Source organism: Dyella lutea (assembly GCF_024158035.1).
Lineage (GTDB): Bacteria > Pseudomonadota > Gammaproteobacteria > Xanthomonadales > Rhodanobacteraceae > Dyella_A > Dyella_A lutea.
Map to the genome: position 1 here is coordinate 109,898 of NZ_JAMZEK010000004.1, position 55,260 is coordinate 165,157.

Genomic DNA, 55,260 nt, shown 5'->3' on the forward strand with positions numbered 1-55,260 from the left:
TCGGTGTCGTCCTGGTGCGCCAGGATCGGCGCGCCGGACAGCTCGCGGATGCGCGCGGCGCTGCCGGCATGATCGGTATGCGCGTGGGTCACCACGATGAGCTTGATGTCCTTGAAGCTCAGCCCGTGCTTGTGCAGCACGCGTTCGATCTTGCGCTCGGAGCCGGGGATGCCGGTGTCGACGAGGATGCTGCCTTCGTCGGTTTTGATCAGGTGGGCGTTGACCATGTTGAAGGGCAGGATGGGGATCTGGATGATTTCTTGGTTAGTCATGGACGTGTCCTCAGTAAATTGAAGGGTGTTGAGGTGAGCCGCTTCAGCGGCAGGTTGCTGATGCGACGCGCGGCGCGCCTGCGCGCGGAGGCCGCGCGTCGGTTGCCGGAGAACGGTGCGATTACGGATGCCGGAGCGCGGTCGTACGGGCCGTCAGGCGCGCCACGCCGCAGTCGCCGCAGCGGGTCAGTGCCACCTCCTGCTGGGTCTCGGGCAGGGCGAAGAACCCGCCCTTGGTCTGTGCCAGCACAAAGGCCTTGATCACGTGGGTCAGCTCCGCCGGCGCCTCCAGCGGCAACAGATGCCCGACGCCCGGGAGCACCACCAGCTTGGCCTGAGGAATGCGCGGCAGCAGCTCGCGAAGCAGCACTTCGGGCGGATCCACCCGGTCGTGCTCGCCGGAAATCACGATCACCGGCACGTCGATCTTCGGCACGTCGGCCGTGATGTCTTCCTGGCTGGTCGCCAACGGCCAGGCGCTTTTGGCCTGCGGGGCGCCCGCCAGACTGTCGGCGATGATCGTGTCGAGATCGGCCTCGGACAAGCCGCCGGGCGCGAGCACCTGCTGCACGGTCGCAACGATGTTCTCGCGCGAGTCGTAGGCATGCACCATGCCCTGGCGAGCGTCGAGCGGAAGCGCCAACGGCGTCGGCGGCGCGGGCGCCACCAGTACCAGCCCGCGCAGTCCGCGGGGGCGCCGCGATGCCGCCAGCTGGGCGACCTTGCCGCCCATCGAATGGCCCACAAGGAGGTAGCTCTCCAGGTGCAGCGCGTCGATCAGGGCAAGCGCGTCGTCGGCCAGGTCGCTCAGCGCATAACCTGCCGGCGGTGCGGCGGACTTGCCCCAACCGCGCTGGTCGATGGAGACGGTGCGATAGTCGGGCGAAAGCGCGTCGACCACATGCTGCCACGTGCGCGAGGAACCGCCCCAGTAGTGCAGGAACACCAGCGCCGGTCCGCCCGCACCCCGTTGTTCCACATGCAGCTCGATACCGTTTGCTTCGATCATCATGAGACATCACTCCTGCGAAGAATCCCGGCGTGGCGTCGATGGAAGATCGGGCACCACGCGATAGCGCCGACGCGGCCAGCAGGCCGCGCCGGGTGTGGCCTCAGGCGGCCGCCGAAACGATGAAGTCCGCCACCGCCTGCGGCTGCGACAGCATCGGCACGTGGCTGCTGTCGACGTGGGCCACGGTGGCGTTCATGCGCGCGGCCATGCGCTCCTGCTCGACGCGGGGAATCGCCTGATCCTGGTTGCCGATGAAGTAGTAGGTGGGCCGGCTGCGCCATGCGGCCTGGGTGAGCGTGCCGCCCAGCGCGGAGGCGTGCAGTGGGCCCTGCGTGGCGTAGACGATGGCCTGCTCGGCCTCGTCCAGATCCTGCGCGAACAGCTTGAAGATGCCGTCGCGGCTGAGCTTCAGGTAGCCCCGTGCATCCGGGCGGATTTCGTCGTTGAGCGGCGCGGCTTCGAAGGTCGCGAACAGCGTGCCCGCCGACTCACCGGCGTCCGGCGCGAACGCGTCGATGTAGACCATGCGAGTGACCTTCGGGTCGTTGCCCGCTTCGCCGATCACGGCGCCGGCATAGCTGTGGCCCACCAGCACCACCTCGCCTTCCGCCAATGCGATGGCGCGCTGCACGGCGGCCACATCGGCGTCGAAGCCAGTCAACGGCAGTTGCACAGCCGTGGCGGTAAGCCCTTTCCGGGCCAGCAGCGGGATCACCTTCGACCAGGTCGAGCCGTCGGCCCAGGCGCCGTGGACCAGGATCACGTTGGGGATGGAAGCGTTGGGGATGGCAGTGTTCATCGATTTTTCTCCGTCGGTAGTCGGCCGTGGCCGTGGGTTGTTTGACGGAGAAATCTTGAGCCCCGCGCGCATGGCAGAAAGGACATAATTCCCACTTATCCTGCCAATCACGGAATCTGCCATGGCGCGGCCAAAAACATCGAAGACGCTCTGGTTCGTGGTGTTCCCGGGCTTCGAGTTGCTCGATCTCGGCGGCCCGCTCTGCGCCTTCACGTTGGCGAGGGACTTTCATCAGGCCGGGTACGACATCCGTGTCGTCTCCGCCGAGGGCGGCCTGGTGCGCGGAAGCTCCGGCATCGCGATCGACACCACGGCGCCATCGCCTCGCGGACATGTCGACACCTTGATGGTGGTGGGCGCGCCGACGCCGGACGCGTTCGACCAGCAAACCGAGACGGTGCACCTCGTCCGCGCCATCGCCCCCCGCGCCCGACGCAAGGCGAGTGTCTGCACGGGGGCTTTTCTCCTTGCGGCAGCGGGTCTGCTGGACGGTCGCCGGGCCACCACGCATTGGCGCTGTGCACCCGAGCTGCAACGGCGCTATCCGGCCATCAAGGTCGAGTCCGACCGCATCTTCATCCGCGAGGACGACATCTGGACGTCCGCCGGCATCACCGCTGGGATCGACCTCGCGCTGGCGATGATCGAGGAAGACTGCGGGGCCGAAACATCCAAGGCCATCGCGCGCGACCTGGTGGTCTATCACCGCCGCAGCGGTGGACAGTCGCAGTTCTCGACCATGCTCGATCTGGAGCCGACTCCGGGACGGATTCGCGATGCGCTGGCCTACGCCCGCGCGCACCTCAAAGAACAGCTCTCGGTGGAGCGGCTGGCCGAGGTGGCGAACATCAGTCCGCGTCAGTTCGCGCGCCAGTTCACCGCCGAGACCGGCGAAACCCCCGCCCGCGCCATCGAGCGCCTGCGCTGCGAAGCGGCGCTGCCACGTATCGAGGAATCCGGCGAGTCGCTGGAGCAGATCGCCAGGCAGGTGGGCCTCGACCTGGAGCGGATGCGGCGCGCTTGCCTGCGCATCTACGGGCTGTCGCCTCAGGCCCTGCGCCGACGCAGCCGCGGCTTGGACAACCAGGATTCCCGCGCGACTCCATGACGTTGCCGGTTTGAGCCGATCCCGTTTCCCCGGACGGCCCGAAGGAGTACCTGGGGCCGGCTTCTTCAACGCCCCGGCGCAGCAGGCCACGTGGCCACCCGTTCGTGACATCCGCCCGGCTTCGATCGGTCCCGCGTGAGGGGGCCCCGACGGGTCGGGCGGGGACAGTGGCAGGGCGGGATGGATGCGGCAACGGCGCCGCAGCCGATGTCGAGGCCTTGCCGCCGTCAATGCCGCCGCCGCCCGCGTGGGCGGCGGCGCAAACCTAATTCGTTTGCACCCAGGTCAGATCGATGGCGTCTTTCACCACGTCGCCGAATTCCTCTGCCGGGATGTCCAGCAGTTCGTTGATGCGCCCGTGGCGCATGCCGAAGAAGATGCCCCTGAGCCGGTAGGTCGCGGTCCAGTTGATGCGGTCGGCATTGGCCTGCTCGTAGTCGCCCTCGTAGGTGTAGCCGTTGGAGGTCGTGCCTGAAATGCTGGTCATGAGTGAGGCCTTGGAGTGGTCGACATATCCGAGCATGCGCTTTTGCAGACTTGCATGCCGGGAAACGGAAGGGTGACGGCGGGGTGGCTCCGTACGATCAGCGCTTGTGGGTGGAGCTTGTGGCGGGGGCGGCGGTGCCCGACCAAGAGGCTGTGTTGGCCGAAGGATTTCCTTCACCCGGTTCGGTGGGCGGCACAGGGGTGGGTTGGGGTGGCTCGGGTACACGCCGCGATGCCACCAACACATGACGCAGCGACCAGTGTCGGTGCTGCTCGCCGTCCTCGCCCGCGAGGACGGCGCAAAGCTGATCTCGTGCGGAAAGAAGCAGAGCGCGTTGGTGTCGCTGGGGGCGTGCGCGGCGGTGGCCCGTGGGGCGGACTTGCTCCCTGCATGTCATGGGCGGGCGAGGCCCGCGGCTCCGGGTGGGGCGGAGGAAGTTTGTTTGGCGGCGGATGGCGAAGTGTCGTCCGGGCGGCATGGGGCAGATCCGGAAGTGCTCCGGCCTGCGAGCGGCGTGCGCGCGCCGATGTGACGCAGCCGTAATCCTCGACCGCCTGCCCGGGGCGTCGGCGAGGTAATGCTCTTCGGCACCGGCATGCACGTGCCCGGCGATGCCAGCCTGACCCCAGCGATGCACAGGACAGGGCAGGCTGCGATCGCATGGCTGCCCGGCAACTCTGGACCGGGGTTGGGGCTTGTGCCATGAACACCGACGTTGCGGTCCGTCACCCGTCCTCCTGGCATGTCGTTCGCTGGTTCGCGCGGATCCATCGTTTGCTGGGCGGGTGGGGCTTGCGGGGGTGGCGGGGCCAACTCGCTGACTGCCGGGAAACAGGCCCGCGCGTATTGCTGTCGGGCCGTTTCCCTTGCACGTGATGCGCCTTGTCGGTGACTACGGGGTGCGGGCGACCCGCTCGCACTTGATCTGCTTGCAGGTGAAGTCCACTTCGGAGCTGCTGCCCACGAGCACCGGCACGTGGATGTACCTGGCGATCGCCTGTCCGTTCCGCGCAAGCGTGACGCTGTACTTGCCCAGTGGAAGGTCCGATGCGGCGTAGCGGCCGTTGGCGTCCACCGTCACCGTTCGACGGGCACTGGTGTGCTCGTTGTGCACGGTGACCCTGTCGCCCGCAGGCGCCTTGCCCGCGACGGAACCCGTGGTGGACTGCGCACTGGCCGTGGAGATGCTTGCCGCGGCCAGGGCACCCATGACACAGGCCGAAGCCAGACCACGGGCGAGACGACGGGAGAGGGAGCGAATCGAGAGGGCATGGTTCATGAGCGACGACCTTCTTGTCGATGGGGAAGGCGTGCAGGTTGCCCGGGGAGGCATGTATCCGTGCACGGCATGTGCGGACCACGCGTTCGATCGCGGCGTGCCGCCGAACGTCTCGATGCACATCGTCCGCTGCCCTCCGGCGGGTGATTCCGCCGGAGGGCGACACGCAGGCGGGTTGCCTGCGGCACTTGCCCGGATGGGCAAGAAATCGTCCGCTCAGGCCAGCAGCATGCTGACGACGCCTATCGCGCAGATCAGCACGCAGCTTCCGAACAGGCTCCGCAGCAGCAGGGTTTCGACTTTGAGTGACATGACGGCTCTCCGTTGAGTGAGGTTGAAGCTTTCAACGGTGGATCTGGCAAGGGCCGTGCCAGCACTCGTATGCCGTCGGAAGGCGCATGGCTACGGCGTTTTCGCCCTCGCTTGGAAAAAGCGCTGTCCGTCCGCGGACACTCGTTGCGGACAACGGACGCGATGCGGACAGCTTCCGCTCGGGTGTCTCCGGGACGCATGTCGTATCGAGCGGCGAGCAGGGCAACAACGGTGCCGCGGGCGCCATCGGCACGTGCACGGGGGCGGTCAATTGCGTGCAAACATGAGCGGCTCGGTATTCCCGCAATCAGATTTCGCGCACGTCCTGCAGATGGCGATGCCGCTGAGATCGGTGCGTAGCCCGCATGCCGGGTCGGCTCCTTGCCAAAGGTCCCCTTGCTTGCGGCCCGGGGTGACGCCGGTCGTGGCAGACCAGGAGGGCACTTCGGAAAAATGCTTTCCGGCCCTGGTCTCTCACTGGGCGATGTGGCCTTGCACGTTCAATGAGGATGGACCGACCCTCGTCTGGGCCGAGTGCGCAAAGCGCGGGTCGTGCAGGTTCGCCCATGCGGGTTAGTCATGGAGGGGGCGAATGAACCACTGGAAATGTTGTGCGGCCATCATCCTGGTGGTTGCCAATGGCGTTGTCGCTGCGCAGAAGATGTCCCAGATGCAGGCCAGCCGGCAACTCCTGGATCTGGCCACCCAGCGGGCCGCGATCGGCCGCGGGATGACGTTTGGTGACCGTTACAACGAGCATTGGCAGAAGGGAATGGTCACCCTGGCCGAGGCCCGCAAGAGTCTGGCCGGGGATTGGCAGAAGCTGGGCCCGTCTGCCGAGCAGGCAAAAGTCGTGGCGGGTGCCTAGTCGGCGACACCGACGGGATGGTGACTCGCCCTCCGCTGGAGGGGAGAAACAAGGTGCGGATCTAGGCCATCATGCGCGGGGCTTTGGCCTCCAACCGCTATCGCGACGCCTACCAGTTGCTGATCGACTATGAGCGGAAACGGCTGCGCATGGAGCCGGTGCCGGCCAAGGCCCCCGCGCATTGAGCCGGGACAGGAGGCGGGTGGACTTTCGGTGGGTGTGCGTTCCGGAAGGCCCGATCCGGCCCTCTGCTGGGGGCACGAAATCACGGATTCCACATGGAGTTGCGTCATGCCCAAGGTGGGCTGGATAGGCGAGCAAACGCTCCGCGGAGACGCGCACAATTGCTATATACGCCGCCTCGATGATCTGGATCCGTTCTGCGGTAGCGCCCGCAGGGCAGATGAGTATTCCCCTATCCATGTGCGGACTGATGGCCCGTCGCGCCATCACAACATTCTCCACATAGGGACGACTTTCGGGCCCCCGTCAGGGCGGGCAAACACCGATATCCCTGACCGAGGCGTCTACAACTATCAGATCGACGGCATATCCGGTCTGATCACGCAATGGTGCACCCTGATCCCGGTCGACCGGGTGGCCGCCCTGGCGACCTTCCTGCGTGGATATGGGTTGCCCGTCTACCACCAATGAATTCCACGGGAAAAGTGCGGAGTGCGTTTTCCCATCGAGAGCGGTGGTCAGGGCGCTCCTTTCATGGCACCGCTCTGCAAATTCGATTCAGACTCCCGCTCCCGCCCCTTCCCCGAAAAAACGCAAACGCCCAATGCCAGGCTCTTGGCCTGGTACATGGCGGCGTCCGCGGCGCGCAGGTAGTCGTCGGTGGTGGCGAAGCCGGCCCGGCTGCTGACCACGCCGATGCTCGCGCCGCAAGTCACGGTATGCGGGCCGATGTGGTAGGGGGCCGCGAGCGCGGAGGCAATCTGGTGGGCACGGTCGGTGGCGCCGTCGTGATCGACCGACTCGAGCAGCACGTTGAACTCATCCCCGCTCATGCGTGCGACAAGATCGATCGCCCGCACGCAGGATTCGAGCCGGCGTGCCACCTGCTGCAGGAGCTGGTCGCCCACATGGTGCCCGAGGGTGTCGTTGACGGCCTTGAAGCGATCGAGGTCCAGCAGCAGCACGGCGAACATGGTGTTGTCGCCTGCGGTCTGCGCCTCGCCACCTCTGGACGACCGGTCCTGATGCAGTGCGATGGCGTGCTCGAGGCGATCGCGAAACAATGGCCGGCCGGGCAGGTTGGTCAAGGCGTCGTAGGAGCTGCCGCGTTCGGCCAGGTCGCTCAGTGACCCGGCCATCCGCACGGCAACGCCGTCCTCGAACTGGGCGACCCCGCGCCAGTTGAGCCACACCAGCCGTCCCGATCCCTGGCGGGCGCGAAAATCCACGGAGAAGTTCGGGCGGTGGCCCGCCAGGTGCCGGCGGTACGCGGCCTGCACCCGCTCATGGTCATCGGGGTCGATGAGCTGTTGCAGGAAGTGCCATGCGTCGTCGTGCAGGGGGCCGGCATCTTCCAGTCCGACGATCTCGTTGAAGCGCGCGGACACGTGCAGCACGCCGGTCTGCAGGTTCCAGTCCCAGATGCCGTCATTGGACCCGCGGGTGGCCAGTGCGTAGCGGTTGTCCGACTCCAGCAGCTCCAGCTCGGTGTTCTTCTGCTGGGTGACGTCGATCATCAGTCCGATCATGCGGTTCGGGCGGCCTTCCTCGACATCCACCCGGCACAGGTCGCGTACCCAGACGACCCGACCGGATTTGGCGATCAGGCGATAACTCATCTCGTACGCATAGCTGTGCGTGGCGTGGTAGGCCGCGTCGTCGATGACCAGCGCAGCCGGCAGATCGTCGGGATGCACATGCTGCCGCCAGAATCCCGGATCGGCCCGCCACTCTTCCACCGAGTAGCCGAACAGGCGCTCGACCTGCGGGCTGAGGAACGTATTGCCGACGCCGAGTTCGGCTTCCCAGACCACGCCGTCGATGGTTTCCAGCAGCCGCAGGAAGCGCTGGCGGACCTCGATCAATACCTGTTCGGTGATCTCGGTGATCTCGATCAGTACCCCCTGGCGACTGATCACCCGGTCGGCTTCGTCGGTCTTCGGCTGCATCTGCAGGCGCATCCAGCGATAGTCCCCGTCCGCCACGCGCAGCCGGAACACTGGCATGCCCGAGCGCAGGGTGCCGGTGTCTTCTGGATGCACGAAGTCGAGCAGAGAGCGGCCGAGCGCGCCATCCACCGAATGGCCCGTGAGCTTTTGCCAGGCGGGATTCAGGTAGGTGATGGTCCACAGCGCGTCCGTCTGCACCACCGCCTCGGGAAGCAGTTGCAGCAGTTCTCCGGGCGGCGTGGGGGGGGCGGCCATTTGTCTTTTATCCTCACCGAAGCGCCGGCATCCAGTCCAGCGAAAGGAGGACGAGCGGGCGCACCGTGGGGTGTGGCCGGTACTTCGCGGCATCGTCCGATCCTGAACGGTTCGTCCGCTGGGGCGAGCGGGGCGTCATCGCGACACGGCGGCGACCGGATCCGCAGCGCGCTGGCGTGGCGGGCCCTGCGGCCCGCGGTGCTGGTCGGCGTCGGTGAAAATGCGGGGGCGGCGATCGTTGCCTTGCGGGATGACACGCTGGGGCATCCGATGCGCTTCCTGCGAGCCATGGGCGGCGGCTCGAAAAAACCGGCTCGTCCGCCGTCTGCTGTTGCGGGCCGATGAATTCATCCGGACAGGTGCAAGCCGATCCGCGCCGAGTGCCGCGGCAGGTCGCTAGTCGCACTCCACGCCGACGTTGTCCAGTTCGAAGACATGGTTGTCGAAGTCGGAAAAATACAGGGCCGTGTCCGATCTCGCCCATTGGTATTGGTGCCCGATGGCAATGAGCCGATCCGCGACCCGGTACAGGGTGGACGGCGAAACCAGGAACGCGACGTGGTCGCCGGTCAGCGGGCGCTCCACATCGGCCTTGACCCACACGAACCGGACCTCGCCGAGCCGCACGAAAGTCTCGTCGTGCCCGTCCTCGTCCTGACGACGAACGGCTCTCGCATTGAATATCCCGCTGAACAGGGCCGCGGTGCGTGCAGGGTCCCGAACGGTCAGGGCGATGTGGCTGAGCTGGCCGAGCATGTCCATGCGGGCGATTCTTCCTTTCCGGCTGAGGCGCTGGCGGGATGCATGCGCGCACGAAAGGGGCCTTGCAAAGCAGACGCCTTGAGCGTCACGCCGGTAAGCCGGCGCCATGTCCGGTCGCGGCTCCGTCAGGCTCCGTCGCCCGGCTTCGCCCGCACCCGCTGCCGGATCAGTTCGGCGATCTCGGCCGGGTGCGAGGTCGGAAGAAAGTGGCTGCCGTCGCCGATCGTCACCATCGTCGAGCCGGGGACGAGTTCATGCAGGAGCCCGGCGATGCGCAGCATGGCCGGATGGCTGGTCGCGCCGCGCACGATGGTGGTGGGCAGGCGAAGGGATTGCAGCGTCTCGACCGGTGGCTCGAAGGGCGTGCCCGAGGTCCAGTCGCGCACGTTGACCCCGGTGGTGGCGACGACGTAGTTGCGTGCGCGGGCCGGCAGGGCCTCGAACGCGCCGGCGCCGCCGTAGAAGTCGATCACGCGACGCACGGCATCGGGCACGCCCCGGACCACTTCCGCGAAATAGGCCGCAGTCATGGTGGTGACCATGGCGTCGCTCAGGCGTGCGGGGGGATGGCGCTGGGATCCATCCACATCACTTCCCAGATATGACCATCGGGATCCTCGAAGCTGCGTCCGTACATGAAGCCGTAGTCCTGCACGGGCGTGGGATCCGCCTTGCCGCCGGCGCTGCTGGCCCTGGCGACCAGGCGGGATACCTCGTCGCGGCTGTCTGCCGACAGGCATAGCAGCACCTGTGCGTTCGCGTGCGCATCGACGATCGGCTTGCTGGTGAACTGGCGCCACTTCCCGTGGCTGAGAAGCATCGCGTGAATCGTGTCCGAGAACACCATGCACGCGGCGGTATCGTCGCTGAAGGCGGGGTTGTTGCCCGCGCCCACCGCCTCGTAGAACGCCTTCGACCGCTCCAGGTCCTTCACCGGCAGGTTGATGAAGATCAGCTTGCTCATGCCATTTTCCTTTGGATGGATGCCGCGGCAGGATCGCCGCTTCTTTGAACCGACGAACGGGGCGGAAGGAAATCGACAGGCGCCGCGGGTCGGAACGGGCACCAGATTCGGCGCTCCGGCCTCCGGCGGATCTGACCCGCTGGGTCGGACGGGTGGATGGGCTCTCCATGGTGGGGCGAAAGCCTTTTCCGGGAGGCGATCGGAAGCCAGGAAATTCGTGCTCCATGGCCGCATGAGAGGGCGCTCCCCGGCCGGGGCCCCGGATCCACCCGGCACCGGGGCCGACTTGTCGGATGAGAGCGGCGAACCCGAGCCCGTTCGGCCCCGCCAGGACGATGGGCCCAGCGCGTCGGCCGGACTCCATCGCGTCCAGCACGCCGGCATCGCGCCGCGTGTCGGGACCGTCGCGGGAAAGGCGATGGGGTTCTGCATGTTGGAGAGAAAGGCAGCGGGCAGGGCGCGCTGTCCCATGGCGCCTGCTGTGAAGCGTCGAGTCCGGTCCCGGCGTTCCGCTCCCGACGCGGGGACCTACCAGATCAGGTCGTCCGGTACCTGGAACCGGGCGTAGTAGGCATCGTCCTCGCTGGCCGGCGCCTCGGATGTGCTGCGGCCGTGATCGAGGACGATGGCGTCGGCATCGCGCTCGTAGATCTTCTCGGCTGCGGTGCGGGGGATCAGTTCGTAGCCCTGGTCGAGCCGCGCGATCACCAGCGTGCCGTTGGCGAGCTGGCTGCGCAGGGCTTCGTTCACAAGCACGCTGCGGATCGCCTTGCCGTCGGTGAAGCGGTAGTCGATCTCGCCGCTGCGCCTGACCTTGTGCGTGTCGATGATCTGCCGCACCTGGGCACGCAGCTCGGCGGCGCGGGCCTGCGCGTTGCGCTCGGCGGCCAGCGCCCGATCGCGTTCGGCGCGCTCCGCCTTCAGGCGCTCGACGTCCACGCTCTCCGCGCTCGGCGTCGTCGCAGCCTGCTTGCCCTGCTTCTGCTTGGCCTGCTCGCGCGCCACCTGGTTGACCCTGGCCTTGTTGACCAGGCCGGCCTTGAGAAGTTGATCCTGCAGGGGGTTGCGCATGGGCGGGGCATGTCGTGAATCGGTCCGCGATTGTAGCGCCGCCGGCGTGGGCGACGGATGCGTGCGCGCGAGGTACCCGCGGCCAACGATCGATGGCCCCTGGTTTCCGCTCCCCCGTGCACATCCACTTCGTGCAGAATCCGCAGGCGGGGCGGTGACCGGAACAGGGAGCAGGCGATGGGGCGGAGGATCGTGCGGATCGGGTGCTGGATGCTGCTGGGCCTCAGCATGGCGGCCGTGGCGGGGGTGCCGCCACGACCGTGGGCCAGCATGCTTCTGTCCGGCACAGTGGCGATCAATCCCGATGGCGCCGTGCGCGAGGTCGCCATGGATCACCCGGAGAAGATTCCGCCGGTGGTGCTCGACGTGATCCGCCAGGCCGCGAAAGGCTGGCGGTTCAAGGTGGACGTGACCGGCAAGGTGGTGGCCCGTGCCCGGATGAGCCTGCGCATCGTGGCCAGGCCGGTGGAGCGGACGAAGTTTTCGATCGAGGTGGAGGGCATGGACTTCACCGAGTACGGGGCGGCTGATGGCGAGCAGATCCTGCGGAAGTTCATGCCGGCGCCGTCCTATCCGCGCGATGCGATCAGCGTGGGCACGTCCGCGACGGTGTACGTTCTGGCGCGCGTGGGCCGCGACGGGCACGTGCTGGATGCCGGCGCCGAACAGGTGAACTTCACCATGGACTGTCCCCGGGACAGCCGCCGGGGCATTGCCAACCTGTTCGCCCATGCCAGCGAGTCGGCGATCCGGCACTGGACGTTCGTGGTTCCCACCAAGGGAGCGCTGGCGGGCGACCCGTACTGGTATGTCCGCATCCCGGTCGCCTTTCATCTCGACTACAACGGCATGGCGCCACGCGCCGACGACTATGCGACGTGGCAGCCCTACCTCCCCGGCAAGCGCCGGCCCTTGCCGTGGCTGAAGGACCAGAGCCTGGTCGCCTCGGCGCCCGACGCGATACCGGACGGGAGTCCCACGGTCCTGGGCGGCACCTTGCAGCTGGTCGCCCCGTGAGGGCGAAAGCGGAAGCGATGGCGACGCCCCCGGCCGCGAAACACAGGCATCCGTGGCGGGTCGTGCGCTACATGCGGTGGGCCGCGTGCGTGACCATGGTCCTCGGTGGCTTTTTGCCCGGGATGGTGCCGGTGCGTGCCGCGGACACGGCGCCACCCGCGGCGGCCCTGCACTTCGACGACACCCGCCTGTTTCATCCGGCCCGTCGCCTTCCGCCGGGCGTGTGGGCGGATGCCGCGCAGGACTCATCGCGCGAGACCGTGATGCTGAAGGCCGCCGATGGCGTGGCGCTGCGCGGATGGTTCTATCCCTCGCCGGTGGCCGATGCGCCATTCGTAGTCACCTTCCACGGCAACAACGAAATCATCGGCGATGCCTGGACGCAGGCTCGCGATGGGTTTTTCTACGCCACGCTCGGTTTCAATCTCATCACCTTCGATTACCGCGGCACCGGCTTCAGCGATGGCACGATCTCGCTGGCGAAGGCGCGTGCCGATGCGCTGGCGATCTACGACCTGGCGGCGAAGAAGGCGGGCGGACGCGCGGTATACGTGGTGGGCTGGTCTCTGGGCTCGATCTTCGCCAGCCACGTGGCGGCGAGCCGGCCGTCGGTGGCCGGGCTGGTGCTGCTCGATCCGCTGGCCGGGGCCGAAGCGCTACCGGCAGTCATCGCCCGTGCCCTGCACCGGCCGGTGGAGGTGGCCGCCAGCGTGAAGGAGGGCATCCTCAATGCCGAGGAGCTGCGGCGCTACCACGGTCCGCTGCTGGTGGTGCATGGCACCGCGGACGAGGTCATTCCCATTGCCGAGGGGCGCGCCGATTTCGTCGCGGCCGGCTCCATCGACAAGACCTTCGTGCCGGTGGAGGGCAAGGGCCACGTCGCTGCGATCTGGTCGGTGCAGGCCGACCACGCGATCGCGGCTTTTTTCGCCCGCCAGCGGCGGTAATCGATGGTGGGCCAGGCCTTCGGATAACGGGCCGGAGCATGCCGACCCGGCCGATTCGCGGCCTGCATGCCAACGGTGACGCCCTGCCGGCCCCCGTTCGGTTGCCGAAGTGAATCGGACTCCGTTTGCTGGCCGCCAGGAATCGCAGCGAGATCAAGCCTCTGTCAGATCATGATCCCGGTGCCGCTATTTCTTCGTAGCCAGTTCTTACCGTTGGCAGCGTGATCGAACCGCCAATGAGCAATCCGATACGCAAGGCCTCGACCATTTCCGTTGCGCTGGTTCCCGCGCTCCTCGCATGACGCAAATGGAAGCGCAGACAGGGTTAGCAACGTTCCACCGCGGAAATCGGGGAGTCAGTCCATTCCTCGTATCTCTTCGGAATTTCCCCCCTCGCCCCAAGTCGTCACGTAAATGTTGTGAGTGTCTTCGGTAAATCCAGGATCGGCCTTACGCATCAGATCTTCCTTCTGCGGCGGCGTTTCGGCCGCAGAGGCGGCACCGAAGGAAGCGAAGAGCATGAGCAGAGCGACGGTCCTGGTCATGACAACTCCACGAAAAATGAGATAACCGGGCAGCTTCAATTGTTCCTCGCAGGGAAGTGAGGCTGCCTCCGTTCGGCTTAATCCGTGGCGCCGTCCCCAAGCCCCTGCTTGGCTGACTTCAGCAGGGCAAGCACCTGTTTCCAGGGCGTCGGCCCCTGATGCATGGCGAACACCGTGCGCACGTCCAGGTGCGCGCGGTCGACTGCCTGCGCCACCTCGGCCATCAGCTCCGGCTGGTACAGCGCGCCGGACTTTGGATCGAGCACCAGCGTGTCGCTCGCGTACAGCAGTCTGGATGCCGGGAAATAGACCATGTACTGGCGGCCCGTATCCGCGCCGCGCAGCGGGTAAAGCTCGATCCGTTGCGTGCCGCTGCCGATCACGGTGCGGCCGGACACGGTGCGCCACTCGGCAGCGGCGGGTTGTTGCTGAAGGTGGTCCGGGTGGATCCGGTGGGGCGCATCCACCAGGCGCTGCAGCAGGGGCAGGTTGAGGTCGAGCGCGTAGATCGGCAGGTGCCGGGCCACCGCTTCGCGCACGCCGGCGGCGTGCGGCCACGAATCGGAGGTGGTCAGCACCGCCTTGATCGGGAGATCGGGATAGCGCTGCCTGGCCAGGTCGAGCAGGCCCGTGGTATAGACCGGCGAGATCGGCGACTCGAGCACCACTATGCCGTCGTCCTGCCTGATCAGCGCGGTGTTCCAGGCGCCGGGGTACAGGTCCACGCCCGGCGCCAGCGTCACCGGATGCTTGCCATTGAACGGCTGCTCCCAGCGACTGGCGATGGTTCCGTCGTCCGGCCTCGTGTGGGTGGTGTCGAAGGTGCCCGCTGGCGTGGTTCCATCGATGGTTACCGTGAGCACCTGGGTCGAGCGCCAGACCTTGCCGTTGCGCTCCTCGATGCGCGTGCTCGGATAGTGGATGCCGTCGACCAGGATCCAGTTGTCGTAGTCGATCTGCTCGCTGACGTCGCCCCAGGCGTACCAGAAGTCGTCGAAGGTGCGTGTGCGCTGCAGCGCATCCGGTAGATGGGTCATCGGATCGAGCAGGACCTGCCAGGTGCGGCCGTCCACGTCGAAAGCCAGGCTCGTGTGCGGTACGCCGTGCAGCATCTGCGGCTTTTCGTAGCGCAGGTGAGTGGCGTGATCTGCAGTGAGCAGCAGGCGCATCGGCTCCATCTGCAGCCGCTCATCCAGAACGACTCGGGCATTCACCGGCAGTGGCTGGCTGTGTTCGCCGCTGCGGTAGTCGCCCCCCTGGGGTGTCATCACCAGGGTGGAGCTGATGTCGGTGGGACTGGTGCCGCCGGCCTGCGGCCAGGTCAGCCTCTGCTCGCTGCGCACGCGTGCGCCGGCGAAGTCCAGCCACTCGTGGTAGCGCTGGTACGAGGCCAGGAACGGCTCCTGTCGATAGGACTGCTCCATCAGCAGCGTGTGGCCCATGCCCTGCCATTCGATGTGCGACACGGACTCGAGCCGGGCCCGCCCGCCCATCGCGGCGATGGCGGTATCCAGACAGGCACGCGGCGCGAGCGTTTCGCAGCCCGGTGCGCTGCCGGCGGTGGCAGCGGGCACGGCGACCAGGAGAGCCAGGGCGATGACGAGGGCGGACGTGCGTCGGGACAAGGCGGGCATGTTCGTTCCGGCAGTGGGGAAGGGGAGACCCTAGCGACCGGCATGCGGGCCTGCCTGTAGCGTCAGTCATGCCGTGACCGATGGCAGGGCTGCGCCGCGCGGGGCGCAGGTCGGCATCTCATGCGTACTGCGCGATGCCGTTGCCGAAGGACCAGTTCTCTCGCGCGGTTTCCACCAGGTTGATGAACACGTCTTCCGGACGCAGCCCGGGGTCGGCGGCGAGCTTCTCAGCGACGCGGCGGTAGAAAGCCTGCTTCTGCACCACCGTGCGGCTGTTGTTGCAGACGATCTGCACGATGACCAGATCGTCGCTGCGCTCGATGCCGAGATAGTGCGGATCGCAGTCGAACTCCGCGGGATCGTGCTGGTGGACCAGGATGAAGCGGTCGTCCTCCGGCACGCCGAAGGTCTCGCGCATGGCTTCGTAGACGCCGTTGCGCAGGGCGGCGAGATGGGCGGCGGGCTTGCCGCGGCGCAGCGAGATGCGGACGAGGGGCATGGGGGTTCTCCTTCGAGCGGTTGTCAGTGCGCGATCGCGGCTTGCGAGACGTGGCCGACGCGGTAGAGGCGGCATGCGTTGTCGGTGAGCCCGGCGCGGAAGTCGGGCCACAGGCGGAAGCGCACCAGCGTCCAGCGGGTGGGCTCGAATGCGGTCACGGCGGCCAGCGCTCCTCCGGTCACGGCCGCATGGGCCATGTCGCTCTCGCGCTCCCGCCAACGTTCCATCCATGCGTCCTCGGGGATGGGGACGATCTCGCGGCTGGCGCAGACCGCCGTGGACAGGTCGCCCGACGACAGCGCCTGCCAGACCGACCACGCCTGCACGACGGGGCGTCCGAAGTCCCGCGCCAGCGGGGCAAAGCCGGCTCCGCCCAGGAAGTCGTTCATGCCTTCGCCGTCGTGCCACAGGTAGAAGGGGGCGTAGCGGTTGGTGCCGCCCGGCAGCACCGGATCGTCGGACATCGAGTAGAGCCAGGCCTTGAATCCGAGGCCGGGAAAGCCGTCGAGCAGGTGACCCTTCTCGGCGATCCGGCGGCGGATGACCGCCATGTCGTAGTCGGCGGGCAGGGTGATCTCGTACTGCATCGCGAGCATGGCGGCGTCCTCAGTGGCTGTCGTCGAGCTGGCGCAGCACGGCGAGGGCGGACATGGCGACCGGCCAGCCGCCGTAGAAGGCCAGGTGGGTGGTCAGCTCGACGAGCTCTTCATCGGTGAGGCCGTTGTCCCGCGCGCGGCGCAGGTGGAACGGCAGCTGCTCAGCGCGGTTGAGCGCGATCAGCGCGGCGACCGTGGCGATGCTGCGTTCGCGTGGGGCGAGCCCGGGGCGTGCCCAGATATCGCCGAACAGCACCTCGTCGGTGAGCTCGGCCAGTTTGGGGGCGATGTCGCCGATGGCCTTGCGGGCGTAGTGGGGATCTTGCGGCATCGTGCGGCCTCGTCGGATGTGGGTTGACGCCGCGTAACGTACCGCCGCAGGATGATCCCTAAAATCGGAATTTCTGGAACATTGAATCCATAAAAACGGGATGGTCAGATGAACCGCGTCTCCTTCGATCCGGATGTCCTGCGCAGCTTCGTGCAGGGCGTGGAGCTGGGCAGCTTCGCCAAGGCCGCGGAGCGGCTCAGTCGATCCACCTCGGCGGTCAGCGCGCAGCTGAAGCGGCTGGAGGAACAGGCGGGCCGACCGTTGCTGCGCAAGGCGGGGCGTGGCATGGCGCTCACCGAGACGGGCGAGGTGATGCTCGGCTATGCGCGGCGACTGCTGGAGCTCAACGACGAGGCCGCCGCCGCGGTGCGCGGGGTGGAGCTGGAAGGCCGCGTGCGGCTCGGCCTGCAGGAGGATTTCGGCGAGACCCTGCTGCCGGCGGTGCTGGGCCGCTTTGCGCGTGCTCACCCGAAGCTGCGCATCGAGGCGCGCATCGCGCGCAATGCCGAACTGCTTCACGGGGTGAACCACGGAAAGCTCGACCTGGTACTGGCATGGGAGGGCGAGGAGACCAGCCCGCACGTCGAGCGCATGGCGCGGCTGCCGATGCGCTGGGTCGGCTCGGCAGATGCGCGCCCTTCGAAGCTGCGCCGGCGCGGCGAGGCGCTGCCGCTGGTGGTGCTCGATGCACCCTGCCTGGTGCGGCGCGCCGCCATCGATGCCCTGGACCGCGCCGGCATCGCCTGGCGGATCGCGTTCACCAGCGCCAGCCTTGCCGGCACATGGGCGGCGGTCACGGCGGGGCTGGGGGTGAGCGTACGCACGCCGCTGGGCCTGCCGGCGGGCGTGCGCGCGTTGACCGCGAAGGAGGCTGGCCTGCCCGCGTTGCCGATGCTGGGACTGGCACTGCATCGCGCCGAGACAGAGCCGCCTGCGGCCGTGGCCCGGCTGGCGGAGATCCTGGTCGGCACGCTGTCGCCATCGCTGTCGGTGTGAGCTCTCGGGTGCCGAAACAGCAGGTCGAAGGCAGGCTCACACCCCGGAGCGCAGCGACCAGAGCGCCGGGACGGATGGCTGCGGGGCCTCGGCTGTTGCGCGGAGGTCGTCGCGTCCCGGTGCACGCGGCGGCTTGGGGCGGGTGCGGCGGCAGAAAGGTCGTCGGACGACATGTTGCGCAGTCGTTGCCGCAAGGCCTGCGGGTGTTCCTCGCATCGTGGATACCAGCGCGGTGCGGTCGGGGGTGGGGCGCGGGCAACATCCCGCTCTTTCGGGAAGCACGCCGTTTTGGCGTTTGAAGGGTGCTTGCGTCCTGCTTGCAGCCAGCGGCGCGTCGAGGTCCAGCCCGAAGGGCTCGGCGTATTCGAGCGCGCAGGGACTCCCTGCGGAGCGTCCGGTCCCGGGCGGTCCTGCCGGTTGCACATGCCGCTTGCATCCCGCAGGCGGCACGGGCGTTGCACGTCGTCCAGGTCACCCTTTGGCGATCCCGATAGTTGATTAACGCGGGGGGATGTATGGTGGACCAGTCAGCATCACCGGCAGGTGCCGGCCGTAATCCCGTACATGGGTCGAGGCATTGATGCTCCAACACAGTTTTCTGGTCGACTGGTGCAAACTCACTGCGCGGCCCGTGCTCGAAGCGGCCGCGTTTGGCCCGCCGGTGTCTTTTTCCGCGAAGCAGGCCATTGTTCGCCTCGACGCACTGCTGTCCGGCGACATCGGTGCTGCCGCCAGAGGGGAGGGCATCGATGCCACGCAATGGTGCCGCCTTTACCAGGCCATCGATGAGCATCCCGAGGCATACGGAAGCTTTGTCGTCGCCCTGAGCCATGGCTCCGATGCCCTGAAAAAACTCGTGGACGCTCTTGCGTCGCAGATGTCGTAACGCATATCCGGCGTGGCCGGGTGTGATTCTTGCCCTCGAGTGTTCCTCTCGGGATCGCCTTTCCATCTTCCCGACCGGGACGCCATCATGAAGTCACCGTTGAAACCGTTGTCACTCACCGACATCCACGACATCTACGGAAGTTCGCCCACGAAACAGGGCGAAGCCGCCAAGTCCCCGCTGGCCAGCTACAAGCGATCGGAGCATTTCAAGCGGGACGCCGGGCATCCGGGAATGCAGCCGGCAAAGCCGGACCCCTTGGGCAAGTTGTCGAGGTTCGGCAAGCGCTGACGCCGGCAGGTATCCCGTCGGCTCGTGTGCCGGGCGCGCCTCCGTCGGGGGCCTCCCGCTCATGCCCGGCCGGTGGGCCGGTGCCGGTACATGGTGCAGCGCAGGATGTCGGAACAGCCCCTTGGCTCGGACCGCATGCTTGGGCATGCGATCCGAGCAGCATGGGCGTGCGGTGCCCCACGACGGCGAAGGCCATGGCGGTCGTGGTCGCCCTGAGGGTGTACGATGCATGCCTGCAACCTGCATCTTCCCGCGCGTTCCGCCCGGCCGCTCCGCGCCCGCACGCCACGCTTCTTTTTCATGTGTGGCCCGCGGCCTGCGGGATGACGCTCCCGGAGAGTCGATGCCAGGTTATTCCACCCGCAGCGAAAAGGTGTATGTCGGAGGACTCACCTATCGGCTGCGCGTACTCAGCGACAAGCAGCAATTCACGGATCCGGACGGCCACGCCCGGCGGCTGGGTATCTCATCGGCACAGTGGAGTCTGTTCGGCCAGATCTGGCCGTCCGGACGTCTGCTTGCCCAGGCCATGCTACGGGAGGACATCGCCGGCCGGCGCATTCTCGAACTCGGCTGCGGCATCGGATTGGCCAGTCTGGTGCTGCAGAGGCGTGGCGCCAATGTCGTGGCTTCGGACATGCACCCGTTGACCGAGCCGTTTCTCGCCTACAACGCGGCCCTGAATGCGTTGCCGGCCTTGCACTATCGGGCGTTGCGCTGGGACGTGCCGCTGCCGTCGCTTGGCCGCTTTGACCTGATCATCGCCAGCGACGTGCTTTACGAGCGCGACCAGGCATGGCTGCTGGCCGGGTTGGTGGAACGGCACGCCGATCGGCAGGCGGAGGTGTTGTTGACCGACCCCGGACGCGCACACTGCGAGCACTTCAATCGCATGCTTGCAGCACAGGGCTTTGCCCTGAACGAAGTGCGCTGCGCGATGGACGACAACGATGCTCCTCCCTTCCGCGGTCGCCTGCTCCGATACCGACGCTAGCCCACCGTTACGCACGACCGGGCAAGCGCACCGTTACATCGAGATCGCTCTCTTTTTTCCCCTCCCAGGACCCAAAGGACCAGCACATTGGCCAAGATCAACTATGCGTTCGAAAAGCGGCAGCGCGAAATCGCCAAGAAGAAGCAGAAAGACCAGAAACAGTCGAAGAAGCAATCCGGGCGCGAGGGCGACAAGTCCGTCGACCAGCCGGGAAAGCCATAAGGGGTTAGTCGAGCCCGGCCATCGGACGTGGCCCGAAAAGTGGCCACCTGCCGGGTTGGACCGCCCGCCGGGGCGGATCCGCAGAATGGTGAGCGGGTCTGCGGGCATGGGCGGCGCTTCCCCGGGTCGCGCGATCTGGCCTGCTCACTGACGCCATGGCCGATGTTGCAGTCTGGCCACACATCTCGGACAGTGCACGCTGTCCGCTGAGTACGCTTGATCGGATCGACATCGAGAGCGAGCGCGGACGAGTACCGGAAGCGGACCGCACAGCGGGCTGGGCGGGTCAGTCGGGGTGCGATAGCCACTAGCCCGCTAGATGTCCGGCGCAAGGGGGGAGCCATGCGCGAAGACTTGCTCGTCGTCCTGGACGCGATTTCTGGTGAAGCCGCGAAGTGGCCGGGGCTGCTCAGCCTTGCATTGGCGGTGTTCTCATTGCTGGTGATCGCCCGCCTGTCGATACTCGACTTTGGTCACTGCTACCGGCTGGTGCGCGGTTTGCGCCGTGGAGGTGCCGGAGCCGGGATGCATTCAGTGCTGGCGTCGCTGCTGCTGTTGGCTTTCACGGACGGGGCGCTGACCAAACGCGACCGACGCACGCTGGTTCGCCGAACGCGCCTGCGCATGGAGCACGAGTTGTTCGATCCCATGCCGGACTTTCGTTGGCCGCTGCCCGACGATCATCCCGACCGCGGTGTTCCGGAGTTCGCCCCGGAGAGAGGTCGGCGCGGCCGTCGGCTGGCCAGGCGCGCCCATCATGCGCGCCTGCGACAGTGGCGCGCGCAGATGCGCCGGTTTGTCGCCAAGGAGGGTGACTGGACGATCTATCTCGACAACCCGGCGCAGATCAATGCGCGCATGGCGGAAGTCCAGCGCTACTTCGATATCCTGCGCGGCGAAGGTATCGAGGAGGGGTATCGCGACCATTTCCTGTGCGCCGTCGAGGTGTCGTCCGGCTTCATCGCGCCGCTGCATCTGTTGACCGGGCTGCTGGTGGAGTTCAACGACAAGTGGGGGCCGATCCTGCGTGCGTTCGATCGCGATGCGATGGATTACGAGGGGATCGCAATGGGCGAGGCATCGCTGGACCTGCGCCAGATTCAGATGTTCATCTACAACTGCTGGCTGCTCTGGGGGCCGAGTATTCCGATCTGTGGATGCCGCCAGTGGGATGCCCGCTACCGCTTACTGCAGTACGGCTTCGGCGACGAGAACAACAGTATCGAGGTGGTGGGCGAGGCCGCTGCCATCGCCGCACAACTACATAAGCTGGCGCATGCCGAGGTCGATTACGACCGCGCCTGTCGAAGTAACGGCGAGAACGATGCACAATCGCGGCCGCTGGAGGCGATGGCCGTTCCCGCCAACGTGCTGGGGCAGCTGCGTCTGTCCGGCAGCCTGCACAGCGAAGACGGTCGCCGCGTGAACGCCTTGCCCAAGGCTGCCCGCGCGAGTTGGGGTGGTGGGCAGGACGAGCGGCCGGTGCTGTTCATCTCGGGCATCGAGTCCGAGGCCTCCATCAAGGGTAGCCTGAAGCGCGAGGAGCGCCGTTATGGGCGCATTGCCCTGGATGATGCCGCCATGCCGTCACGCTACTACTCCGCGTATCTGTGGGTCGGTTTCGTGTTGCTCGGTCGTGCCGGCGATGCCTGGCGCCCGCTCAGCGAAATCCTCGGCAAGTCCTCGCAGCGCTGGAAGGATTTCGTGCCGTTCTTCGAGCACGGCAACCTGGCCGATCGCGAGAGTTGCGCCTTCGGCAAGCGGCAGCTCGCCGCCAAGACCGTCGCCGCATTCTCGCGGCTGGTGGAAGGTCATCCGCCGGGAGAGTTCCGCCACCGCTTCGCATTTGCCTGCGCCATCGACGAACCGGGCTGCGGCTATCCGCTGGCCCATCCCGAATGGGGCGGCGGACCGAGCATGCGCGAACTGATCAAACAGGCGCTGCGGCAGTCCGCGGAGCGCGGCGACCCGAACGGCCGCCGGCTGCTGGAGGAAAATATTCTGCAGTTCGATCATTTCGACGGCCGGCCCGGCCACCACGATTACGCCGCATGCCAACTGCCCACGCTGGTGGCCGCCCACTACGCGACGTTCGACGACTGATGCGCACGGAGCCAGTCGCGGAGCGAGCCCGGACCGGCCTGCACCAGGGCGCGTTCGGCATCGGCATCCAGGGTCTTCAGGGCGTGGCTCGGATCGAGCAGCGGAATCGGCACACGTTGCCGACAGGCCTGTGCGAGCGCGTCCAACTGGGCCGTGACGCTGGCATCGTCCACGAGGGAGGCACCCTTGAGTACGGAGATGCCAAAGAACCCCCGAAGATGGCTGGCGAGCAGGCAGCTGTCGAGCATCGGACCGGATGCGCCGATCACCGAATACACCAGTCCGTCGTCCGCGGACTGGTCGCGCGACAGGGCTGGCTGCACGTACGGGAAATCGACCACGCGCGCGTTGCGTGCCGCCCATATGCGAAGTCGGTCGAACTGGTCGATGCCGGAATGCGCGCTCTCGCTGGCGTAGTCGTCCGGCTCCATGCGCAAGGGGTCGTTCTGCTCGATGAAGACCAGTGCCGCCGCCGCGTCGATCGATGGAATCCGAAGCAAGTCGGGCACTGCCGCGGTCACCGCCTGCAGCAATTGCGGGAACCATCCCCGGCCTCGCGCCGGCGCGGGCACGAAGATGTAGTTGAGGTTGGCGGTGAGCATGGTCTGTCCCGCGAGATCGTGGCGCAGGGCGATGAGGTTGGCGCCTCCCACCATCGTGCCGCCGGGAGTATCGCGGGCAATGATGCAGACTTCGCGGAACGGTCCGTATTCGGCCCGAAGCCGTGCGTGTGCCTCGCCGTGGTTGAGTGCCAGGCAGGCCTGGAAACCTGTCAGCTCCTCGGTCTCGTTGGGCAGCACGAAGGCAAGGCGATAGGCTGCGTAGAAGGTGCCCAGGGCGGGATCTTCGGGGTGGTCGATGATGTCCAGGTGCATGAGCGTATGGCGCGCGTGAATCGTGGCCGAAAGCAGCCTTCAGACCGGAGTGTACCCGTCGTCCGCCATCACACGGCGGGTGTCGGTTCGGGGTGGTTGGCGGGGCGGGCGTGCCACGGGGCGGCGGTTCTTCCTCGGAGACTGGGAGGCGCCGTCGAGGGTGCTCCCGGGAGTCTGGTGGCCGCGTGGCCGCTTGAGTAGGATCGTGTGGCCGTCAGGGGAAATCGGGACGGTATCGTTCTCGCCCGGCGGGCTTTGCATGGAGGCAGCGTGCTCATGGCGCTCTGGAACCATGAATCCCGGTGGGTGGGATGCATCCACACAGGGGGAAATTCATGTTTCGCAAATTGATCGCTTTTGGCGTGATGTCGATGGCTCTGATGATGGGCGGCTGCGCCAGTGTGCCCATGGCCAGTACGTCTGCCGATGCCCAGGCCAAGACGTTTACGCCGTCGCCCGACAACGCAGTCCTCTACATCTACCGCAACGAGACCATGGGGGCAGCCATCAAGATGCCGCTGCTGGTTGACGGCGTGAGCGTGGGCGATACCGCCGCCCACACTTACGTCCGCAAGGAGCTGCCGCCCGGTCAGCACACCATCACGTCGAAGACCGAGAAAGACGCCACGCTTACCATCGACATGCTTGCGGGCAAGATCTACTACGTTTGGCAGGAAGTGAAGATGGGCATGTTTTCTGCCCGCTCGGCCCTGCATCAGGTGGATGCCCAGCAAGGACAGAAAGGCGTAGACGAGTCCAAGCTGATCAACTGATCGCGCCGGCTGGACGAGGGGAGGGCGGCCTGGCCGCCCTTTCTTTTTGCCAGCACGGCATCTGTAACCGATTGACCGCTTCAACGGATGGCGGGTGCGCTGGACGGGGAGCCCGCATGGCTGCCCTCGGTGCTCGTCGATGCGGTGACGCCGGCATCACCCTCGCCGTGCCGCCTCGATCGCCGCGATGTCGATCTTGCCCATCGTCATCATTGCCTCGAACGCGCGTCTGGCCGCGGCGGGGTCGGGGTCGGCGATCGCTTCGGTGAGGGCGCGCGGTGTGATCTGCCACGACAGGCCCCACCGGTCCTTGCACCAGCCGCAGGCGCTGGGCTGGCCGCCGTGGCCGACGATGGCGTTCCACAGGCGGTCGGTCTCGGCCTGGTCGTCCGTGGCCACCTGGAACGAGAACGCCTCGGAGTGCGGATGCCCGGGCCCACCGTTGAGGCCCAGGCAGGGGATGCCCATCACCGTGAACTCAACCGTCAGCACGTCGCCCTGTTTGCCCGCCGGGTAGTCGCCCGGTGCCCGGTGCACGGCATGCACTGCACTGTCCGGAAACGTCTCGGCATAGAAGTTGGCCGCCTCCAGTGCGGTGCCGTCGTACCAGAGGCAGAGGGTGTTCTTGCTTTGCATGGGTGTTCTCCTGTGCGGACGGAACGAGAGACGTCTTCCTCTTCCCGACGAATCACGCTCCGGCGGATCGACACGGTCTGCGGATTCCCTGTCGGCCGTGGGGCCGCCGACGGACGTCAGCCCGGGGTCCGGCTCCGGTCCCGAGCCTGCCCGCTCGCTGCCATATCCGGTCTCCGGCCCGCCGTATCCCGGACCTGCCCGCCGCCGCGCTGCGAGGCCTACTGGGCGCGAGCCGACGGCACGCATGCGTCCAGCGACTCCGGCGCAGGACGCACGTCGGGCCAGCAGGCGGATCGATTCGACCGACACGACACAGGGAGGGAATGAGATGGCAGACCATTCGAACTGGTTCAGGGGCGCGGCGGCGCGCGTGCTCAATCGCAAGGTGCTGGTGCTGGCCCTGATCGCACTGGGCGGGTACGAGCTGTACCGGCATCCGCCGATCGAGACCATCGGGCCGCAGCAGGTCGGCATCCGTCTCAATGCATGGACCGGTTCGGTGACCGAGGTGGGCGAGGGCGTGTGCCTGATGATCCCGGGCATCCACAGCCTGCGCACGTTCCCGCTGCAGGATCAGATCTACCGCCCCGAGCGTAGTGCCAAGGCCAATGGCGCCGCGCCGTTCCAGTCCTCGGAGGGGTTGTCGATCGGCGTCGAGCTGGCGATCCGCTACGCGGTGGATCCGGCCACACTGCCGAAGGTGGCGAAATCCCTGCCGGACCACATCGGCCACGACCTGGTCGAGCCGCTGGTGCAGGGAGTGATCTACAAGGTGTTCACGCGCTACACCGTGCGCGAGATCTTCTCGACCAGGCGCCAGGAGATCCAGGGCGTGATCGAGAGCGAGCTCAAGCCGATGCTGGCGGCCGACGGCATCGTCCTGCGCAACGTGATGATGGGCAACGTCGACCTGCCGCCGGACTACCGCGACGGCATGAACAAGGTGCTGGCGACCGAACTGGAAACCGAGCAGATGCAGTACACGCTGGAACTGAAGGCCAAGCAGGTGCAGGAGTCCAAGCTGCAGGCCGAGGCCGAGAAGGCCCAACGCGATACCGCTGCCGAGGCGGCGGCCGACGAGCAGGTGATCGCGGCCAAGGGTCAGGAAGAGGCGATGAAGCATGTGCTGCCGTTCAAGCGCAAGCAGATCGAACAGCGCGAACTGGAAGCCGAAGCGGAGAGCGCCGCGCGCATCCGTGCCGCCAAAGGTGACGCCGAGGCACGGCGGATCGAGGCGGCCGGCGAGGCCGATTCACGACGCAAGCTGGCCGATGCCGATGCCTACCGCCTGGAGCAGATCGGCAAGGCCAACAGCGAGCAGCTCGAGCGCGACGGCGGCCTGATCGACAAGCACCCGCTGCTCATCCAGAAGACCTTGGCCGACAAGCTGTCGGACAAGATCTCGGTGATCATCGCGCCACCGCCGGCCACCGGCGGATTCATCGGCCAGGCGCTGATCGACGGTGCGCCGCGCAAGGCTGTCGCGGCCGCGGGCAACGCGCCATGAGGGCGCTGCCGTGGATGGCTCTGCTGCTGTGCGTGGGCCTGGCCCACGCGCAGTCCGCGCCGTCCGGATATCCGCTGGCGGTGGTCACCCGGGACGGCATTGCCCTCAGGGCCCAGGCGAGCGACTCATCCGCTCGGCATGCGCTGCTGTGGCAAGGCGAGAGCCTGGAGGTGCGCGGGCGCACGCTGGACTACCTGCAGGTATACGACCATCGCATCGAGCGCGCCGGCTTCGTGCGCGCGAGCCAGGTGCACCTGCTCCCCACGGGCGCCGACGACGCGCCGGCGCTGCTGTCGGTCGTGCGCTTCCTGCGCGACATGCCGGGCAGCGAGGCATTGGGCATCGCCTACACGGCGGCCTACCTGAAAGCCGCGCCGGGCAAGGCGATCGGTGCCGAGCCGTTCGATGCGCTGGGTGTAATGGCCGCGCGACTGGCGCGGCAGGCGTCGACGAACCGGGACAAGTCCGCCGAGCAACGCCTGTCCGGGCAGTTGGAGGTGGTGGCGGACTATGGCGTGGTGATCCACAGCATCGATCACGACGGCCGCATGACGCTGTGCTACGACGGCGAGGCCTTCCGGCGCGTTATGGCGCTGCCGGCCACGGCCATGCAGAAGGCCACCGCGGCGCTGGAGCTGACCGATCCGGGCTGCATCGACCCGGCGCTCACGCCGGTGCAACGGGACGCCCTGGACACCTGGCGCGCCGACCTGCTCGAACGCGTGCCGCACGACGGCCTGCCGCGCTATGTCCTGAATCGCCTGCACATGCGCATGGCGTCGGTATGGGCGCAGGTCGCCTTCGAGCGCTCGCGTCGCCAGAAGCCTGCCCGACCGGCCGCTTCGCGGGCACTGGATGAACTGGCCGCCGTCGATACCCACTCACTGGTCGAGCGCGATCGCGCCGCCTACAACGATGCGGCGATGCGCGTGGGTGCTTCGCGGTGGGCGGCCGAGCCGGCACTCGAGCCCGGCCCGGGGCTGCACGTCGTCACGGCGCCGGGGCGCCCCGGCGAGACCTGCATCAAGCTGGTCGATCGAAAGCATCCCGCGAGTTCGCCGCTGCTGCAGCGCTGCACCTACGGGACGGTCTGGGCGAGTTCGGCCCGTGCCAATCCACGTGGCACGGCGCTGGCGCTGGCGGTGCAACCGATGGCCAGCTGGTGCGAACTGTGGCTGTTCCACCGGGTCGGCCAGCAATGGGCGGTCGACGTGGTGCCGCCGGCGGATGACGATCCGCGGCTCGGCTACATCGAATTTGCCGGCTGGGTACCGGGAGGCCGCCTGATGCTGGCCGCGCGTGAGGCGCGGGTCGACGGGCGCTTCGTCCACCGCTTCGAGGTGCTCGACATGGACACCCTGATGGCCACCCGGCAGGCCGACAAGCCGTCTTCGCTGAGCCTGTTCTATCGCCACGAAGACGCGGTGTGGAAGAGCCAGACGGTGAGCCTGCGCGAATGAGGCGCAGATCCCTGGCCGTGATGGCGGGTCAGGGCGTTCCTGCCCCGGCCCGTATGAGCGGCTCCCCGGTCATGGCGGCAGCAGGCAGAATGATCCTCCGCAGCCACCGGAGGGGACGATGCCCAAGCGCAGTCTTGCCGTACTTCTGCTCGCCATGATCGGCCTGCCCGGATCGGCGATGCCGGCACTGGCCGGGGAGGCCGGCGCAGGCGAGCTGCCGGCATGGACAGTGCAGCAACCCCGCCACGACCGCTACCTCGCCGCGCATGGCCTGCGCGCCTTCGCCGGCGGCTACAGCGAGGACGGCCTGGAAGTATGGAGTTTTCCGCTGCAGATAGCCTCGGGCTACACCCTGGAATTCGTGCGGGGCGACGGCCGCGTGATCCGTGGCATCGACGTACTGGATTCGGCCCGCGTCGATCCCCTGGGTTTCGTGCGCGACTATCGCGGCGAAGGGTTCCATGTGTCCGAGCGGATCGAGACGCGCGGCATGCTGCCTGGCGTGCGGGTGCGCCTGCGCGTGGAGGGCGATCCGAAGCTGCGCGTGCGCGCTCGCTTCGAGCCCTCGCTCAACCTGATGTGGCCGGCAGGCATCGGGGGGCAGGAGTTCGGTTGGGACGCGTCGGCGCATGGATTGTTGTTCAAGGAACCCAGTCGGCATTTCGCCGCGCTGGTCGCGTCGCCCGAAGCCGACGCGCACAGCGAGCCGAACAACGATCGCCGCGGCAGCACCTTCGGGCGCCCGCTCTTCCTGGAGATGGATCCGACGGCATGCGGCGATGCCCGTTGCGCGACGCTGGTGTTCGCCGGACAGAGCGAAACCGGCGAGGAGGTCCACGCCACCGCATCGGCACTGCTGGCGGCCCCGGATGCGCCGCTGGCGTCGGATGTGGTGCGCTTCGACGACGCGCTGCACATGCGCATCACCACGCCGGATGCCGACGCCAACCGCGCGCTGCGCTGGGCGCAGGTCGCGCTGGAGCAGGCATGGAGCTGCAATGCCCGGCTGGGCTGCGGCGTGGTGGCCGGCTACGGTCCCTCGCATGGCGCGCGCCGGCCGCAGTATGCGTGGTACTTCGCCGGTGATGGGCTGGTCGCCACGCGGGCACTGGTGCAGGAGGGCGACTTCGAGCGGGCGTCCGAGGAACTTGCATTCATCCTGCGCTACCAGGATCCGGACAGCGGCATGCTGTGGCACGAGCTGTCGCAGAGCGCCGGATTCCTGCATTGGACGCGCGACTACCCGTTCATGTACGTGCATGTGGATATCGCGTTCGACTTCCTTCCGGTGCTGGCCGCATACGTACGGGCCAGCGGCGACGAGGCATTCCTTCGTCGGCACTGGCCGCAGGTGATGGCCACCTGGCGCTATTGCCTCTCGACCATCGACGCCGGCGATGGCCTGCCGCGGGTGCCCGCCGACAAGATGAGCGCCAACGAACAGGATCGGCTGACCGACGAGCTCACGCTCTCGGCGTCCTGGCTCGAGGCCGCCGACGCGATGGCATCGATGGCACGCTCGATGGGCGATCCGCGGCTGGCGCATGCGGCGGAGGCAGATCGCGATCGGGCGCGGGCGTCGATCCGCAAGCGCTACCGGGACGACGTGCATCAACGCTGGATCAGCGGCTTCCGGCACGATGGCAAGGCGGGCGAGCCCTTCAGCGGAGCGGATCTCGCGGCGATCGGCAGTGGCGCTGCCACTCCGGCGGAGGCGGCTGCGACGTTCGACCGGCTGGCGTCGTCGGATTACCTCACGACCTGGGGCCTTCGCAGCAAGCCGTCGAATGCTCCGGACTACGATCCGCAGGCCTACTCGCGCGGCAGTGTCTGGGGACTTGGCTCGGCGGCGGCGGCCGAGCAGATGTGGCGGGCGGGTCGCCCCCGGCAGGCGGCGGCGTTGTGGCTGCGGCTGGTGCCGTGGGCGGCGCAGGACGCGCCAGGGCACATGCACGAGGTGCAGTCGGGCGAAAGCTTCGAGCCGCAGCGCGAGTCGGTGCCGGAGCAGACCTGGTCGTCCGCGGCGTTTCTCTCGGCCGCCATCCGCGGCATGCTCGGCCTGCAGATCGACGCCTTGTCACACCGGCTGGTGTTTGCTCCCCAGCCGCCCCTGGCCTGGCAGAGCCTGTCGGTGCAGGGGGTGCGCGTGGGCGACCGCCTCGTCGACCTGGCATGGCGGCGGAAAGGCACAGCGGCTGTGCTGGAGGTGGACAACCATGGCGCGCCGTTCGAACTGGACTGGCGGCAGGCGGGTGCCGATGCCGCACATCCGCCCACACGCATGATTCCGTCGGGCCGCAGCCGCTGGCAGGTGCCGACCCGCTGAGCGCCCGGCGGCTGGCGCTGATGCCGCGGAAGGCGACGGGGTGCGGCGTGCGGGGAATGTTCATGCGCAGGACACGCGCGATCGACCACATTGCGAAGTTTGCAGCGAGCGGATCGATCATGGTTCTGGGTGGGGTGAAGCGGCCGGCTGTCGTGCGTCCTGGCGTGTTTGGCAGGCGCTTGCAGTACCTGATGGCGATGCTGGTTGCGCTGTTCGGCATCGCCAGTGTTGCCCACGCAAAAGGAAGCGAGCTACGCATCCGGGTGATCCGCGATCACCTCACGCTCGCCGTGGCCGGGCACCCGCAGGTCTATCTTTACGGTCGCATCGACTCCGGTGCCGCGAGGCGTTTCGAGCAACTGGTGCGTGCGGGGCGCATCTCGCCCGGTTCGGACGTCTATCTGAGCTCGAGCGAGGGCGATGTCGACACCGGCATGGCCCTGGGGCGGATGATCCGCAACGGCGGCATGGCCACCCACCTCGGCGGCCCGCGCAAGACCTGGCCGGGTGCTGGGCATAGCCGCGCGGCGACGTGCGTCGATGCCTGCGCCTATGCGTTCTTCGGCGGACTGTACCGTTGGGCGCCGAGTGGCAGCGACCGCCTCGGTTTCACCCGTGCGGAGGCGGGCAGTCCGCGATTCCATGCCTACCTGCGATCGATGCGGATCGACTCATCCGGTCTCCTGGCCAGGGGCGACTCGGCTTCCGCTGCGATGGCCTGGCTCGATGCGGCCGGGCTCGAGAATACCGGCGCGGTGAACAACGGCCGGTTGCCGCCCACGGCGACGTACGACATCGCCTCGCCGACGCCCTCGATCGATCTGCGCCAGGTGGACCGCAAGGGCGAGCACCGGCTCACCGTCACCTGCCGCCCCGGTCGCACCGAAGTGGCCGCGTACGAGGAAGTGGGCTCACGGCGCGCACGACGGATCGTGGAGCGGGGGGCGCGCTCGTACCTGCAGCTGGATGGTCGCACCGTGTTGCCGTCGAACGACGGTGTCAGTGCGGAGGGCGACACGCTGGTGATCCGCCGCGACTACCCGCCGTCCGGGCTGGTCGATCTGCTGTTTGCCGGTTCCATCGGGGCCTGGGTCGATGGTCGCAGTGCCGCATTCCGTGACGGCTTCGCGATTCATCCGTGGGGCGTCTACGCCAAGCTCAAAGTGTTCTACCACGCGTGCTGGAATGCGGCGCCCTGGTCGCCACGGGAGAGGAAGTCTTCGTAAGCCGGGGCGGCTGTCTGGTCATCCGCATCGCCGATGGCGGCGAAGACGCGCTTGGCCGCTGATTCGGGACCGATGGCCGGGCGTGTATAGTCATCGGATCGCCGTATCGGTCCGATGCGGTCCCGATGCGCCGAAAGTGCATCACCGGTTGCCCGCATCCACGGCGACCCTCGCGTGCCTGGCGAAAGCCGATCGCGCACCCGCCCTCGAGCGTTCCTCTCGGGATCTCCCATCCACACGCCGAACCGGACGCCAGGATGAAGTCACCCGCCAAACCCCTGTCCCTCGCGGACGTCCATTCCGTTTACGCCAGCTCGCCCGTTGCCAAGCCGAAGGCCAGGCGCGACAAGGAGGCTGCGAGCCCTGCGACGCTCAGCTACTCCCGCTCGGACCACTTCAAACGCGATCCGGGTCATCCCGGCATGCAGCCGGAGAAGCCGGATCCCACGGGCAAAGGTTCGGCGCCGCGCAAGCGTTGAGCGGCCCGGGCGCGCCCGTCCGCGCTGGCGCCTGCAGGCGGGTCGACGCCGGCGAGCGTGCTGGCCCGATTCGCCGGCCAGGGCGTTCAGCCCAGCGTGCGCACCCGGAAGTTGCGACCCTTGATGCGGCCGCTGCGCAGGCGCTCCAGCGCCAGGTTCGCCTGCGCGCGGGCAATGGCGACGTACGCGCGGGTGGCGAACACATCGATCTTGCCGATGTCGGCGGCCGACAGGCCGGCTTCGCCGGTCAGTGCGCCGAGAATGTCGCCGGGGCGCAGTTTGTCCTGGCGGCCCGCGTCGATCACGAGGGTCTTCATGGGGGCCAGGTGCAGGGTCTTGCCTCGCGGCGGAGCCAGCTTGAGCGGCCGCCAGGGCAGCGGCCCGCCGAGGGCCTGCTCGATGTTCCCCGCCTTGGAGCGTTCGCGCGGCGTGCAGAGCGTCACGGCAATACCGTTCTGTCCGGCGCGTCCGGTGCGGCCGATGCGGTGGGTGTGCGTGTCCGGGTCGTGGGCGATGTCGTAGCTGATCACCTGCGGTAGCCCCGCGATGTCCAGTCCGCGAGCAGCGACGTCGGTGGCCACCAGCACGCTGCAGCTGTGGTTGGCGAAACGCACCAGCACCTCGTCGCGGTCGCGCTGTTCCATGTCGCCATGCAGGGCGAGCGCGGAGAAGCCGCGGCGGTCCAGCTCCTGCGCCACCGCGTCGACGTCCTTGCGCATGTTGCAGAACACCAGCGCGTGCTGGCCGCGGTCAGCGGCCAGCAGCTGGGCCAGCGCGTCGATCTTGTGCGCCGGTTCCACCTCGATGAACTGCTGCTCGATAGTGGGCACAGCTTCGACCGGCGTTTCCACCGTGACCTCCACCGGTGCGGTCTGCAGCCGTCGGCTGGCCGCGCGGATCGCCTCAGGGTAGGTGGCGGAGAACAGCAGCGTCTGATGATGCCTGGCGATGCGCCCCACGATATCGTCGATGGCGTCGCCGAAGCCCATGTCGAGCATGCGATCGGCCTCGTCCAGCACCAGCACCCTGATGCCGCCGCCGTGCAGGCTGCCGCGCTTGAGGTGCTCCTGCACGCGACCCGGCGTGCCGACGACGATATGCGGGTCGTGGGTGAGCGAGGCCAGCTGGGGGCCGAGCGGCATGCCACCGCACAGGGTCAGCAGCTTCACATTGGGCATGGCCGCGGCGAGCCGGCGGATCGCCTTGCTGACCTGGTCGGCCAGTTCGCGGGTAGGACACAGCACCAGCGCCTGCAGCCGGATCGTGTCGGTGTCCAGCGCCTGCAGCAGGCCGAGACCGAACGCGGCGGTCTTGCCACTGCCGGTGCGTGCCTGGGCGATCACGTCGCGGCCGGCCAGGATCGGCGGCAGGCTCTGCGCCTGCACCGGGGTCATCGCGGCATAGCTGTGCGTGTCCAGGCTGGCGAGCAGGGCGGGCTTGAGCGGGAGCGTGCGGAAGTCGGTCATGGCCATCGGTGTATGCGTGGGCCGGGCCGGGGCCTGGCGAAAAGGCAAAAAAAAGCCCGGCGCGAGGCCGGGCTTTTCCTCAGTCGGCGGATGCCGTCAGAGCGGCTGCACCTGGTCGGCCTGCAGGCCCTTCGGGCCCTGGGTCACGACGAACTGCACCTTCTGGCCTTCCTGCAGGCTCTTGAAGCCCGAGGACACGATCGAGCGGAAGTGCACGAACACGTCGTCGCCGCTCTCACGGCTGATGAAGCCAAAGCCCTTGGCATCGTTGAACCACTTGACGGTACCGGTTTCGGTCTGAGCCATCGTTGTATCTCCTTGGAACGGATGAAAGCCGCATGGCGCGGCGAGGAGCTGGTCACAAGGAGGAAACGGGTACAACGGTGTAGGTGTAACTGCTCACTACAGCATCGGGCCACAGTTCGCGTGACCCTTGAAACTCAGCCAGCGCACAGTAGTGGGTGGCGGGCCGCTTGGCAAATGCTTTGTGAACGACGGGTTCACACGAACCGTGCGTTTCCCGGTTGAAACCGGCCTGGCGCTGGGCGCCGTCTGCCATCCGGGCCAGGCTTCGTGCCATCCCCCCGTCGGCGTCGCGCCACGATTTCGGGGCGCGCGGAACAGGCAGACGAGGGCGCGGTCCCGAGGAGCCGGGCAAGCTGGAAGGCTACGTCGCCCGCGGACGATGGGATGATGTCCGATCGACGAGCCCCGCCGCGGCGGGGCCCCGTAGGGACTCTCAGAAGCGCATGCGGGTGAGGTAGATGCCGGCCCAGCCAGCCTCCTCGTTGGCCATCGAGGCGTTGATCACCAACTGGTCGCCGCGGAAGCCGTCGCGCTCGATGCCAAGGGTGGTGATCGGCAATGCCTCGCCGGTGGCCGGGTCGACCGCCTGCGGATCGAGCACGGTGCCGGGCATGCCGGTGATGACTGCGGCGCGCAACAGGCTGAATACCGGGCCGCTGCTCAGGTAGATGCCATCCACCGCATTGACGTAGGCGCCGTTCTCCAGCGTGCCGGTGCTGGCCTTGAAGGCGACATGGAACAGTCCCTTGGCGGCCAGTCCGCGATTGCCGAGCCGTGACACCGCTATGAACGAGGCTGAGCGCCAGCGTGCAAGCTCGCCGTCTTCCTCGCTCGAGTCGCCGGGCGCCTTGCCGGAAAAGTTCCAGTACAGGAAGGTGCTGAAGATATTCGGCGACTTGGCGATCGCCCAGGTGCGGCCCCTTGCGACGTCGTGCACGAACATGCCCTGGTGTACCGGGATCTGCACGGTATGGCCGCCCGGATACAGCTGGTGGCAGTAGGCGATCAGGTTCGCGTTGCCGTCCTGCGGGCACTGCAGCGTCAACGGTTGGGTTTCGGCGCCCCAGGCTCCCCAGAACGCCACCATCCGGCCATCGAACGAGAGGCCTTCGCCAAGCTGGGTGAAGTGCGCCGATGGACGCTCGCCGGGCACCTGGTCGCCGATCTTCACCAGCGCGCGCAGTGCCGGCTGCGGGGCGCCGATCGGTGCCAGGTAGATGCCGCCGACGGTCGGCTGCTCCTCGTTGTCCAGGCCGAGGAACACGACCTTGCCCTCGGCCGCGCTGGGCGGGGCGGTCGAGCCGAAATGGATGCTGGTGCCGGGGATGTAGCTGTCGGAGCTGGCGATCAGCACTACCGGCTGGGTACCGCTGCCGGGCGACAGCGAGGGCCCGCCGGCCATCGGGAACGGCGCGTTCATCAGTTGGCGGTAGTAGACGCCGGTCTTGCTGACAGTGCCGACGGTGTAGTTGCCCTTGAAAACGATGATGTCGTGGTTGGTGATCGCCGGTGCGCCCGGCACGATGTCGAACGCGGTACCGGGTTCGCCGGGCACATGGAAGAACGGGAAGGCCGCCACGCTGCCGAGGCGGCTCTCGCCGGTGACCAGGTCGCCGAACGGGTTGGCGTACACGCCGTTGGTGCCCACCTGCTCGACCACCTCGCCGGCGTCGTTCGTCACCTGCCAGACCGGCGGGTGGATGCCGCGCGTGACGATCGTCGGCCAGTTCGCATCGATGCGCGGAAACGCCGGCGTTTCCTGGAAGTCCGTGTTGCGATTGGACGGCTGCGGGACCGCCGTGTCGCGATCGATGATGCGCACGATCGGTTCATTCCTGCCGCCCATGTCGCGAGTGTAGACGCCCTGCTGAGGCTCTCCCAGCCCGCCGCCACCCTTGCTGCGCGCACGGAACACGACCAGCCCGGAGGTGTTCACCGAAGGCTGGTTGAAGCTGTTGAACACCCGGCAGGACGGCGAGGGGATGGCGACATAGGGAGCGCAGGTGGCGGAGGGAATCAGGCTGCCGTTGTTCGCCACGGTGCGCCACGTGGCATCGATGGGCGAGGCACCCCAGGCGAGACAGGGTACGAGCAGGGCGAGGGGCAGGGCACAGCGCAGCAGATGGCTGGTTGCCGCGCGGCCGTGTGGGAGTGCAGCTGGCGTACGCATGGAGTGCCTCCGGAATCGGTGAAAAACGCCACATTGGCAAGCCGATTCTCTGAGGCGCGGCCCTCGCCGACTTGATTGCAATCAATGTCCGGTGCAGCGTCGAAAGTCGCAGCCGGGCAGGCTATCTGGGCGTCGTTTCGTGCCTTCTGGGGCACCAGGCATGCAGTCGCGAGGGCATGCGCCTACGACGAGGCCATGGCGTCGACCCACACGCGCGTGCAGTTGCGTCCGGCACGCTTGGCTTCGTACATGGCCTTGTCCGCATGGGCGATGGCCTGTTCCACGACCAGGCCCGGCTCCATCCGGGCGATGCCGAACGACATGGTGACGTGGATCGCGGCGTGCCCATCCAGGGGGATTGGCAGTGCGGCCACGCTCTCGCGCAGGCGTTCGGCCAGCGCATGGCCGGTGGCCAGGTCGGTATCCGGCAGGCTGAGCAGGAACTCCTCGCCGCCATAGCGGAACAGCTTGTCGTAGGGACGCAGCTGCTTCATCAGTTGCCGGGCAGAGGCGGCCAGCACGCGGTCGCCGGCCGGATGTCCCCAGGTATCGTTGACGCGCTTGAAGTGGTCGATGTCGATCATCACCACGCAGCACGACTGCAGCGCCCGGTCCACCCGCGCCTGCTGCTCGCGCAGGACGCCGAGCATGCCGATCCGGTTGCCGGCGCCGGTGAGCTCGTCGAGGCTGTAAAGCGCGTTTTCCAGGTCGCGTCGCAGGGTGAAGATTTCCAGCCGCAGGTTCTCCAGCTCGCGGGCGAACGCATCGAAGTCGGTGACCGACACGGATTGCCCGTTGCCGAGTGAGCCCAGCAGCTTCGCCGCCAGCCCGTGCATGCGCTCGTGCTGCTCCTCGATCGCCGCGAATCCGGGATGCCGATGCAGAACGGCGGGCGCATCCTCGTAGTACCAGCGTCCGAACGGGCAACGGTGATGTGCGTCCGGAGCGACGTCGTCGGGCTCCCCGGGCAGGTCGCATACAAGGGTACGGATGACGGCGTCATACCACTGGTTATGACGCTGCAGCGCCAGGTCGAGCTGCTGCAGGGCGGACTGGATGGAGGCGCGCTCGGCGTTGATGGTTCGTCTCCGCAACGATGACCGCCTCGGCAGACCGGCGGTATCCGGGTGATGTTGTCGGCACCCTCCTGGCGGAGCTGAAGCCCCGGTCGTTGGGCGTCCTCCCGTTGCGGCGCATCCGGCGCCGGAGCCGGTCATCCTCCAGGCAGGCTAACCACCGGCGCGAAGCCCCCGAAGATCATGCGCTTGCCGTCGAACGGCATGTCGCCGCCGGCGGTCACCCGGAGATCGTTCATGAACTTCGCCATGCCGGAGTCACGCGTCGCCTTGTCGGGCCACTCGATCCAGGAGAACACCACGGCCTCGTCGTCCCGGGCCTGCACCGCGCGATGGAAGTCGGTGAGCTTGCCGTGCGGAACATCGTCGGCCCAGCATTCCATGACGCGCAAGGCGCCGTACTCCAGGATGATCGCGTCGAACGTCCCCGCGTGCCGGATGAACGCATCGCGCTGGGCGACCGGAACGGCGATCAGGAATCCATCGATGTAGGACATGGTGTTCTCCGTGGCGGCGCGGCGGATTGCCTGCCCCAGGACGACGGGCGCGCTGGCCGGAATTCGACATGGGTCGGAGGGCGCGTGGGCGAGGTTGGCGGCGGGATGCGACATACTGGCCAGGCAGCCGTGTGCGCGCCGTGGAGGGACGGGCGATGATGACGGGGTCGACAGGGTACGGCTGGACGGTCTTGCGCGGGGGCGCCGCTGTCGGGCTGCTCGCAGGGCCCTGGGTGGCGATGCGATTCACCGCGGAAGTGAACTGGAGTCCCGGCGATTTCGTGGTGTTCGGTGCGATGCTTGCGTGCGTCTGCGGTACCTGGGAGTTCGTTGCGCGTCGCAGGTGCGATGGCGCCTATCGCGGAGCGGTTGGCATGGCGCTGGCAACGACGTTTCTGGCGCTGTGGATCGATCTCGCCGTGGGCATCGCCGGTCCCCCTGGCGCGCTAGCGAACCGGGTGTTCCTGGCCGTGCTCGGGCTGGGCGTCGTCGCAGCGGTCCTCGCGCGCGGTCGGGCCGCTGGCATGATGCGCATGATGCTCGTCATGGCGCTGGCGCAGACGGGCGTTGGCCTGGCGGGATGGGTGGTGGCTGCCAGCCCTGGGCCGGTGGTCGGCCTCTCGCTCGTCTTTGTCGGACTCTGGTTGATCTCTGCCGGGCTGTTTGCCAGGGCCGCGCGGGCGCAGCACTGAGCAGACCGGCCAGCGGGCTACTCGGCGCGCACCCGATAGGTCTCGGTCAGCGAGGAGGCCGCGCCAGGCCATGGCCAGTGCGGACTGGGCGATCGGCACCATGCCCTTGGCCAGTGCCGTTTCGTGGATGCGGTCGGCCTCCTGCATGCCTACGTCACGGGAAAGATCGCCCGGATGATGGAAGATCTTCCCGACGTCGTCTGCGCGGCCGTGCTGAATGCCGTGGGGCCGGTGCTGCGATTCAACGGCCGGCGGGTCTGAGCCGGGTGCGGACGTCAGGGAACGATGCCGGCCGGTATCGGTCGAAGGCGCCTTGAGGAGGATGGACAGATGCAACGGCGAAGCATGATTCGATGGAGCCTGCTGCTGGCGGTGGTGCTGCTGGTGGCGGGCGGGGCGGCTTTCGGCGGCCACTGGCTGGCGGGAGACCTGGCCAGGGCGGAGGCGTTCCGCTCGATCCCTCCCGGTCCCGACGGCATTGCCTGGATCGCCTGTCGCGGCACCCTCGCGGCACAGGCGCCAGGCACGGCGTCGGACGATCCGCAGGGGCTCTGCCAGCGCGTTGCCGAGCGGGTTTGTCACGGGCCGGCGACCTACCTCGACCTCGGCGCCGGCGAACCCCAGGCCAATCGGTTCCGCGAGCGCTTCCGCTGCGCAAGGCACGGCTGATCGGACGGCGCACGACTCGTGGGATGGGCCATGACCTGTGGCCCTTTTCGTGACCTTTGGCGCATCGGGGGCGGGCCGGGGCGCGGTTAGCCTGCGCCGGCCGTCAGTGCGCATGCGGACGGCGCGCGTCGCGGGCACATCGCCAAACCCCTGGTGGCCCGCGCGCATCCATCTCCCCCGATGCCACAAGGAAACAGATCACCATGAACAAGACCCACGCCAATCCGGCGCGCCTCGCTCGCGGCGCGCGCCTCGTCGTGGTCGCTGCCCTCGGTCTCGTCGCTTCCGCTGCCGCTTTCGGGCAATCCACCACCGGCTCGGTGTTCGGCTACGCACCGCCGGGCGACGTGGTGGCTGCACACAGCACCACCAATGGCAACCAGCGCAAGGTGCATGTCCAAGCCGATGGCCGCTATGCGCTGCGCTCGCTGCCGGCCGGCGTCTACAACGTGACGCTGGAAGAGAATGGCAAGGCCGTGCTGACCCACCTGAAGGTGCCGGTCGTGGTCGGTCGTGGCAGCAAGGTCGACTTCGACTGCACGCGGGGCGATTGCGCGAAGGCGGCCGACCGCTCCTGAACCGCCCGGCACCAGGCGTCGGAAGAGCGTCGCCGGATCACGGTGTTGCCGACAGCCCGACGCCCCTGGCGTCGGGTTTTTTTTTGGCCGATCAGGCCGGTGCCAGCTGCGTGCGGTCCACCCATGCATGCCGTGGGAAGTACTGCCGCATCATCCGCTCGACATAGTCCGCCAGGTTGGGGCGGACTTCCATGGCGCGTCGCAGGGGCGTGTCGAAGAACGGTGTGGAAACGCCGGCCAGCATCGCGAAGGCGGTGGCGTCGACGCCAGACGATGCGTCGCCCATCAGATGCCTGCGGTCGCCGAGCAGCCGTGCCAGCGCGTCGATCGAGCGCTCACCGAGCGCGGCGATCTGCCCGGGGGCGTGGCGACCGATGCCCTGGGCGCGCAGGTCCGCCTGCTTGCGATCCTGCAGCAGGCGGCGCATCTGTTCGCGCTCGACCTCCGTCGCGCCGCTGGCGAACTGCGAGGGACCCTTGGCGAAGTTGCCCGGGTCGATCCAGCGGAACCAGACCAGCGCGAAATACAGGTGGTCCTCCAGCAGCCGCTCGATCGCCCACGCTTCCGCACGCTGGCGTGCATCCAGGCCGGCGTCGAGATCGACGCCGTACCTGCGCTCGATGTGCGCGCGGATGAAGGTGGAGTCGCTGATCGTCTCCCCGCCGTCCACCAGGTAAGGCAGCTTGCCGTTCGGCGCCTGCGGGGGAGTCGACGCGACTTTGTCATAGGCGAGCCCGGCCATCTGCAGCTGCACCTCGGTCTTCATCACGAACGGGCTGGAGTCGGGCAGGCCGAAAGCGGGTCGGGTGGCGTACAGCGTGATGTTGGACAAGGCCTTGGTTCCCTGGCGGAAGAGGCGCCATCTTCGAGGTGCCCTGCTGACAGCGTCGTGTCAGCAGCCACCGTCCGAGGCAGATTGGGCGGCGCCTGGGCCGCAACGGCCGGGCCGCTTCCGTCGCCTGCTTCCTGGACTGACAGGTAACCCACCTCGGCCATCGCGATGCTTCGAAGTCCTGCCGCCTGTGGCCTGCAGTGGATGGCCGCGGCGGCGTCATCCTCCGCCACGGCCCAGGCCGCGCTGCCGGCCACGCCGGCGCCGGCCGCCCGCGTCTCGGATGTGTCCTCGCCGGACGCCATCGTGGCCGCGGTCTACGACGTCATCTCCGGTCCCGGGGCCCGGAAGCGCGACTGGAATCGCCTGCGCTCGCTGTTCGTTCCGGGAGCGCGCGTCGTGCACACGGGCAAGGATGGCGTGAACACCGCCCGCGTCATGGGCGTGGAGGATTACATCCAGGCGGCCGGTCCGTTCCTCGAGGGTGAGGGGTTCTTCGAGCGCGAGGTGCATCGCGTGGTCGACCGCTACGGCGACATCGCGCAGGCGTTCAGTATCTACGAGTCGCGCCATGCGACATCCGATGCGAAGCCGTTCCAGCGCGGCATCAACAGCTTCCAGCTGATGTGCGACGGCCGTCGCTTGTGGGTGGTGACGATCTATCGGCGGGGCGAGCGGCCGGACCGGCCGATTCCGAAGCGCTTCGGCGGCTGACGCGTGTCAGACGGGCGTCTCCGGCGTCTGGAACACGCGATGCAGCACGAAGTCGGCGTTGATCTCCTCGCCGGTCATCAGCATCGCCACCAGTTCGCCACCGAGGATCTGCGGGGCGATCAGCACATCCGGCTGGGCCAGCTTCACGCGGCCGAGGTAGCCGGCGTTGTTGACCGCCGCCACCGTGCGTACGCCCTTGGCGATCTCGCGTACGGCGAGCACCACGAAGGCGTTGTCCGAATCGTTGTCCAGCATCGCCATCACCGCCTGTGCCTTGTCCGCACCCGCCTGGTGCAGCACGTCGCCGTCGCTGGGATCGCCGTACACGGCATCCACGTCGGCCGGCAGGGCGGTATCCGGCGCGCGTCGCAGCAGGCGCGTGACGGGCTGGCCGCGGCGGCTGAGTTCGCGCCAGGTGTTGACCGCCAGCGGCGTGTCGCCGACCACGACGAAATGGTTCTCGCGTTTCATGCGGCGTCCCTTGTGATTGACGATGCGTTGCAGGCTGCGGCTGACCATCGGCGCCACCACCGCGGTCAGCGAGGTGGCGAATACCGCCACGCCAAGCACGATGATCGACACCGTGAACAGGCGCGCGTCGGCGGTCTGCGGGGTGATGTCGCCGTAGCCCACCGTGCTCATGGTGACCACGGCGAAGTACAGCGCGGTGGGCAGGTCGGCGATCTGCGGCCGGAAGGCGCTGCCCTGGTAGTAGGCGCCGAAGGTGGCGTAGAGCAGCAGCATCGCCACCGAGGTCAGGGCGAACAGCGTGCCCGAGGTCAGGCTGGAGTGATCGAAGCGCCGCCAGGCCGACAGCAGCAACAGCGGCAACACCGCGAAGTAGACGAGGGCGCGGAGCCCGTGCGGTGCCGGCCCGACCGCCACGCTGGTCAGCGCGGTCACGCTGAGCAGCAGCGCCAGGGTCCATGCCAGCCGCGAGCGCATCAGCAGCCCCAGCGCCGACAGCAGCATGCCTGTGCCGATCAGCAGCGGCGGCAGCGATCCGGGCGGAAGGTCGTGCCGCCCCTGCACGAGGTCGTCGAGCACGGTGTGCAGCGAGCCCGCGGGCAGGACCTGCAACAGCCAGCGGCTGCCCAATGCCAGCAGAACCGCCAGCGGCCACTGCGGAAACCAGCGGTCGGCCCGGGCGACCGCCGCCCAGGCGAGCAGGCGCTGGCGAAGGCGTTGCGTGGTGAAGGGTCGCAGCATCGGGGTCGGCAGTCACGGAGCGGGGTGGACGAACGTTACGGCCTGCGCCCGCCGAATAGAACTCCGACGGGTCCCCTGCCGTGTCGACTCCGCTGCCCGACACCCGCTTCCGGCCGGCGCCGGCGCCCGCCGAGGCGAGGGCGGCTCAATCCTCGCCGTCGTCCCGGGGCAGCTGTTCCGGCTCGGCCCAGCGCAGCTGGTGGATGTCGAACTGCTGCTCCAGCAGCGGCTTGACGATCAGGAAGTAGGGCGAGATGTCGAAGTCGCGCGGAGCGAACAGCCGCGAGTTGCGGATGTGCAGGATCTCGCGCCGCGCCTGCCTTGCGCCCTTGCGTCGGCGGTCGGCCCGTTCGACCAGGGGCAGGATCGGGTAGCGCACGCTATGGAAGGCATCGGCGATCAGCGACGAGCAGATCGCCCGGGTCGGGTCGCCGCTGCCCAGCGCCAGCAGCCGCCGGCGCAGGTGGCCGGGAATCGGCGGGGTGGGCATCAGGTAGCGCAGCAGGTCGATGATGTTCTTCACGTCGTACTGCTGGCCGAGTCGCCGCCGGGCGTGTTCGATCACGGTCGCCAACTCCTCCCGGGAGAGGCCGACCGGTCGGCAGATGCGGGTGTGCACACCCTGGTAGCTGTGCAGCGGGACGGCGCGCACGCCATCGGTCACGTCGGCTTCGATGAGCACGTGCGGCCCCAGCTCGGGCCGCTCCGACAGCAGGGTGTCGCCGACGTACAGCGCCGCATGCGACCAGCTTGACTGGGTGAGGTATTTCACCGCTGTGCTGAAGCGGCTGCTGCCCTCCACCAGCAGCACGTCGCCCTTGCGCAGCGAGAACTGGAGCAGCCGGAAGCCGGACGTGCTGAAGTGCATTTCCACCGGGCGCGGCTTGGCGAGGAAATCCGCCAGGCGGCGGCCGAGCCAGTCCAGGGGATGGAACACGCCGTCGTTCTCCTGCTGTGGGGCGTCGGCAGCTTAGCCGGTTCCGCGGGATCCGGTGCTCGCCCCGGTGCATCGCTCTTGCGGCACATCCCGCGGCTGGCCAGGGGCATGCCCGGTGCAGCGACCGTTCCGGTGCTTGCCGGGCCGGGCCGGGCGATGGCGCGGAAGGGGCTGTCGTCGTGGACGCTCCGCCGGTTTCGTCTTGACCTCGCGTGGCACCGGGCCGATCATCGCGAGGCGCTTCGGGGCGCCCGCGGGTCCGCGCGAAGGACGGAGTCCACCCTGGTCGAACACCGGTGACGGCATCTCGTCTCCGTGCTGGCCAGCCTGCGGACCGCCGGCCTCTGCATGGAGGATTCCGCAATGCCCCACCGCACCCTTCCGCAACATCCCGACATCGGGCAGCTCAAGCGTCAGGCGAAGGAATTGAAGCGCGCCGCCGGCGACGGCGATGTCGCGGCCCTGGCGCGTTTCCGCCAGCTGCCCGCCTACGCCGGCTGGTCCGACGACGCCCTGCGCAACGAACCGCTCGCCCTGCACGACGCGCAATCGGTGCTCGCGCGCGAGCACGGCTTTCCCTCGTGGAAGGCCTTGGCCGAGCACGTGGAAGAAGCAAGCCTGCGCCACGATGACATTCCCACGGCCTTCGTCGAGGCCGCTACCGACGGGCGCACCGATCGCGCGCGGCGGCTGCTGGAGCGCCACCGGCAGCTGCCCGCGGCGAGCTTTCACGCCGCGCTCGTCATGGGCGATGCACCGCGGGTGCTGGCGCGCCTTGCGGAGCAGCCGGCGCTCGCCACGCAGGCCGGCGGTCCGCGCGGCTGGCAGCCCCTGCACTACGTCTGCCACACCTCGTTGGGGCGCAGCGGGCTGGCCGATGCCGCCGGACTGGTCGCCATCGCCCGGCAACTGCTGGCGATGGGGGCCGATGCCCGGCTGCGTTTCCCCTGGGTGCACCACGGCGTCCAGCGGGCCGTGCTGTGGGGTGCGATGCTGGTGACCGAATCGCTGGCGCTGGCCGAGGTGCTGTTCGCCGCCGGCGCCGATCCTAACGACGGCGTCACCCTGCCCATCCTCGCCAGCGGCGGCGACCTCGCCAGGCTGGACTTCCTGCACGCACACGGCGCCTCGGCCAACCAGCCCTGGGCTACCGATGGTTCGGCGACGCTGTACGCGATCCTGCAGTGGTCGAACGCCATCGACGGCGTGCGCTGGCTGCTCGAACACGGTGCCGATGCCGACCCGGTGTTCGCGACCAATGGCGAGAGCCCGCTGCATGTGGCGGCACGCCGCGGCGATGTCGCGCTGGTCGCCTTGCTGGCGGCGCATGGTGCGGACCTCACGCGCCGTCGCGCCGATGGCCGCACGCCGTACGCGATCGCTGCATTGAACGGGAACGACGCAGTGGCCGGCTGGCTTGCCGCGCACGGGGCCGGCGACGTGCTGGCGCCGGTGGATCGGCTGGTGGCCAGCGCCGCCCGCGGCGATCGGGCCGCCGTCGACGCCATGCTCGCGGAAGAGCCGACGCTGCGCGGGGCGATCCGGGCCGACCACTATGCCGCGCTCTACCGGGCTGCCGAGGAGGGGCACGTTGCGGCGATCGAGGCCCTGCTGGCGTGCGGACTGGACGTGGACCGCGGCGACGAGGAGATCGGCAAGACCGCGCTGCACTGCGCGGCGATGCGCGGGCAACCCGACGCCACGCGCGCCTTGCTCGCCCATGGCGCCTCAACCGCAGTGCGCGATCATGAATTCCACGCCCAGCCGCTGGTCTGGGCGGCGGAAGGCAGCCGCATGGCCGAGGGGCACGGCGGTGAGCATGCCGTGGTCGGGCGGCTGCTGCTCGATGCCGGCTCGCCGGTAGACTGGCAGTCGGACGAGCAGCCGGGCGATGCGATCGTGGAGATCCTCGACGAGTGGCAGCGGATGCGCCGTTAGCGGTGCCGCGCGGCGTTCCGGCCGGTGCGATTCCGGGTAGCATCGGGCGGACGGTTGGGGGACCAGGAGCAGGGCATTGGATAGGGAAGACGTGCGCCCCGGACGGGGTGCCGACGCAGTGGGCGGGTGGTTGCAGCGGTGCCTGCTGGTGCTGGTGGCGTTTCTGCCGATGGCTGGCCATGCCGCGGACTACACGACCGGCCCACTGCCCGGATGGGTGGTGCCGGTCGCTCCGGGGAAGGCTGATGGGGCGAAGCTGGGGCAGGGCAGCGATGGCGTGGCCTTCCTGCTCACCGATACGCAGATCCTGGCCGACCGGCACGACCGGGAGCGCTATCACCGGGTGGTCAGCGAAGCGCTCGATGCGCACGGGGTGGAGGCGATCGCCAACATCCAGATCCCATTCGATCCGTCCTACCAGAAGCTGGTGCTGCATTCGCTGGACGTGATCCGCCATGGCCGGGTGATCTCCCAGCTGCACACGGCGAAGATGCGGGTGATCCAGCGCGAGGCGGGGCTGGAGGAGCGCATCTACGACGGCACGCGCACGCTGGCGATCTTTCTCGACGACGTGCGTCCGGGCGACGTGGTCGACTACTCCTACGTCATGAGCGGTCGCAATCCGGTGTTCGGCGGGCGCGACTTCGGCACCTACGAATTGCAGTTCGGCCTGCCGGTGGCCCGCGTCCATGCGCGCCTGCTGGTGCCGGTCGGTGCATCGCTGAAACTGGCGAGCCGGCACACCGCGATGAAGCCGCGCGTGACGGTGCATGACGGCCTGCGCGACTACACCTGGGACGTGGTCGATCCACCGGTGCTGACGGTCGAGGCGGGCGCGCCGGCGTGGTATTCCCCGTTCGCCCAGGTTTCATGGAGCCAGTTCGACGACTGGGGGCAGGTGGTGGACTGGGCGCTGCCTTTGTATCGCACGCCGGACACGCTCGACGCCGCGCTGCAGGCGCAGGTCGATCGCATCGCCCGAACCGAGTCGACGCCCGCCGGGCGCATGCTCGCCGCCTTGCGGCTGGTGCAGGGCGAGGTGCGCTACCTCGGCGTGGAGATCGGGCCGAACTCGCACGCGCCCAATCCGCCGACGCAGGTGTATGCGCGCCGTTTCGGTGACTGCAAGGACAAGACCCTGCTGACCGTGACGCTGCTGCGTCACCTGGGCATCGATGCCTGGCCGGCCCTGGTCAACACCGACCTGCAGCGGGGCGTGGCGGACCAGTTGCCCAGTCCCGGCGTGTTCGACCACGTGCTGGTGCTGGCACGCGTCGACGGCAAGGACTGGTGGATCGATCCGACCCGCAACACCCAGATGGCCGACCTGGCTCACCTGTCGCAGGATCACTTCGACCTGGCGCTGGTGGTGGCCCCCGGCGGCCGGGCGCTCACCGCGATGAAGCGGGCGGCGCCGGACGCCTCTCGGCGCGAGCTGCATGCCACCTACGACGCCAGCCACGGCTTCGACACCCCGGTGCGCTTCACCATGAAGACGGTGGCCAGCGGCGACGTCGGCGAGGCCCTGCGCAACGCCTTCGCCAGCAACAGCCTGGCCGAGCTGCAGAAGAATTTCCTGAATTTCTACGCCGGCTACTATCCGCACATCGGGGAGGCTGGCGCGCTGGCAATGCGCGACGACCCCACGGCCAACCGCGTGACCGTCGACGAGAACTACATGATCCACGCGATGTCCGCACCGGCCGATGACGGCAGGGGACGCGTGGCCCTGCTGCATTTTCCCGAGCTCGCCCGGGCGATGAATGCACCCGACACGCCGATCCGCACGGCTCCCCTGCAGGTCTCCTATCCGCTGGATCTCAGCCAGCAGACCGAGGTGCTCCTGCCCAATGCCTGGCCGGTGAAGACCATGACCACCCGGGTGGACGACCCGGCGTTCCGCTTCGAGCGCTCGATCCGCCGCGACGGGCTGCGGCTGCTGATCACCGATCACTTCCAGTCGCTGACGGACGAGGTGCCGGCTGCGCAGATGCCGCGTTACCTCGACGACCTGGCGCGTGCGCGCAAGGTGCTGGCGTTCCGCTTCTGGTGGAATCCGGCGCTCCAGCCCGGCGCCGCGCGCGGCTCGTGGATCGACCACATGAACTGGCTGATGGCCCTGCTGGCCGTCGGCATGGCTGCCGGCTGGGCCTGGCTGGCGGCGCGGGTGTATCGCTACGACCCCGAACCGGCACCGGCGGGCGACCGTCGCCTGGCCGGCTTTGCCGGCTGGCTGGTGGTGCTGGGGCTGGTGCTCGGGTTCCGCCTGGTCATGGCCACTGCGGCGTTGTGGCATATGGGCGGCGCGCTGGCGATCGAGCGCTGGACGGCACTGACCACCTTCGGCGCTCCCACGTACAACGCGCTTTGGGCGCCGCTGCTGCTGTTCGAACTGGCCGGCAATCTCGGTGGATGGGTGTTCACGCTGCTGGTACTGGCGCTGTTCCTGAAGCGGCGCAGCAGCTTCCCCAGGGTGGCCATGCTGGTGCTGGTGTCGGGTGTCCTGCTGCAATGCGTGGACCTGGCGCTGTCCGCGCAGATGCCTACGCTCAAGGCGACCGAGAAGGACATTGCCACGATCGTTCGCGCAGTGATCGGCGTGAGCTTGTGGAGCGCCTACCTGATCCGCTCGCAGCGCGTGAAGGCAACCTTCGTCGTTCGCCACCGCACGGTGGAACCTCCCGAACTGCCGGACATGGCCGATCCGGCGGTGGCCGGATGAGCGGCTCCGTCACGTTCGCGAAGCAGTCCTCCTGCGGAGTCGCCCGTGCCTCCTGATCGCGGCTCGCCGCCGCCGCTGCCATTACGGCCATCGGCACCACTGGCGGGAGGTTGGTATGTGCTGGCCGGCGCCTCGTTCATCCCGTTGCTGGGCGTGCCGGTGGGGCTTGCGGCCATCCTGGTCGGGCTGGCCTCGCGCCGTCCGGGCGGACGCCGGGTGGCATGGATCGGCGCGGCGGGGATCGCGTTCAGCGTCTTGCTGTATGGCGGCCTGTTCTATTTCGGTTTCGTGCAGCGCGGCGGGGTCTACGATCATCTGCGCGCACGGTTGGCGCAGGCGGAGCTGAATGACCTGGTACCCCGGATCGAGTTCTACCGGCTGCAACACGGCCGTTATCCGGAAGATCTGGATGCCTTGCGGGGTGAGGGCGGTGGGCTGAATCCGGTGATGATCATGGATCCCTCGACGGTGTCGCCGCGTGCGTTCTTCTACCGTCGTGTCGGCGACCGGCACTACTACCTGCGCGGACTGGGGCCGGACGGCGAGCCGTTTACCGCGGACGATCTCGTGCCGACCCTGGCGCCGACCAGTGGGTCAAACATCGGCCTGCTGCTCGATCCGCCGCGGCCACGGTGACTCAGGCGCCGCGGGCAGGCCGCAGGGCTCGCCAGAGCAGCGCGAGCAGACCCGCCAGGTTGAGCCAGGCGAACAGGTCGCCCCAGCGGCTGTAGGGGGTGCGCGTATGGCGCAGCGGCAGGTCGCCGACCAGTTCGGCATCGTGGTGCTCGCTGGATGCCTCGGCGACCACGCGGCCGCGATCGTCGCTGAGCGTGAGCCGGCCCGAACGGGCGGCACGGGCCACCGCGAAACCACCCTCCACGCCGCGTAGGATCGCCATGCGGCCGTGCAGCCAGCCGTCGACGCTGAAGTCCCACGCTGGCACCAGCAGCAGTTGCGCACCCAGCGCGGCATAGGCCTGGCCGATGTCGTGGAAATCCATGTCCTTGCAGATCGCCAGGCCGATGCGCGGCGAACCATCGAGCATCCGATAGGTGCTGCCCGGGCGATAGCGGGCTTCGAAGCCGGGAATCAGGTGGTGCTTGCTGTAGGTGGCCGGGGAGGCATTGTCCGGCTGGAACACCATGGCCATGTTGCGTTCGCCGCCGGCCTCGCCCTGGTATTCCACGCCCACGTCCAGCTGCAGTCGATCCTGTCGGGCCTGCTGGGCGAACGCCGGGATGTCTGCGTCGGCGGTGGCGAACGAAGTCTCCGGGATCACGACCGCGCGTGCGCCTTGTCCGGCCAGTCGGGCGATGACGGCCTGGTAGCGGGCGAGCAGGTCCTGCCCCTGGGGGCTGGCCAGCGGCGGCCGGATCGGCGTCTCCAGCGAGGCCAGTCCGATCCGCAGGGATTCCTCGGCCGGCGCCTGCAGCCGGTACGCGCCGTAGCCGAGCGCGGGCAGCAGGATGGCGACGCACAGCGTCCCCGCCTGCAGGCGCCCGCGGCGCGGGGCATCCGAAGCCAGCACCGCGAGTGTGGCCGGCAGCAGCAGCACGAGGAAGCCGATGCCCCACACGCCGGCCAGCGCCGCTACCTGGATCACCGGCAGCGCGTTCATCTGGGTGTAGCCGATGGCGCCGAACGTGCCGTGCGGCGACAGCAGGCTGTTGAGGTAGCCGATGGTCGTCCAGGTGACCGGTACGGCAAGCGTGGCAGCCAGTGCCCGACCGCGCAGCAGCAGTCGCCGGTGCAGCAGCACCACGAGAGCGAACAACACGGCCGGCAGCAGGATCACGTACACGATCACCGACAGCGGCAGTCCGATGTAATCGTGCAGGTAGCGCCACTGGTTGAGCCCACCCGCGGCAACAGCGACCAGCGCGGCGAGTGCCGCACGCCAGCGTCGGGTGCGCGGCGCGAGCCAGAGCAGCGGCAGGGGCGCCAACCAGGTCAGCCACCACAGCGGGTGCAGGCCGCTGCCGAACCACCACAGCAGGGCCGAGGTCGCCGTGGCGGCGATGATCGTGGCGGCTTCGCGGACATCAGGCTTTGAGGCCATCGAGCAGTCTCCGGATCGATGCGAGGTAGAAGGCGCGGAACTGCTTCGCGTCGTAGCTGAAGCGGCCCGCCCGATACAGCGCGATCAGGCCATGCGCATGCGCCCACAGCGTCATCGCCACGTCCCAGGGATCGTCGTCGCGCCACACCCCGTCGCGCATGCCTTCGGCGAGCAGGTCGGCCACCACGTTGAGGGTCGGCGAGCGGCGCGCGCGGAAATCTTCGGGAAAGCGCCGCGCGTCGTCGCGCTGCACCGAGAACGCGTGATCGAACAGGTGGGGATGCTGCAACGCGTAGTCGAGGTAGTCCTCCTGGGTCGCCAGCAGCCGGGCGACCGGGTCGCGCCGGCGGCGCTGGCTGCGCCAGGTGCTGGCCGCGCTCTGGAAGCTCTCCTCGGAGATCCGCTTGAGCAGGGCATCGCGATTCGGGAAATGGCGGTACAGCGCCATCGGCGTGATGCCGACCGCTTCGGCGATGCGGCGCATGGTGACGGCACCGGGACCCTCACGGTCGAACAGTTCGTGGGCGGCCAGGAGGATCGCTTCGGCGGTGTTCCGGCGGGTCATGTATACATCGTATACATTTTCGGCACGATCGCAAACCGCGAAGCCGCGAAAGGGAGGTGTCGTGCGGATTGACCCCGGTCAGGCGCCCGTCGCATCGACCGACCTAAACTGGACAGCAGGATCGGTCGGAGATGGCGTGATGACGCAGCAATCTTCCGTGACGGTGCGCAACGGCGAGCTGGTGGCCTTGCGGCTGTTCGATATCGCCTATGCGATCGACCTGAGTCGGGCCGAGGCTGCGTGGCTGGCCCGGGCCGGCGCGGAAGGGCGGCGCAGCCGGTTGCTCACCGCGCCACCCAAGGCGGTGGCTTTCGACGTGCCGCCGCTGGAACTGACGCTGGAGCCGTTGACCCTCGTGCTGGACGGCGTCGAGGTCACCGCCCGCGTCCGCGTGCGGCTGTACGACTTCGGTGTCGCCGCCTTCGCCGTGCGCGTTGCGTTGGCCGACGCGCCATGGCCGGCGTTCGCCGCGCGCTTCAACGCGCTGGACCGCGCGGTCGGGCCGGCCGCGCCGGATACCTTGTGGACGACGCTGCGCCAGCATGTGGTCGAAGCCATCGCCCCGGCGCTGGACCGGCCGGCCGTCGACGCCTCGTTGCAGGAGGACTACCTGCTCGGCGTGGTGCAGGCCTTCGACGCGCCGCTGGATGCGGCCACGCTGCGCGAACGGGTCGACCTGGCGGCGTTGCTGTCGGGCGAGTCGCGCCCGCTGTCCGAGGGAGCCCGCCGCGAACTGCTGGCGCACGGTTATTCCTACTACACGGACGACCTGGTCCTGCTCACCTGGGACCGCGCCTTCGTCTACGAACCCCGCGGCGACTCGGACGTGGCCGACGTGCTCGAGGTAGCGAACGCCCAGCTGGTCGAGTTCCGCTACTACGACACGCTGCTCGACAACGAGCTGCCCCGGATGTACGCGCGGGTGCAGGAGGCGCGTGGCACCGGCTCGCTGCTGGCGGCGCGCCGCTTCGCGCATCTTGCGCGCGGGCTGTACATGCTGGTGGCCGAGGCGACCGAGCTCACCGAGAAGGTGGACAACGCGCTGCAGGTCACCGAGGACGTCTACCTGGCGCGCGTCTACAGCGCCGCACTCGGCCTGTTCCGCGTGCCCGCGCTCAGCGCGTCGGTCGACCGCAAGCTGGCGATCATCCGCGACACCTACGCCGCGTTGTACGAGGAGGCCTCGAGCCGGCGATCGGAGTGGCTGGAAATCGCCATCGTGCTGTTGATCGTGCTGGAGGTCGTGTTGTCGCTGCTGCGCCACTAGCCGGATGGATCGTGCCGAACGGCCCGTGCCCCGGCGCCGGTGCCGGGGCACAATGGTCGACTGTTTCCGACCGAGCCGTCGTCCCATGACCGACCCCGCCCTCAAGCATGCCTGCCGGCTGTTCCTCTCCCGCCCACCCGCGCCACCCGTGGCCGACACCATGGCGCGCCTGGCGGCGCATCCGGCGGCGCGCGATGCGGTGGACGAGTACGGCGCCGGGGGTGCCGTGGCGACCCTGGAACAGGCCACTGCAGTGCGGCTGGGCAAGCCGGCCGGGCGCTTCTTCATCAAGGGTGTCATCGCCCAGTTGTGCGTGCTGCAGGCATACGCCGACGCGCGCGGCTGCCGCAACGTGGCGATTCATCCCATGGGTCATATGGACATGGACGAGGCCGGCGCACTGGAGCGAGCGGCTGGATTGAATGCGATCCGGCTGGGTCGCCACCGGCCGTTTTCGCTGGACGCGCTGCAGGCGGTGACCGAGCCGCTGGCGGCGGTGGTGGTGGAGCTGCCGCTGCGTCGGGCCGGCTTCCTGCTGCCGCCGCTGGACGAGCTGCGTGCGATCTCGGCGTGGTGCCGTGAGCGCGCGATCCCGCTGCACTTCGACGGCGCGCGCCTGTGGGAGGCGGCGGCCGGCTACGGCGTGACCGAGGCCGAACTGGCGGCGCTGGCCGACAGCGTCTACGTCTCCTACTACAAGGGATTGGGTGGACTGGGGGGCGCGTTGGTGGCCGGCAGCGAGGCGTTCATCGCCGCGCTGGCGCCGTGGAAGAGCCGCTACGGCGGCAACCTCGTCACTGCCTGGCCCTACGCAATCAGTGCACTCGATGGACTGGACCGGCTGGCACCGCGCATGGGCGAATTCGTCGAGCGGGCCCGCGCGCTGGCCGCGGCACTGGCAGCGGTGCCGCAGGTGCGGGTGCATCCGGCGCGTCCTCACACCAATGCCTTCCAGGTGTGGTTGCCGGGCCGGCCGGAGGTCCTCGACGCGCAGCATCGCCAGATGGCTGCCGCGGGCGAATGGTGGCTGTTCGACGGGTTCGCCGAGGCGCCGCTGGACGGCTGGACGATGGCGGAAGTCCAGATCGGGCCGACCAGCGACCAGTGGGACGTGGAGCAGGCCGCGCAGGCCATCGGGCGCTTCGCCGCGAACGGGTGAGGCGTGCCGCAGCGAGCGGTGGCGTCGTGCGGTCCGGTTCAGCCCATCAATCGTGCGGACGGGCGAGGGGGTCGACGATCACGCGATTCCGGCCTTCGCGTTTGGCCTGGTACAGCGCGCGGTCGGCGCGCAGCAGGAGTTCCGAAGCGCTCTCCCAGGGACCCGAGTGTTGCGCCAGGCCGATCGACACGGTGAAGCCCAGGATGTCGCCGGTGGCGTCTGGCACGCGCACGCCCGAGAGCGCATCGCGCAGACGGTCGGACATCGGCTCGGCGCTCTCGCTCCGGGTCCGCGGCAGGACGATGCCGAACTCCTCGCCGCCCAGCCGGCCGATAAGATCACCGTCACGCAGCTGCTGTCGGCAGGTATCTGCCAGGGCAACCAGCGCCCGGTCGCCGACCGCGTGGCCATGATCGTCATTGATTGCCTTGAAATGGTCGATGTCCAGCATCAGCACGCACAGCGGCGTGTCTTCCTCGCAGCTGCGCCGGATCGCGTTCTCCAGGTGCTCGAGGAAGTCGCGGCGGTTGCTCAGTCCGGTCAGGCTGTCGGTATGCGCCAGGCGCTGCAGTTCCAGCTTCTGGCTCTCCAGTTGGACCGCCTGCTCCTGCAGGGTCACGGTGCGCAGGCGCACCAGTGACTCGAGATGATCGCGGTAGGCCTGCAGCTCGTGCTCCTGGCGGTCGCGCTTGGCCATCTCCTCGACCATGCGCTCGCGCAGTTCGTTGAAGGCGAATACCACCTGGTCGATCTCGTCCGGCCTGCGTCGCCCGGGGCGGTCCAGCGCGAGCGGCGTGCTCAGCTGGGCGATGCCTGCGTTGCGGGCGTAATCGGCCATGCGTTCCAGATGGCGGGTGATCCAGTAGCGGAACAGCAGCAGCAGCATCAGCGAAGCGCTGGTCAGTCCGGCCAGCGTGGTGAGCGCGATGCGCAGCGATGCGCGGAACAGGCGGGTGGTCAGATACTCGCGGTCGACCGCGACCTGCAGCGCTCCCAGGGGGAAATGACCTCCGCGGTCGTAGACCAGGGGGAAGCTGCGGGCGAGGGCGGGCCGCGGCACCGGTCGCCCCCGCTCCACCCGTTGCCCTTCCGAATCGAGACGCGCGTAGGCGACCCCGGGCATGCGCGCCAGGCCGTCCATGAGCAGGTCGACGCGTGCCTGGTCCACCGCCCACAGCCCGGCGGCGAGACTCGGCACGAAGGTGCGACCGATTTCGTCCATCGTCTGGTTGGCGGAGTCGATCTGCTGTCGATACAGCAGATCGAGCTGAACCCCTGCCGCAACGATCGATACCAGCACGCTGACCAGCAGCGTCGCCAGCGCGAGGCGCAAGCTGATCGAGCGGCTGCGCGGAATGGGAGTCTTCAAGGCGATCGCTCCGGCTGGAACCACAGCTGCGGACGATCGGCCGTTGCGTCGGTGGGGAAATCCGGGTTGGCCAGTTCGAGTACCTCCCGGTGTCGCAGGTCCAGCTCGTCCGCCAGCGATCCGTAGGTCTGCCAGAACAGGGCGGCCATGCTTCCGTCGGCGATGGCACGCTCCAGTCCACGCGTGACTGCCTCCGCAAGAGTGCGGTTCCCCGGAGTGACGAAGAAATAGAGTGCCTCCGGGTAGTGCAGCAGCAGATGGCTTTCGATCGCCAGGTCCATCCGCGGGTGCGCCTCCCGCTCGGGGACCACTTCCGCGATGGAGCGGGGAAAATAGTCGATGCGGCTCTTCTGCAACATCACGAACAACCCCTCGTAGGTCGGGCTTGCCATGACCTTCAGTCCATTGGCGCGCAGCACGTCCAGGTCGGGCCAGTCGTGTCCCTGGCCGGCCGACAATCCAGCGAGACCGGACAGCGAATGCATGGCATCCATGCGGGTCTGCTCACTGCGTCGGATCAGCAACACCCGCCAGCCGCTCAGGCCTCGGTCGATCGGGATACGGATCGGCAGCAGTTCGCGCTCACGCTCGCGGGTTGTCACCGACCAGGCGATGTCCAGTCCCTCGCCCCTGGCCAGCTCCCGCAGGCTGCGCGCCTGCTGCATCGGGGCCAGCGAGGGTTCGAGCCGGTAGGCCACGCCGCTGTGCTCAAGCGCAAGCCGAAGCAGTTCGAGCGGGTAGCGGGTGCGGGAATCCTGCGGGGATTCCACCCTCGGATAGATCACGCGCACGGTTGTGTCGGCGCGCGTCATGGCCGGCGCGATAAGCAGGATCAGCAGGGGGACGGCGCAGGCGCAACGGTCGAGCCTCAAGCGGTCGATTCTCCAGCTCAGGCGCCCGGCTCCCTTCAGGCAGGTTTTCGAAAAGCGGCGGCGCTTCCGACGCAGAGGTCGGAGGCGGGTTGCCGCGCGCACTTGATATCACATCTGGCCAGCGCCCCGGCTCATGTCGGGGCAGGGGCCTCCTTCACGAAATCCACGAATGCCCGCAGCGGCGCGGGCAGGTGTCGACGGCCGGGATAGTAGAGGTACGGACCGCTGAAGGTCTGCCACCAGGGCTGCAGCACCGGTTCGAGCTCGCCGCGCTCCACGTATGGTTGCAGCCACGCCTCGAACAGGTGGATGACGCCCAGCCCGTCGATCGCCGCGCGCAGGGCCAGGTCGGCCGCGGCACCCAGACGCACCAGCAGCGGGCCATCCGGGTCGACGCGCACGATCTCGCCGTCGCGCTCGAACTCCCAGGTGGGGATGTGCCCGCTGGCGAACTGGCCGCGGATGCAGGTGTGCCCGAGCAGGTCGCGCGGGTGCTCCG

Annotated in this window: 57 protein-coding genes (2 of these 57 only partly in view); 27 read left to right on the forward strand and 30 right to left on the reverse strand. The window is 68.2% G+C overall.

Features of this window, described 5'->3' with window-relative positions; translation table 11 throughout:
- From NC595_RS17125 to NC595_RS17135, 3 genes are all read right to left on the reverse strand, one after another.
- Window positions 1-272 carry the 5' portion of an MBL fold metallo-hydrolase gene (locus NC595_RS17125; RefSeq protein ID WP_253568530.1) on the reverse strand. It extends 490 nt beyond the left edge of the window, so the window shows 272 of its 762 coding nt (coding positions 1-272); it begins with the start codon at window positions 270-272; the stop codon falls past the left edge of the window.
- Between the two features lie 121 nt (window positions 273-393).
- Window positions 394-1,284, reverse strand: a complete 891-nt coding sequence (locus NC595_RS17130) for an alpha/beta fold hydrolase (RefSeq protein WP_253568531.1) — start codon at window positions 1,282-1,284, stop codon at window positions 394-396.
- Between the two features lie 100 nt (window positions 1,285-1,384).
- Window positions 1,385-2,083 carry an alpha/beta hydrolase gene (locus NC595_RS17135; protein WP_253568532.1) on the reverse strand — a complete coding sequence of 233 codons (699 nt, stop codon included), beginning with the start codon at window positions 2,081-2,083 and terminating at the stop codon, window positions 1,385-1,387.
- Window positions 2,084-2,204: 121 nt separating this feature from the next.
- Between NC595_RS17135 and NC595_RS17140 the strand changes: the two genes are divergently transcribed.
- Complete coding sequence (locus NC595_RS17140) at window positions 2,205-3,191, forward strand: GlxA family transcriptional regulator (protein WP_256489515.1); 987 nt, start codon at window positions 2,205-2,207, stop codon at window positions 3,189-3,191.
- A gap of 265 nt (window positions 3,192-3,456) precedes the next feature.
- Here the strand turns inward: NC595_RS17140 and NC595_RS17145 are convergent, their stop codons facing one another.
- Together NC595_RS17145 and NC595_RS17150 are read right to left on the reverse strand one after the other, a co-directional pair.
- Window positions 3,457-3,678 (reverse strand): TonB-dependent receptor, encoded by a 222-nt coding sequence (locus NC595_RS17145; protein WP_253568534.1) that lies wholly within the window; start codon window positions 3,676-3,678, stop codon window positions 3,457-3,459.
- 892 nt (window positions 3,679-4,570) lie between these two features.
- On the reverse strand, window positions 4,571-4,957 hold the full coding sequence (locus tag NC595_RS17150; protein ID WP_253568535.1) for a carboxypeptidase-like regulatory domain-containing protein: 387 nt from the start codon (window positions 4,955-4,957) through the stop codon (window positions 4,571-4,573).
- A gap of 904 nt (window positions 4,958-5,861) precedes the next feature.
- On the opposite strand from NC595_RS17150, the gene NC595_RS17155 reads away from it, so the two are divergent.
- Together NC595_RS17155 and NC595_RS17160 are read left to right on the forward strand one after the other, a co-directional pair.
- Entirely contained in the window at window positions 5,862-6,137 is a 276-nt protein-coding gene (locus NC595_RS17155) for a hypothetical protein (RefSeq protein WP_253568536.1), read from the forward strand.
- A gap of 291 nt (window positions 6,138-6,428) precedes the next feature.
- Window positions 6,429-6,791: a hypothetical protein gene (locus NC595_RS17160; protein WP_253568537.1), complete on the forward strand. Its 363-nt coding sequence runs from the start codon at window positions 6,429-6,431 to the stop codon at window positions 6,789-6,791.
- 47 nt (window positions 6,792-6,838) lie between these two features.
- Here the strand turns inward: NC595_RS17160 and NC595_RS17165 are convergent, their stop codons facing one another.
- From NC595_RS17165 to NC595_RS17185, 5 genes are all read right to left on the reverse strand, one after another.
- Window positions 6,839-8,617 (reverse strand): PAS domain-containing protein, encoded by a 1,779-nt coding sequence (locus tag NC595_RS17165; RefSeq protein ID WP_253568538.1) that lies wholly within the window; start codon window positions 8,615-8,617, stop codon window positions 6,839-6,841.
- Window positions 8,618-8,920: 303 nt separating this feature from the next.
- Complete coding sequence (locus tag NC595_RS17170; RefSeq protein WP_253568539.1) at window positions 8,921-9,286, reverse strand: VOC family protein; 366 nt, start codon at window positions 9,284-9,286, stop codon at window positions 8,921-8,923.
- 125 nt (window positions 9,287-9,411) lie between these two features.
- Entirely contained in the window at window positions 9,412-9,828 is a 417-nt protein-coding gene (locus tag NC595_RS17175; protein WP_253568540.1) for an alpha/beta fold hydrolase, read from the reverse strand.
- 8 nt (window positions 9,829-9,836) lie between these two features.
- A complete protein-coding gene (locus NC595_RS17180; RefSeq protein WP_253568541.1) occupies window positions 9,837-10,250 on the reverse strand; it encodes a VOC family protein in 414 nt (137 codons plus the stop codon).
- Window positions 10,251-10,778: 528 nt separating this feature from the next.
- Window positions 10,779-11,321 (reverse strand): DUF2058 domain-containing protein, encoded by a 543-nt coding sequence (locus tag NC595_RS17185; protein ID WP_253568542.1) that lies wholly within the window; start codon window positions 11,319-11,321, stop codon window positions 10,779-10,781.
- Between the two features lie 177 nt (window positions 11,322-11,498).
- On the opposite strand from NC595_RS17185, the gene NC595_RS17190 reads away from it, so the two are divergent.
- The gene (locus tag NC595_RS17190) at window positions 11,499-12,338 is read left to right on the forward strand and encodes an energy transducer TonB (RefSeq protein ID WP_253568543.1); all 840 of its coding nucleotides are present in this window, start codon (window positions 11,499-11,501) and stop codon (window positions 12,336-12,338) included.
- 95 nt (window positions 12,339-12,433) lie between these two features.
- Complete coding sequence (locus NC595_RS17195) at window positions 12,434-13,285, forward strand: alpha/beta hydrolase (protein ID WP_253568911.1); 852 nt, start codon at window positions 12,434-12,436, stop codon at window positions 13,283-13,285.
- 356 nt (window positions 13,286-13,641) lie between these two features.
- Here NC595_RS17195 and NC595_RS17200 read toward each other — a convergent pair whose 3' ends face one another.
- The 5 genes from NC595_RS17200 to NC595_RS17220 all read right to left on the reverse strand — a co-directional run bounded on the left by NC595_RS17200 (window position 13,642) and on the right by NC595_RS17220 (window position 16,890).
- Window positions 13,642-13,830 (reverse strand): hypothetical protein, encoded by a 189-nt coding sequence (locus tag NC595_RS17200; RefSeq protein ID WP_253568544.1) that lies wholly within the window; start codon window positions 13,828-13,830, stop codon window positions 13,642-13,644.
- A 77-nt stretch (window positions 13,831-13,907) separates the two neighbouring features.
- Entirely contained in the window at window positions 13,908-15,464 is a 1,557-nt protein-coding gene (locus NC595_RS17205) for an MBL fold metallo-hydrolase (protein WP_253568545.1), read from the reverse strand.
- 118 nt (window positions 15,465-15,582) lie between these two features.
- Window positions 15,583-15,963, reverse strand: a complete 381-nt coding sequence (locus NC595_RS17210) for a tautomerase family protein (RefSeq protein ID WP_253568546.1) — start codon at window positions 15,961-15,963, stop codon at window positions 15,583-15,585.
- A gap of 23 nt (window positions 15,964-15,986) precedes the next feature.
- Window positions 15,987-16,559 carry a DUF4865 family protein gene (locus tag NC595_RS17215; RefSeq protein WP_253568547.1) on the reverse strand — a complete coding sequence of 191 codons (573 nt, stop codon included), beginning with the start codon at window positions 16,557-16,559 and terminating at the stop codon, window positions 15,987-15,989.
- 10 nt (window positions 16,560-16,569) lie between these two features.
- On the reverse strand, window positions 16,570-16,890 hold the full coding sequence (locus tag NC595_RS17220; protein WP_253568548.1) for a carboxymuconolactone decarboxylase family protein: 321 nt from the start codon (window positions 16,888-16,890) through the stop codon (window positions 16,570-16,572).
- Window positions 16,891-16,998: 108 nt separating this feature from the next.
- Here NC595_RS17220 and NC595_RS17225 point away from each other — a divergent pair, with 108 nt between their 5' ends.
- The 6 genes from NC595_RS17225 to NC595_RS17245 all read left to right on the forward strand — a co-directional run bounded on the left by NC595_RS17225 (window position 16,999) and on the right by NC595_RS17245 (window position 22,382).
- Window positions 16,999-17,886, forward strand: a complete 888-nt coding sequence (locus NC595_RS17225; RefSeq protein ID WP_253568549.1) for a LysR substrate-binding domain-containing protein — start codon at window positions 16,999-17,001, stop codon at window positions 17,884-17,886.
- A 580-nt stretch (window positions 17,887-18,466) separates the two neighbouring features.
- The gene (locus NC595_RS17230) at window positions 18,467-18,772 is read left to right on the forward strand and encodes a hypothetical protein (protein ID WP_253568550.1); all 306 of its coding nucleotides are present in this window, start codon (window positions 18,467-18,469) and stop codon (window positions 18,770-18,772) included.
- Between the two features lie 87 nt (window positions 18,773-18,859).
- The gene (locus tag NC595_RS17235; RefSeq protein WP_253568551.1) at window positions 18,860-19,063 is read left to right on the forward strand and encodes a hypothetical protein; all 204 of its coding nucleotides are present in this window, start codon (window positions 18,860-18,862) and stop codon (window positions 19,061-19,063) included.
- 343 nt (window positions 19,064-19,406) lie between these two features.
- Window positions 19,407-20,057 carry a class I SAM-dependent methyltransferase gene (locus NC595_RS17240; protein ID WP_253568912.1) on the forward strand — a complete coding sequence of 217 codons (651 nt, stop codon included), beginning with the start codon at window positions 19,407-19,409 and terminating at the stop codon, window positions 20,055-20,057.
- 87 nt (window positions 20,058-20,144) lie between these two features.
- Window positions 20,145-20,279 carry a hypothetical protein gene (locus NC595_RS20405; RefSeq protein WP_256489521.1) on the forward strand — a complete coding sequence of 45 codons (135 nt, stop codon included), beginning with the start codon at window positions 20,145-20,147 and terminating at the stop codon, window positions 20,277-20,279.
- Between the two features lie 342 nt (window positions 20,280-20,621).
- Window positions 20,622-22,382 carry a hypothetical protein gene (locus NC595_RS17245; protein WP_253568552.1) on the forward strand — a complete coding sequence of 587 codons (1,761 nt, stop codon included), beginning with the start codon at window positions 20,622-20,624 and terminating at the stop codon, window positions 22,380-22,382.
- On the opposite strand, the gene NC595_RS17250 is transcribed toward NC595_RS17245, so the two are convergent.
- Complete coding sequence (locus tag NC595_RS17250; protein ID WP_253568553.1) at window positions 22,361-23,257, reverse strand: hypothetical protein; 897 nt, start codon at window positions 23,255-23,257, stop codon at window positions 22,361-22,363. The genes NC595_RS17245 and NC595_RS17250 overlap by 22 nt on opposite strands.
- Before the next feature lie 335 nt (window positions 23,258-23,592).
- Between NC595_RS17250 and NC595_RS17255 the strand changes: the two genes are divergently transcribed.
- Window positions 23,593-24,030, forward strand: a complete 438-nt coding sequence (locus NC595_RS17255) for a DUF2846 domain-containing protein (protein ID WP_063670191.1) — start codon at window positions 23,593-23,595, stop codon at window positions 24,028-24,030.
- A gap of 156 nt (window positions 24,031-24,186) precedes the next feature.
- Here NC595_RS17255 and NC595_RS17260 read toward each other — a convergent pair whose 3' ends face one another.
- Window positions 24,187-24,666, reverse strand: coding sequence for a VOC family protein (locus tag NC595_RS17260; RefSeq protein ID WP_253568554.1), 480 nt, complete (start codon window positions 24,664-24,666; stop codon window positions 24,187-24,189).
- A gap of 328 nt (window positions 24,667-24,994) precedes the next feature.
- Here NC595_RS17260 and NC595_RS17265 point away from each other — a divergent pair, with 328 nt between their 5' ends.
- From NC595_RS17265 to NC595_RS17285, 5 genes are all read left to right on the forward strand, one after another.
- Window positions 24,995-26,173, forward strand: coding sequence for an SPFH domain-containing protein (locus NC595_RS17265; protein ID WP_253568555.1), 1,179 nt, complete (start codon window positions 24,995-24,997; stop codon window positions 26,171-26,173).
- Window positions 26,170-27,633: a hypothetical protein gene (locus NC595_RS17270; RefSeq protein ID WP_253568556.1), complete on the forward strand. Its 1,464-nt coding sequence runs from the start codon at window positions 26,170-26,172 to the stop codon at window positions 27,631-27,633. Before NC595_RS17265 ends, NC595_RS17270 begins: the two co-directional genes overlap by 4 nt.
- A 118-nt stretch (window positions 27,634-27,751) precedes the next feature.
- Window positions 27,752-29,959, forward strand: coding sequence for an amylo-alpha-1,6-glucosidase (locus NC595_RS17275; RefSeq protein ID WP_253568557.1), 2,208 nt, complete (start codon window positions 27,752-27,754; stop codon window positions 29,957-29,959).
- Window positions 29,960-29,979: 20 nt separating this feature from the next.
- The gene (locus NC595_RS17280) at window positions 29,980-31,185 is read left to right on the forward strand and encodes a hypothetical protein (protein ID WP_253568558.1); all 1,206 of its coding nucleotides are present in this window, start codon (window positions 29,980-29,982) and stop codon (window positions 31,183-31,185) included.
- A gap of 257 nt (window positions 31,186-31,442) precedes the next feature.
- Window positions 31,443-31,664, forward strand: coding sequence for a hypothetical protein (locus tag NC595_RS17285; protein ID WP_253568559.1), 222 nt, complete (start codon window positions 31,443-31,445; stop codon window positions 31,662-31,664).
- A gap of 86 nt (window positions 31,665-31,750) precedes the next feature.
- Here the strand turns inward: NC595_RS17285 and dbpA are convergent, their stop codons facing one another.
- From dbpA to NC595_RS17310, 5 genes are all read right to left on the reverse strand, one after another.
- Window positions 31,751-33,130 carry an ATP-dependent RNA helicase DbpA gene (dbpA, locus tag NC595_RS17290; protein WP_253568560.1) on the reverse strand — a complete coding sequence of 460 codons (1,380 nt, stop codon included), beginning with the start codon at window positions 33,128-33,130 and terminating at the stop codon, window positions 31,751-31,753.
- Between the two features lie 96 nt (window positions 33,131-33,226).
- The gene (locus NC595_RS17295; RefSeq protein ID WP_253568561.1) at window positions 33,227-33,436 is read right to left on the reverse strand and encodes a cold-shock protein; all 210 of its coding nucleotides are present in this window, start codon (window positions 33,434-33,436) and stop codon (window positions 33,227-33,229) included.
- A gap of 433 nt (window positions 33,437-33,869) precedes the next feature.
- The gene (locus NC595_RS17300; protein WP_253568563.1) at window positions 33,870-35,606 is read right to left on the reverse strand and encodes a hypothetical protein; all 1,737 of its coding nucleotides are present in this window, start codon (window positions 35,604-35,606) and stop codon (window positions 33,870-33,872) included.
- A gap of 182 nt (window positions 35,607-35,788) precedes the next feature.
- Window positions 35,789-36,700, reverse strand: a complete 912-nt coding sequence (locus NC595_RS17305; protein ID WP_253568564.1) for a diguanylate cyclase — start codon at window positions 36,698-36,700, stop codon at window positions 35,789-35,791.
- Window positions 36,701-36,819: 119 nt separating this feature from the next.
- On the reverse strand, window positions 36,820-37,179 hold the full coding sequence (locus tag NC595_RS17310; protein WP_253568913.1) for a DUF1428 domain-containing protein: 360 nt from the start codon (window positions 37,177-37,179) through the stop codon (window positions 36,820-36,822).
- Window positions 37,180-37,418: 239 nt separating this feature from the next.
- Between NC595_RS17310 and NC595_RS17315 the strand changes: the two genes are divergently transcribed.
- The 4 genes from NC595_RS17315 to NC595_RS17330 all read left to right on the forward strand — a co-directional run bounded on the left by NC595_RS17315 (window position 37,419) and on the right by NC595_RS17330 (window position 39,118).
- A complete protein-coding gene (locus tag NC595_RS17315; RefSeq protein ID WP_253568566.1) occupies window positions 37,419-37,871 on the forward strand; it encodes a hypothetical protein in 453 nt (150 codons plus the stop codon).
- Between the two features lie 123 nt (window positions 37,872-37,994).
- On the forward strand, window positions 37,995-38,132 hold the full coding sequence (locus NC595_RS17320) for a hypothetical protein (protein ID WP_253568567.1): 138 nt from the start codon (window positions 37,995-37,997) through the stop codon (window positions 38,130-38,132).
- Between the two features lie 84 nt (window positions 38,133-38,216).
- A complete protein-coding gene (locus NC595_RS17325) occupies window positions 38,217-38,540 on the forward strand; it encodes a hypothetical protein (RefSeq protein ID WP_253568569.1) in 324 nt (107 codons plus the stop codon).
- A 203-nt stretch (window positions 38,541-38,743) separates the two neighbouring features.
- Window positions 38,744-39,118 carry a carboxypeptidase-like regulatory domain-containing protein gene (locus NC595_RS17330; RefSeq protein WP_253568570.1) on the forward strand — a complete coding sequence of 125 codons (375 nt, stop codon included), beginning with the start codon at window positions 38,744-38,746 and terminating at the stop codon, window positions 39,116-39,118.
- A 91-nt stretch (window positions 39,119-39,209) separates the two neighbouring features.
- Here NC595_RS17330 and NC595_RS17335 read toward each other — a convergent pair whose 3' ends face one another.
- Window positions 39,210-39,950 carry a glutathione S-transferase family protein gene (locus NC595_RS17335; protein WP_253568572.1) on the reverse strand — a complete coding sequence of 247 codons (741 nt, stop codon included), beginning with the start codon at window positions 39,948-39,950 and terminating at the stop codon, window positions 39,210-39,212.
- A gap of 168 nt (window positions 39,951-40,118) precedes the next feature.
- On the opposite strand from NC595_RS17335, the gene NC595_RS17340 reads away from it, so the two are divergent.
- Window positions 40,119-40,664, forward strand: a complete 546-nt coding sequence (locus tag NC595_RS17340; protein WP_253568574.1) for a hypothetical protein — start codon at window positions 40,119-40,121, stop codon at window positions 40,662-40,664.
- Between the two features lie 6 nt (window positions 40,665-40,670).
- On the opposite strand, the gene NC595_RS17345 is transcribed toward NC595_RS17340, so the two are convergent.
- Both NC595_RS17345 and NC595_RS17350 read right to left on the reverse strand, forming a co-directional pair.
- Entirely contained in the window at window positions 40,671-41,873 is a 1,203-nt protein-coding gene (locus tag NC595_RS17345; protein WP_253568575.1) for an ion channel, read from the reverse strand.
- Window positions 41,874-42,018: 145 nt separating this feature from the next.
- Complete coding sequence (locus NC595_RS17350) at window positions 42,019-42,810, reverse strand: YiiX/YebB-like N1pC/P60 family cysteine hydrolase (protein WP_253568576.1); 792 nt, start codon at window positions 42,808-42,810, stop codon at window positions 42,019-42,021.
- A gap of 363 nt (window positions 42,811-43,173) precedes the next feature.
- Here NC595_RS17350 and NC595_RS17355 point away from each other — a divergent pair, with 363 nt between their 5' ends.
- From NC595_RS17355 to NC595_RS17365, 3 genes are all read left to right on the forward strand, one after another.
- A complete protein-coding gene (locus NC595_RS17355) occupies window positions 43,174-44,748 on the forward strand; it encodes an ankyrin repeat domain-containing protein (protein WP_253568578.1) in 1,575 nt (524 codons plus the stop codon).
- Between the two features lie 76 nt (window positions 44,749-44,824).
- On the forward strand, window positions 44,825-47,470 hold the full coding sequence (locus tag NC595_RS17360) for a DUF3857 domain-containing protein (RefSeq protein WP_253568579.1): 2,646 nt from the start codon (window positions 44,825-44,827) through the stop codon (window positions 47,468-47,470).
- A 117-nt stretch (window positions 47,471-47,587) separates the two neighbouring features.
- Window positions 47,588-48,106, forward strand: coding sequence for a hypothetical protein (locus tag NC595_RS17365; protein WP_253568581.1), 519 nt, complete (start codon window positions 47,588-47,590; stop codon window positions 48,104-48,106).
- 1 nt (window position 48,107) lies between these two features.
- Here NC595_RS17365 and NC595_RS17370 read toward each other — a convergent pair whose 3' ends face one another.
- Both NC595_RS17370 and NC595_RS17375 read right to left on the reverse strand, forming a co-directional pair.
- Window positions 48,108-49,529: a nitrilase-related carbon-nitrogen hydrolase gene (locus NC595_RS17370; protein ID WP_253568582.1), complete on the reverse strand. Its 1,422-nt coding sequence runs from the start codon at window positions 49,527-49,529 to the stop codon at window positions 48,108-48,110.
- Window positions 49,513-50,094: a TetR/AcrR family transcriptional regulator gene (locus NC595_RS17375; protein ID WP_253568583.1), complete on the reverse strand. Its 582-nt coding sequence runs from the start codon at window positions 50,092-50,094 to the stop codon at window positions 49,513-49,515. Before NC595_RS17375 ends, NC595_RS17370 begins: the two co-directional genes overlap by 17 nt.
- A 139-nt stretch (window positions 50,095-50,233) precedes the next feature.
- On the opposite strand from NC595_RS17375, the gene NC595_RS17380 reads away from it, so the two are divergent.
- Both NC595_RS17380 and NC595_RS17385 read left to right on the forward strand, forming a co-directional pair.
- Entirely contained in the window at window positions 50,234-51,361 is a 1,128-nt protein-coding gene (locus NC595_RS17380) for a hypothetical protein (protein ID WP_253568584.1), read from the forward strand.
- A gap of 85 nt (window positions 51,362-51,446) precedes the next feature.
- Entirely contained in the window at window positions 51,447-52,520 is a 1,074-nt protein-coding gene (locus NC595_RS17385; protein WP_253568585.1) for a threonine aldolase family protein, read from the forward strand.
- Between the two features lie 46 nt (window positions 52,521-52,566).
- Here NC595_RS17385 and NC595_RS17390 read toward each other — a convergent pair whose 3' ends face one another.
- From NC595_RS17390 to NC595_RS17400, 3 genes are all read right to left on the reverse strand, one after another.
- Window positions 52,567-53,889, reverse strand: coding sequence for a GGDEF domain-containing protein (locus NC595_RS17390; protein ID WP_253568586.1), 1,323 nt, complete (start codon window positions 53,887-53,889; stop codon window positions 52,567-52,569).
- On the reverse strand, window positions 53,886-54,761 hold the full coding sequence (locus NC595_RS17395; RefSeq protein WP_253568587.1) for a substrate-binding periplasmic protein: 876 nt from the start codon (window positions 54,759-54,761) through the stop codon (window positions 53,886-53,888). The genes NC595_RS17390 and NC595_RS17395 overlap by 4 nt, the downstream gene beginning before the upstream one ends.
- A gap of 131 nt (window positions 54,762-54,892) precedes the next feature.
- Window positions 54,893-55,260, reverse strand: the 3' portion of a protein-coding gene (locus tag NC595_RS17400) for a LysR family transcriptional regulator (RefSeq protein WP_425493168.1). It continues 541 nt past the right edge of the window; the window shows 368 of its 909 coding nt (coding positions 542-909); its start codon lies off the right edge, out of view — the gene reads right to left on this strand; its stop codon occupies window positions 54,893-54,895.

Coding starts and splice junctions, on each gene's coding strand:
- NC595_RS17130 (WP_253568531.1), bottom strand. CDS start 1,284: ATGATGATCGAAGCAAACGGTATCGAGCTGCATGTGGAACAACGGGGT.
- NC595_RS17135 (WP_253568532.1), bottom strand. CDS start 2,083: ATGAACACTGCCATCCCCAACGCTTCCATCCCCAACGTGATCCTGGTC.
- NC595_RS17140 (WP_256489515.1), top strand. CDS start 2,205: ATGGCGCGGCCAAAAACATCGAAGACGCTCTGGTTCGTGGTGTTCCCG.
- NC595_RS17145 (WP_253568534.1), bottom strand. CDS start 3,678: ATGACCAGCATTTCAGGCACGACCTCCAACGGCTACACCTACGAGGGC.
- NC595_RS17150 (WP_253568535.1), bottom strand. CDS start 4,957: ATGAACCATGCCCTCTCGATTCGCTCCCTCTCCCGTCGTCTCGCCCGT.
- NC595_RS17155 (WP_253568536.1), top strand. CDS start 5,862: ATGAACCACTGGAAATGTTGTGCGGCCATCATCCTGGTGGTTGCCAAT.
- NC595_RS17160 (WP_253568537.1), top strand. CDS start 6,429: ATGCCCAAGGTGGGCTGGATAGGCGAGCAAACGCTCCGCGGAGACGCG.
- NC595_RS17165 (WP_253568538.1), bottom strand. CDS start 8,617: ATGCCGCGAAGTACCGGCCACACCCCACGGTGCGCCCGCTCGTCCTCC.
- NC595_RS17170 (WP_253568539.1), bottom strand. CDS start 9,286: ATGGACATGCTCGGCCAGCTCAGCCACATCGCCCTGACCGTTCGGGAC.
- NC595_RS17175 (WP_253568540.1), bottom strand. CDS start 9,828: ATGGTCACCACCATGACTGCGGCCTATTTCGCGGAAGTGGTCCGGGGC.
- NC595_RS17180 (WP_253568541.1), bottom strand. CDS start 10,250: ATGAGCAAGCTGATCTTCATCAACCTGCCGGTGAAGGACCTGGAGCGG.
- NC595_RS17185 (WP_253568542.1), bottom strand. CDS start 11,321: ATGCGCAACCCCCTGCAGGATCAACTTCTCAAGGCCGGCCTGGTCAAC.
- NC595_RS17190 (WP_253568543.1), top strand. CDS start 11,499: ATGGGGCGGAGGATCGTGCGGATCGGGTGCTGGATGCTGCTGGGCCTC.
- NC595_RS17195 (WP_253568911.1), top strand. CDS start 12,434: ATGGTCCTCGGTGGCTTTTTGCCCGGGATGGTGCCGGTGCGTGCCGCG.
- NC595_RS17200 (WP_253568544.1), bottom strand. CDS start 13,830: ATGACCAGGACCGTCGCTCTGCTCATGCTCTTCGCTTCCTTCGGTGCC.
- NC595_RS17205 (WP_253568545.1), bottom strand. CDS start 15,464: ATGCCCGCCTTGTCCCGACGCACGTCCGCCCTCGTCATCGCCCTGGCT.
- NC595_RS17210 (WP_253568546.1), bottom strand. CDS start 15,963: ATGCCCCTCGTCCGCATCTCGCTGCGCCGCGGCAAGCCCGCCGCCCAT.
- NC595_RS17215 (WP_253568547.1), bottom strand. CDS start 16,559: ATGCTCGCGATGCAGTACGAGATCACCCTGCCCGCCGACTACGACATG.
- NC595_RS17220 (WP_253568548.1), bottom strand. CDS start 16,890: ATGCCGCAAGATCCCCACTACGCCCGCAAGGCCATCGGCGACATCGCC.
- NC595_RS17225 (WP_253568549.1), top strand. CDS start 16,999: ATGAACCGCGTCTCCTTCGATCCGGATGTCCTGCGCAGCTTCGTGCAG.
- NC595_RS17230 (WP_253568550.1), top strand. CDS start 18,467: ATGCTCCAACACAGTTTTCTGGTCGACTGGTGCAAACTCACTGCGCGG.
- NC595_RS17235 (WP_253568551.1), top strand. CDS start 18,860: ATGAAGTCACCGTTGAAACCGTTGTCACTCACCGACATCCACGACATC.
- NC595_RS17240 (WP_253568912.1), top strand. CDS start 19,407: ATGCCAGGTTATTCCACCCGCAGCGAAAAGGTGTATGTCGGAGGACTC.
- NC595_RS17245 (WP_253568552.1), top strand. CDS start 20,622: ATGCGCGAAGACTTGCTCGTCGTCCTGGACGCGATTTCTGGTGAAGCC.
- NC595_RS17250 (WP_253568553.1), bottom strand. CDS start 23,257: ATGCACCTGGACATCATCGACCACCCCGAAGATCCCGCCCTGGGCACC.
- NC595_RS17255 (WP_063670191.1), top strand. CDS start 23,593: ATGTTTCGCAAATTGATCGCTTTTGGCGTGATGTCGATGGCTCTGATG.
- NC595_RS17260 (WP_253568554.1), bottom strand. CDS start 24,666: ATGCAAAGCAAGAACACCCTCTGCCTCTGGTACGACGGCACCGCACTG.
- NC595_RS17265 (WP_253568555.1), top strand. CDS start 24,995: ATGGCAGACCATTCGAACTGGTTCAGGGGCGCGGCGGCGCGCGTGCTC.
- NC595_RS17270 (WP_253568556.1), top strand. CDS start 26,170: ATGAGGGCGCTGCCGTGGATGGCTCTGCTGCTGTGCGTGGGCCTGGCC.
- NC595_RS17275 (WP_253568557.1), top strand. CDS start 27,752: ATGCCCAAGCGCAGTCTTGCCGTACTTCTGCTCGCCATGATCGGCCTG.
- NC595_RS17280 (WP_253568558.1), top strand. CDS start 29,980: ATGCCGCGGAAGGCGACGGGGTGCGGCGTGCGGGGAATGTTCATGCGC.
- NC595_RS17285 (WP_253568559.1), top strand. CDS start 31,443: ATGAAGTCACCCGCCAAACCCCTGTCCCTCGCGGACGTCCATTCCGTT.
- dbpA (WP_253568560.1), bottom strand. CDS start 33,130: ATGACCGACTTCCGCACGCTCCCGCTCAAGCCCGCCCTGCTCGCCAGC.
- NC595_RS17295 (WP_253568561.1), bottom strand. CDS start 33,436: ATGGCTCAGACCGAAACCGGTACCGTCAAGTGGTTCAACGATGCCAAG.
- NC595_RS17300 (WP_253568563.1), bottom strand. CDS start 35,606: ATGCGTACGCCAGCTGCACTCCCACACGGCCGCGCGGCAACCAGCCAT.
- NC595_RS17310 (WP_253568913.1), bottom strand. CDS start 37,179: ATGTCCTACATCGATGGATTCCTGATCGCCGTTCCGGTCGCCCAGCGC.
- NC595_RS17315 (WP_253568566.1), top strand. CDS start 37,419: ATGCGATTCACCGCGGAAGTGAACTGGAGTCCCGGCGATTTCGTGGTG.
- NC595_RS17325 (WP_253568569.1), top strand. CDS start 38,217: ATGATTCGATGGAGCCTGCTGCTGGCGGTGGTGCTGCTGGTGGCGGGC.
- NC595_RS17330 (WP_253568570.1), top strand. CDS start 38,744: ATGAACAAGACCCACGCCAATCCGGCGCGCCTCGCTCGCGGCGCGCGC.
- NC595_RS17340 (WP_253568574.1), top strand. CDS start 40,119: ATGCTTCGAAGTCCTGCCGCCTGTGGCCTGCAGTGGATGGCCGCGGCG.
- NC595_RS17345 (WP_253568575.1), bottom strand. CDS start 41,873: ATGCTGCGACCCTTCACCACGCAACGCCTTCGCCAGCGCCTGCTCGCC.
- NC595_RS17355 (WP_253568578.1), top strand. CDS start 43,174: ATGCCCCACCGCACCCTTCCGCAACATCCCGACATCGGGCAGCTCAAG.
- NC595_RS17370 (WP_253568582.1), bottom strand. CDS start 49,529: ATGGCCTCAAAGCCTGATGTCCGCGAAGCCGCCACGATCATCGCCGCC.
- NC595_RS17375 (WP_253568583.1), bottom strand. CDS start 50,094: ATGACCCGCCGGAACACCGCCGAAGCGATCCTCCTGGCCGCCCACGAA.
- NC595_RS17380 (WP_253568584.1), top strand. CDS start 50,234: ATGACGCAGCAATCTTCCGTGACGGTGCGCAACGGCGAGCTGGTGGCC.
- NC595_RS17385 (WP_253568585.1), top strand. CDS start 51,447: ATGACCGACCCCGCCCTCAAGCATGCCTGCCGGCTGTTCCTCTCCCGC.